This is a genomic window from Acinetobacter sp. YH01007 (genome assembly GCF_013420425.1).
Classification (GTDB): domain Bacteria; phylum Pseudomonadota; class Gammaproteobacteria; order Pseudomonadales; family Moraxellaceae; genus Acinetobacter; species Acinetobacter towneri.
In genome coordinates, this window is record NZ_VOYC01000013.1 from 57,672 (window position 1) to 115,342 (window position 57,671).

Annotated in this window: 49 protein-coding genes and 1 pseudogene (1 of these 50 only partly in view); 10 read left to right on the top strand and 40 right to left on the bottom strand. The window is 40.5% G+C overall.

Annotated features, from left to right (window positions below; translation table 11 throughout):
• Window positions 1-73 precede the first annotated feature (73 nt).
• The 29 genes from galE to tviB form a co-directional block, all read right to left on the bottom strand.
• Window positions 74-1,096, bottom strand: coding sequence for a UDP-glucose 4-epimerase GalE (gene galE, locus FTT74_RS07920; RefSeq protein ID WP_179988843.1), 1,023 nt, complete (start codon window positions 1,094-1,096; stop codon window positions 74-76).
• A gap of 1 nt (window position 1,097) precedes the next feature.
• Window positions 1,098-2,759 (bottom strand): glucose-6-phosphate isomerase, encoded by a 1,662-nt coding sequence (pgi, locus tag FTT74_RS07925; RefSeq protein ID WP_179988844.1) that lies wholly within the window; start codon window positions 2,757-2,759, stop codon window positions 1,098-1,100.
• Entirely contained in the window at window positions 2,759-4,012 is a 1,254-nt protein-coding gene (locus tag FTT74_RS07930) for a UDP-glucose/GDP-mannose dehydrogenase family protein (RefSeq protein ID WP_179988845.1), read from the bottom strand. The genes pgi and FTT74_RS07930 overlap by 1 nt, the downstream gene beginning before the upstream one ends.
• 17 nt (window positions 4,013-4,029) lie before the next feature.
• On the bottom strand, window positions 4,030-4,905 hold the full coding sequence (gene galU / locus FTT74_RS07935; protein ID WP_179988846.1) for a UTP--glucose-1-phosphate uridylyltransferase GalU: 876 nt from the start codon (window positions 4,903-4,905) through the stop codon (window positions 4,030-4,032).
• A gap of 128 nt (window positions 4,906-5,033) precedes the next feature.
• The gene (locus FTT74_RS07940; RefSeq protein ID WP_257221838.1) at window positions 5,034-6,362 is read right to left on the bottom strand and encodes an undecaprenyl-phosphate glucose phosphotransferase; all 1,329 of its coding nucleotides are present in this window, start codon (window positions 6,360-6,362) and stop codon (window positions 5,034-5,036) included.
• A gap of 150 nt (window positions 6,363-6,512) precedes the next feature.
• The gene (locus FTT74_RS07945; protein ID WP_179988848.1) at window positions 6,513-7,316 is read right to left on the bottom strand and encodes a glycosyltransferase; all 804 of its coding nucleotides are present in this window, start codon (window positions 7,314-7,316) and stop codon (window positions 6,513-6,515) included.
• Window positions 7,317-7,320: 4 nt separating this feature from the next.
• Entirely contained in the window at window positions 7,321-8,223 is a 903-nt protein-coding gene (locus FTT74_RS07950; RefSeq protein ID WP_179988849.1) for a glycosyltransferase family 2 protein, read from the bottom strand.
• A gap of 2 nt (window positions 8,224-8,225) precedes the next feature.
• Window positions 8,226-9,305 carry an EpsG family protein gene (locus tag FTT74_RS07955; protein ID WP_179988850.1) on the bottom strand — a complete coding sequence of 360 codons (1,080 nt, stop codon included), beginning with the start codon at window positions 9,303-9,305 and terminating at the stop codon, window positions 8,226-8,228.
• A gap of 16 nt (window positions 9,306-9,321) precedes the next feature.
• Window positions 9,322-10,032, bottom strand: coding sequence for a glycosyltransferase domain-containing protein (locus FTT74_RS07960; protein ID WP_179988851.1), 711 nt, complete (start codon window positions 10,030-10,032; stop codon window positions 9,322-9,324).
• Window positions 10,033-10,042: 10 nt separating this feature from the next.
• Complete coding sequence (gene rfbC / locus FTT74_RS07965; RefSeq protein WP_179988852.1) at window positions 10,043-10,606, bottom strand: dTDP-4-dehydrorhamnose 3,5-epimerase; 564 nt, start codon at window positions 10,604-10,606, stop codon at window positions 10,043-10,045.
• A gap of 66 nt (window positions 10,607-10,672) precedes the next feature.
• Window positions 10,673-11,572, bottom strand: a complete 900-nt coding sequence (rfbA, locus tag FTT74_RS07970) for a glucose-1-phosphate thymidylyltransferase RfbA (RefSeq protein ID WP_179988853.1) — start codon at window positions 11,570-11,572, stop codon at window positions 10,673-10,675.
• 1 nt (window position 11,573) lies between these two features.
• Window positions 11,574-12,479, bottom strand: coding sequence for a dTDP-4-dehydrorhamnose reductase (gene rfbD, locus FTT74_RS07975; protein ID WP_179988854.1), 906 nt, complete (start codon window positions 12,477-12,479; stop codon window positions 11,574-11,576).
• Between the two features lie 8 nt (window positions 12,480-12,487).
• On the bottom strand, window positions 12,488-13,564 hold the full coding sequence (gene rfbB / locus FTT74_RS07980; protein WP_179988886.1) for a dTDP-glucose 4,6-dehydratase: 1,077 nt from the start codon (window positions 13,562-13,564) through the stop codon (window positions 12,488-12,490).
• 30 nt (window positions 13,565-13,594) lie between these two features.
• On the bottom strand, window positions 13,595-14,761 hold the full coding sequence (locus FTT74_RS07985; protein ID WP_179988855.1) for a nucleotide sugar dehydrogenase: 1,167 nt from the start codon (window positions 14,759-14,761) through the stop codon (window positions 13,595-13,597).
• A 3-nt stretch (window positions 14,762-14,764) separates the two neighbouring features.
• On the bottom strand, window positions 14,765-15,637 hold the full coding sequence (locus FTT74_RS07990) for an ATP-grasp fold amidoligase family protein (protein ID WP_179988856.1): 873 nt from the start codon (window positions 15,635-15,637) through the stop codon (window positions 14,765-14,767).
• Window positions 15,634-16,890, bottom strand: coding sequence for an oligosaccharide flippase family protein (locus tag FTT74_RS07995; protein ID WP_179988857.1), 1,257 nt, complete (start codon window positions 16,888-16,890; stop codon window positions 15,634-15,636). The genes FTT74_RS07990 and FTT74_RS07995 overlap by 4 nt, the downstream gene beginning before the upstream one ends.
• Before the next feature lie 154 nt (window positions 16,891-17,044).
• Complete coding sequence (locus FTT74_RS08000) at window positions 17,045-18,889, bottom strand: nucleoside-diphosphate sugar epimerase/dehydratase (protein WP_179988858.1); 1,845 nt, start codon at window positions 18,887-18,889, stop codon at window positions 17,045-17,047.
• Between the two features lie 50 nt (window positions 18,890-18,939).
• Window positions 18,940-20,115: a DegT/DnrJ/EryC1/StrS aminotransferase family protein gene (locus tag FTT74_RS08005; protein WP_179988859.1), complete on the bottom strand. Its 1,176-nt coding sequence runs from the start codon at window positions 20,113-20,115 to the stop codon at window positions 18,940-18,942.
• Window positions 20,116-20,134: 19 nt separating this feature from the next.
• Window positions 20,135-20,794 carry a NeuD/PglB/VioB family sugar acetyltransferase gene (locus FTT74_RS08010; protein ID WP_179988860.1) on the bottom strand — a complete coding sequence of 220 codons (660 nt, stop codon included), beginning with the start codon at window positions 20,792-20,794 and terminating at the stop codon, window positions 20,135-20,137.
• The gene (locus FTT74_RS08015) at window positions 20,794-21,396 is read right to left on the bottom strand and encodes a sugar transferase (protein WP_179988861.1); all 603 of its coding nucleotides are present in this window, start codon (window positions 21,394-21,396) and stop codon (window positions 20,794-20,796) included. The genes FTT74_RS08010 and FTT74_RS08015 overlap by 1 nt, the downstream gene beginning before the upstream one ends.
• A 153-nt stretch (window positions 21,397-21,549) precedes the next feature.
• Window positions 21,550-22,089, bottom strand: a complete 540-nt coding sequence (locus tag FTT74_RS08020; RefSeq protein ID WP_179988862.1) for a serine O-acetyltransferase — start codon at window positions 22,087-22,089, stop codon at window positions 21,550-21,552.
• Between the two features lie 32 nt (window positions 22,090-22,121).
• Window positions 22,122-23,261 (bottom strand): glycosyltransferase family 4 protein, encoded by a 1,140-nt coding sequence (locus FTT74_RS08025; RefSeq protein ID WP_179988863.1) that lies wholly within the window; start codon window positions 23,259-23,261, stop codon window positions 22,122-22,124.
• Window positions 23,258-24,352: a glycosyltransferase gene (locus FTT74_RS08030; protein WP_179988864.1), complete on the bottom strand. Its 1,095-nt coding sequence runs from the start codon at window positions 24,350-24,352 to the stop codon at window positions 23,258-23,260. The genes FTT74_RS08025 and FTT74_RS08030 overlap by 4 nt, the downstream gene beginning before the upstream one ends.
• Window positions 24,349-25,467 (bottom strand): glycosyltransferase, encoded by a 1,119-nt coding sequence (locus FTT74_RS08035; RefSeq protein ID WP_179988865.1) that lies wholly within the window; start codon window positions 25,465-25,467, stop codon window positions 24,349-24,351. Before FTT74_RS08035 ends, FTT74_RS08030 begins: the two co-directional genes overlap by 4 nt.
• 33 nt (window positions 25,468-25,500) lie before the next feature.
• Entirely contained in the window at window positions 25,501-26,049 is a 549-nt protein-coding gene (locus FTT74_RS08040) for a DapH/DapD/GlmU-related protein (RefSeq protein ID WP_179988866.1), read from the bottom strand.
• A gap of 106 nt (window positions 26,050-26,155) precedes the next feature.
• A complete protein-coding gene (locus FTT74_RS08045) occupies window positions 26,156-26,749 on the bottom strand; it encodes a DapH/DapD/GlmU-related protein (protein ID WP_179988887.1) in 594 nt (197 codons plus the stop codon).
• Complete coding sequence (locus FTT74_RS08050) at window positions 26,749-27,921, bottom strand: lipopolysaccharide biosynthesis protein (protein ID WP_179988867.1); 1,173 nt, start codon at window positions 27,919-27,921, stop codon at window positions 26,749-26,751. Before FTT74_RS08050 ends, FTT74_RS08045 begins: the two co-directional genes overlap by 1 nt.
• Window positions 27,918-28,943, bottom strand: a complete 1,026-nt coding sequence (locus FTT74_RS08055; protein ID WP_179988868.1) for an NAD-dependent epimerase/dehydratase family protein — start codon at window positions 28,941-28,943, stop codon at window positions 27,918-27,920. Before FTT74_RS08055 ends, FTT74_RS08050 begins: the two co-directional genes overlap by 4 nt.
• 20 nt (window positions 28,944-28,963) lie before the next feature.
• Entirely contained in the window at window positions 28,964-30,241 is a 1,278-nt protein-coding gene (gene tviB / locus FTT74_RS08060) for a Vi polysaccharide biosynthesis UDP-N-acetylglucosamine C-6 dehydrogenase TviB (RefSeq protein ID WP_179988869.1), read from the bottom strand.
• Between the two features lie 316 nt (window positions 30,242-30,557).
• Between tviB and FTT74_RS08065 the strand changes: the two genes are divergently transcribed.
• The 5 genes and pseudogenes from FTT74_RS08065 (at window position 30,558) to FTT74_RS08085 (ending at window position 36,723) form a co-directional block, all read left to right on the top strand.
• Window positions 30,558-31,661 (top strand): polysaccharide biosynthesis/export family protein, encoded by a 1,104-nt coding sequence (locus tag FTT74_RS08065; RefSeq protein WP_179988870.1) that lies wholly within the window; start codon window positions 30,558-30,560, stop codon window positions 31,659-31,661.
• Entirely contained in the window at window positions 31,661-32,089 is a 429-nt protein-coding gene (locus FTT74_RS08070; protein WP_179988871.1) for a low molecular weight protein-tyrosine-phosphatase, read from the top strand. Before FTT74_RS08065 ends, FTT74_RS08070 begins: the two co-directional genes overlap by 1 nt.
• 51 nt (window positions 32,090-32,140) lie before the next feature.
• Complete coding sequence (locus FTT74_RS08075; protein WP_179988872.1) at window positions 32,141-34,327, top strand: polysaccharide biosynthesis tyrosine autokinase; 2,187 nt, start codon at window positions 32,141-32,143, stop codon at window positions 34,325-34,327.
• 391 nt (window positions 34,328-34,718) lie between these two features.
• The gene (locus tag FTT74_RS08080; RefSeq protein ID WP_179988873.1) at window positions 34,719-35,093 is read left to right on the top strand and encodes an endonuclease domain-containing protein; all 375 of its coding nucleotides are present in this window, start codon (window positions 34,719-34,721) and stop codon (window positions 35,091-35,093) included.
• 175 nt (window positions 35,094-35,268) lie between these two features.
• Window positions 35,269-36,723 (top strand): annotated as a pseudogene (locus FTT74_RS08085) (capsule assembly Wzi family protein).
• Window positions 36,724-36,815: 92 nt separating this feature from the next.
• Here the strand turns inward: FTT74_RS08085 and FTT74_RS08090 are convergent.
• Together FTT74_RS08090 and dapB are read right to left on the bottom strand one after the other, a co-directional pair.
• On the bottom strand, window positions 36,816-37,460 hold the full coding sequence (locus tag FTT74_RS08090) for an START domain-containing protein (protein ID WP_179988874.1): 645 nt from the start codon (window positions 37,458-37,460) through the stop codon (window positions 36,816-36,818).
• Between the two features lie 132 nt (window positions 37,461-37,592).
• Window positions 37,593-38,414: a 4-hydroxy-tetrahydrodipicolinate reductase gene (gene dapB, locus FTT74_RS08095; protein WP_004970334.1), complete on the bottom strand. Its 822-nt coding sequence runs from the start codon at window positions 38,412-38,414 to the stop codon at window positions 37,593-37,595.
• Window positions 38,415-38,697: 283 nt separating this feature from the next.
• Between dapB and FTT74_RS08100 the strand changes: the two genes are divergently transcribed.
• Entirely contained in the window at window positions 38,698-38,982 is a 285-nt protein-coding gene (locus tag FTT74_RS08100) for a hypothetical protein (protein ID WP_167845638.1), read from the top strand.
• 95 nt (window positions 38,983-39,077) lie between these two features.
• Here FTT74_RS08100 and dnaJ read toward each other — a convergent pair whose 3' ends face one another.
• The 4 genes from dnaJ to FTT74_RS08120 form a co-directional block, all read right to left on the bottom strand.
• Entirely contained in the window at window positions 39,078-40,193 is a 1,116-nt protein-coding gene (gene dnaJ / locus FTT74_RS08105; RefSeq protein ID WP_004970338.1) for a molecular chaperone DnaJ, read from the bottom strand.
• 129 nt (window positions 40,194-40,322) lie between these two features.
• On the bottom strand, window positions 40,323-40,700 hold the full coding sequence (locus FTT74_RS08110; RefSeq protein ID WP_167845637.1) for a hypothetical protein: 378 nt from the start codon (window positions 40,698-40,700) through the stop codon (window positions 40,323-40,325).
• 135 nt (window positions 40,701-40,835) lie between these two features.
• Window positions 40,836-43,964 carry an efflux RND transporter permease subunit gene (locus FTT74_RS08115; RefSeq protein ID WP_179988875.1) on the bottom strand — a complete coding sequence of 1,043 codons (3,129 nt, stop codon included), beginning with the start codon at window positions 43,962-43,964 and terminating at the stop codon, window positions 40,836-40,838.
• A 3-nt stretch (window positions 43,965-43,967) separates the two neighbouring features.
• Window positions 43,968-45,107: an efflux RND transporter periplasmic adaptor subunit gene (locus FTT74_RS08120; RefSeq protein WP_168525909.1), complete on the bottom strand. Its 1,140-nt coding sequence runs from the start codon at window positions 45,105-45,107 to the stop codon at window positions 43,968-43,970.
• A gap of 413 nt (window positions 45,108-45,520) precedes the next feature.
• Here FTT74_RS08120 and FTT74_RS08125 point away from each other — a divergent pair, with 413 nt between their 5' ends.
• The 4 genes from FTT74_RS08125 to FTT74_RS08140 all read left to right on the top strand — a co-directional run bounded on the left by FTT74_RS08125 (window position 45,521) and on the right by FTT74_RS08140 (window position 52,359).
• Window positions 45,521-46,135: a TetR/AcrR family transcriptional regulator gene (locus FTT74_RS08125; RefSeq protein ID WP_179988876.1), complete on the top strand. Its 615-nt coding sequence runs from the start codon at window positions 45,521-45,523 to the stop codon at window positions 46,133-46,135.
• A gap of 593 nt (window positions 46,136-46,728) precedes the next feature.
• Window positions 46,729-49,413 carry a phosphoenolpyruvate carboxylase gene (gene ppc, locus FTT74_RS08130; RefSeq protein ID WP_167845634.1) on the top strand — a complete coding sequence of 895 codons (2,685 nt, stop codon included), beginning with the start codon at window positions 46,729-46,731 and terminating at the stop codon, window positions 49,411-49,413.
• Window positions 49,414-49,854: 441 nt separating this feature from the next.
• Window positions 49,855-50,802 carry a GGDEF domain-containing protein gene (locus FTT74_RS08135; protein ID WP_167845633.1) on the top strand — a complete coding sequence of 316 codons (948 nt, stop codon included), beginning with the start codon at window positions 49,855-49,857 and terminating at the stop codon, window positions 50,800-50,802.
• A 258-nt stretch (window positions 50,803-51,060) separates the two neighbouring features.
• Window positions 51,061-52,359: a solute carrier family 23 protein gene (locus tag FTT74_RS08140; protein ID WP_004970352.1), complete on the top strand. Its 1,299-nt coding sequence runs from the start codon at window positions 51,061-51,063 to the stop codon at window positions 52,357-52,359.
• Window positions 52,360-52,638: 279 nt separating this feature from the next.
• Here FTT74_RS08140 and FTT74_RS08145 read toward each other — a convergent pair whose 3' ends face one another.
• The 5 genes from FTT74_RS08145 to ilvD (FTT74_RS08165) all read right to left on the bottom strand — a co-directional run.
• Window positions 52,639-52,818, bottom strand: coding sequence for a hypothetical protein (locus FTT74_RS08145; protein ID WP_004970356.1), 180 nt, complete (start codon window positions 52,816-52,818; stop codon window positions 52,639-52,641).
• A gap of 317 nt (window positions 52,819-53,135) precedes the next feature.
• Window positions 53,136-53,423: a chorismate mutase gene (locus FTT74_RS08150; RefSeq protein ID WP_179988877.1), complete on the bottom strand. Its 288-nt coding sequence runs from the start codon at window positions 53,421-53,423 to the stop codon at window positions 53,136-53,138.
• Complete coding sequence (locus FTT74_RS08155; RefSeq protein WP_179988878.1) at window positions 53,413-54,732, bottom strand: hypothetical protein; 1,320 nt, start codon at window positions 54,730-54,732, stop codon at window positions 53,413-53,415. The genes FTT74_RS08150 and FTT74_RS08155 overlap by 11 nt, the downstream gene beginning before the upstream one ends.
• Window positions 54,733-54,850: 118 nt before the next feature.
• On the bottom strand, window positions 54,851-56,536 hold the full coding sequence (gene ilvD / locus FTT74_RS08160) for a dihydroxy-acid dehydratase (RefSeq protein ID WP_179988879.1): 1,686 nt from the start codon (window positions 56,534-56,536) through the stop codon (window positions 54,851-54,853).
• Between the two features lie 219 nt (window positions 56,537-56,755).
• On the bottom strand, window positions 56,756-57,671 hold the 3' portion of the coding sequence (ilvD, locus tag FTT74_RS08165) for a dihydroxy-acid dehydratase (RefSeq protein ID WP_019837334.1). It continues 914 nt past the right edge of the window; 916 of the gene's 1,830 nt are visible here — the last part of the coding sequence; the start codon falls outside the window, past its right edge — the gene reads right to left on this strand; it ends in the stop codon at window positions 56,756-56,758.

Here is a 57,671-nt window from a genome sequence, read left to right on the forward strand (position 1 = left end):
TATTCAGTGTTTTGCATGACTAAAGCTCTATCGCATTAGCCATATATTCTTAGATGAATCTCAAAGCTGAGATTTAACTCTTATGAAACCCATTTGGATTCTGCTTTTGCCAATTCCAACTGTCCGCCAACATATCAGCCAAGCCATATTGTGGCTGCCAACCCAATTCTGCGACTGCACGGGCATTATCGGCAAATGACGTTGCTACATCTCCCTCGCGGCGCGGTACATATTCAAATGGAATCTCAACACCATTCACCTTCTCAAAGGTATCTCGAATTTGTTTAACCGAAATCCCATTGCCTGTGCCGATATTCCAAGCGCGGCATCCTTGTGCATTTAAACGATTATTTAAGGCACATAAATGTGCATTGGCCAAATCGACCACATGGATATAATCACGTACACCCGTACCATCTAGCGTGTCATAATCATTGCCAAAGATTGCTAATTTTTCACGGCGACCAACTGCCACTTGAGTGACATAAGGCATTAAGTTATTCGGAATCCCTTGTGGGTCTTCACCTATCTGACCACTCTGATGTGCGCCCACCGGGTTAAAATAACGCAGCAATGCAATCGACCAACGCTCATCTGTAGCCGAGAGTTTTTCCAACAACTGCTCAACAATCAGTTTGGTATAGCCATAGTTATTGCTTGGCATACCTGTAGGCATGTCTTCATTTAATGGCGATACATTGGCTTCATCATAAACCGTCGCAGATGAACTAAACACCAGCTTAAACACTTGTGCACGTTCCATGGCTTTGACCAAACTAATCGAACCCGAAATATTATTTTCAAAATATTTTAGCGGCTCTTTCTGACTTTCACCCACGGCTTTTAAACCTGCAAAATGGATGACCGCATCAATCTGATGCTGTGCAAAGATCTGATCTAAGATCTGCGCATCGCGAATATCACCTTGGATAAAAGTTAAACTTTTATTTGCTAAAGCTTGAACTCTCGATAATGACACTTCAGAGCTGTTTGATAAATTATCCAATACAACAACTTCATGTTGAGCATTCAATAATTCCAGACAAGTATGTGAACCAATATAACCAGCCCCACCGGTGACTAATATTTTTGCCATTTTATTTTCCAAGTAAAATATCTAATAGACCACGGGTAGAGCTATCAAAATCAACATAATCTTTTTCTGTACCAGTCAAAATTGGAAGTACTTGATTCGCAATTTGTTTACCTTTTTCAACACCCCATTGGTCAAAAGCATTGATATTCCACAGTACAGATTGCACAAATACTTTATGTTCATACAACGCAACCAACATACCTAAGGTATAAGGATTAAGCTCTTTGAGCAAAATGGTTGTACTAGGCTGATTACCTTCATATTTTTGATAATTCTCTAGACCCGCCACCTCTTCAGCATCAAGTGCCTGATTACCAAAGGCCAATAGTCGAGACTGAGCCAAACAATTTGATAACGCTAAATGGTGTTGATTAATCAATGCATTGGCATTTTTTACATAGGTAAATTGGTTAGCGGCATAACGATTCACTGGCGCAATAAACTCACAGCTTACTTTATGTGCACCTTGGTGTAACAACTGATAAAAAGCATGTTGTGCATTTGGACCCACTTCACCCCAAACAATAGGGCAAGTATCCAACTCAACTTTCTGACCATTACGCTGAATCGACTTCCCATTCGACTCCATCTCTAACTGTTGTAAATAGGCCGAAAAATACTTTAAACGACCATCATAAGGCAAAATAGCCTGAGTCTGAATTTCTAGGAAGTTATGATTCCATATTCCCAAAACAGCCATAAGAACAGGAATATTTTGGCGCAAAGGAGCATTTTGAAAATGCTCATCAATTGCATGAGCACCTGCAAGTAAACGTTTAAAGCCTTGTACACCAATATTTAATGCTATCGGCAACCCAATACATGACCATAAAGAGTAACGCCCACCAACCCAGTCCCAGAGCAAAAACTGATTTTGGTGTGCTATACCCCATTCTGTCATTTTTTCAGGCTTAGTCGATACCCCAATAAAATGATGCTGATCCACCGCTTCTGATTGGCCCAATTGCTTTTCAAGCCATTGACGTGCAGTTTGTGCATTATAGAGTGTATCAATTGTTCCAAAAGACTTAGATGAAATAATAAATAATGTCGTTTCTGGACGTAACTGATGCAACAGATCTGAAAGTTGAGTGCCATCCATCGTTGACACGAAATGCACCTTCAGAGGCTTAATCGTATTAACTTTAAAATCAGACAAAGCATGACTCACCATCAATGGCCCTAGATCAGACCCACCCACACCAATATTGACCACATCTTGTATAACTTCACCCGTTGCACCACGGTACTGACCCGCGTGAATTTTCTCAACCAATGCATACATTCGCTCTAATTGCTCATGTACTTTGCCTGCTAATTTAGGATGCTGCTCATCATGTTTCGGTAAACGAAGCGCCCAATGCATAGCTGCACGCTGTTCTGTATAGTTAATTTCTTCTTCTGAAAATAAACGTTTCGTCCATGTAGAGAGATCACGAACTTGTGCAAAGTCAATCAATGCGCTTATTACGGACTCATCAACACGATGCTTACTAAAATCAAAAGTGATTTCATCATATTGAACAGAAAAATGCTTAAATCTTTGGTCATCTTCGGCAAAAAAAGTATTTAAGTGCTTCTGGCCAATGGTTTTACTTAAGTGTTGTAAATGTTCAAGTGTTGTTGCTAGCGTTTTTTTAGGAAAAATAGTTAAATTTATCATTATCTTCCTACTCCCATATATGCAAAACCCTGACTTTTAACATAATCAGGTTGATAAATATTACGTCCATCCAAAATCAAAGGATGGGCTAATTTAAGTTTTAATTGCGTATAATCAAGTGACCAATATTGCTTCCATGCAGTTAGAACACATAAACCATGTGCCTGATTCACCGCGTCATACTGATTTTCACATAAAATTAAATTATCACGTTCACCATAAATTGTGTATATTTCTTCTAAGGCTTGTGGATCATGCAAACGAACAGTCACACCTTGCGCCCACAGTGCGGCAAGCATCGGATGAATAGGTGAGAAGCTGGTACTTGAGGTATGTTGCTTAAAAGCAGCCCCCCAAATCGCAATCGTTTTTCCAGCTAAATTTCCATGAAAATAATTCCACAACTTGCGAAAAAGAAACTCTTTTTGTTGCTCATTGATATCCCAAACCTGTCCCAATAGCTGACTTTTTGTTCCAGTATTACTGATGGTATTTGATAGAGTCAAAATATCATGTGAAAAGTTTTCACCACCAAAACCTGCACCTGAATATAAATACGATTCACCTATCCGACTGTCTGCTGCCATTCCATCTCGAACATGGGCAATATCAATACCCAACTTTTCAGCAACATCTGCCAAATCATTCATATAACTGATACGAGTCGCCAACATGCCTGAAATACTGAGTTTGGTAAATTCAGCATCTAAAACAGGCATAAATAAATATTGTTGCTGGCGTGGGAATAAAGGTCGCAACATTTCCTCTAAGTCACCCTGTGCTTGTTGGTCAGCACAGCCAATAATCACTTTAGAGGCACTCGTCACACTTTTAAAAGCTTGACCTTCCTGAATAATATCAGGGAAATAAACCCAATGATCTTTTGTTAATACGGCTTTTAATTTTTCTGTACCATTAAGACCAAAAGTAGAGGCATTAATCATCAATTTAGGATGAATAATCGTGCGCATTTTTAATTTCTGTACAACATCAAGTGCCTCAGCTTCTTGAGTCGGATTGAAACTGAAAAAATACGCATCAATATCCAAGGGAAGAGCCGCAAAATTACAATAACTTAGAAAACCACTTTGATATTGTTTTTCTAAAGCACGAACAACATCTTGATCTCTAAGATTGAATAGCGCTGTATGGTCTTGTAAATCATTACAAATAAAGACCTGATGTCCACTCTCTGCAAGTAATGATGAGATAACACCCGCATACAGTGTTGTACCAAACATTGCGATTTTCATGGCTCATCCCTCTTTTTTTATAACTCTAACTCTTTAATCAGTGCTTTAAACTCATCACCTAACTTGGGATGGTCAACACCATAATGTAAAACTGCTTTCAAATAGCCAATTTTGCTACCACAGTCGAACGTTCGACCTTTCATGCGATATGCTTCAACAGGCTTTGATTGCTGTAGCATTGCAATCGCATCTGTCAGTTGAATTTCATTCCCAGCACCTTTCGGTGTTTGTTCTAATAAAGTCATAATCTGTGCAGGCAATACATAACGCCCAACAACTGACAAATTAGAAGGAGCAGTACCTATTGCAGGTTTCTCTACAATTCCTTGCATGACATAACTTTCACCTTCAGCAGGAATTTCAGCAACATCGACAATACCATATTGATCAACCAAACTATCAGGGACAGCTTCAACCATAATTTGGGCTGCTTTTGACTTAGTATAACGCTCAATCATTAAGCTTAAATCGTTGCGCGTATCACTATCTTTAACCAAGACATCAGGCAGGAGCACAGCAAAATCATCATCACCAACAATAGATTTAGCACAAAGAACAGCATGGCCAAGCCCTAAAGGTTGTGGTTGGCGTACACTAACAACACTTACACTTGCAGGTAAAATGTCGGTAATTTCTTTAAGTAAATCAAACTTCTTTTTATGTGCTAGAGTGGTTTCCAGCTCAAAATTACGGTCAAAGTAGTTTTCTATAGATGCTTTCGATGAATGTGTGACTAAAATGATTTGCTCAATCCCAGCAGCTACTGCTTCTTTGATGACATACTCAATTGCCGGGCGGTCTACCACCGTAACCATTTCTTTAGGAATCGCTTTACTTGCAGGCAAGAATCGGGTACCTAGTCCAGCCACAGGAAGAATTGCTTTTTTAATCATCGAAGATACACTTTTTCATCAAAAAATTATTTATTGTCACTACACTATTTTTTATTTCAAAATGTTTAAAAATAGTGCAAACAACCCAAAGTTTGTATAGATGTATCAAATATTGAAAACACAAATATTTAATATGCAGCTTTGTTAATGAAACCCTTAAAGACCGTTAAAAATATAATTTTAAGATCCAGCAGCAGGCTCCATGTGCGAATATATTCCAAATCGCATTCTACCCGCTTTTCCATCTTATCGAGCGTATCTGTTTCACCGCGCCAGCCTCGGATCTGAGCAAGCCCTGTAATGCCAGGCTTTACTTTATGGCGAAGCATATAGCCGGTAATCAATTTTCGGTATTCCTCATTATGCGCTGCGGCATGCGGGCGGGGGCCAACAACCGACATATTGCCTAAAATCACATTAATAAATTGAGGCAATTCATCCAAGGATGTTTTGCGGAGAAAAGCTCCAACTTTGGTTACACGCGGATCATTCTTCACCGCCTGCTTCACTTCAGGACCATTTTCCATTACAGACATGCTTCTAAATTTATAGACTAAAATAGGTTTGCCATTTAGGCCGTAACGAACTTGCTTGAAAAATACAGGGCCTTTGGAGTTCAGTTTAATCGCGACCGCAATGCACAGCAGCAGCGGTGAAATCATCAGCAATATGACTGAGGCAACACAAATATCCTCCACACGTTTCAGGAAAATATTAATGCCTTTAATTCGCGTATCAATAATCGGAATAATCGGCGTACCATTAATGTCCTCTACACGGGAATATAAAAAATCATAACTGAATAATTCAGGCACAATCACCGTAGAGCAGGTAGTATCAGATAAAATTTTCAGCAGATTGTCGACTTTTTCAATATTCTGCTGTGTCGTCACAATATAAACTTGATTAATATCTTGATTCTGAATGATCTCAACAGCATTGTCTGCCGTGCCATTATAATCAGCCGTATTATAATTTGAATTAAAACTGAATACACCTAATGGATTAAATCCAATCCACTCAGACTTCTTAAGATCATTGAATAATTTTAAAGCTTTTGACGAATCACCAATAACAATGACATTTCTGGATTTTTTAAATATTTTAAATGAAATCGCGTAAATTAAGCGTACAAAAACCCGCATGACGCCCATTAGAAATAAAACAGAGCAGAAATACTGAATCAATAGGGCAATATTTATATCTGAATAAAACCATACAAATGGCAGCAATAAGCACGAGCTCATCAAGACATTTTTTAAACAGGCAATCAGCTCATTAAACAGGCTTACACCGCGCCATGATCTGTAAAAATCAGTCAAACCGCCAATGAGCTGAAAAAGGCTGACCATACAAAGAAACACAAGCATTGCCTGATGCGTGATTTCAATAGAATTTAAATTAAAAACAATATATAAAGCGCCATAAATTGCACAGATATCACAAGATCTTTGCAAGATTGAAACGTAAGACGCGTTTAGCCTTGATGCCATTATGGACCTATATAGTTAAATTTTATATATAAATTTTAAATTAAATCAAAATTGATAAACTTAAAAATTAATTTTATCAATTTTGAATATAATAAACATTTAAATTTACTTCTTTTATAAATTATTAATCTGTTTTAAGCATTTGTCATTAAGTTTTTTTCTGCCAGTATCATAAAACCACCCCCATTTGTTGAAATACTTCCATGCGCTTGTTAAGTGTGCTTTTAACAAAGCTTTATTTTTATACGAACCTTGCTCATGTAAATGTACTACCTTAGCTATTGGGTAATATACGTTTCCAAATTTTTCAGCACAGCGACGTGATAAGTCCACATCTTCCATATACATAAAGTAACGCTCATCAAACCCTTTCAACTCTAAAAGAGCCTTTGAACGAAAAAGCATAAAGCAACCATGAAGATAAGGAACAAAACTTGGTTGTGTTAAATCTAAATTTTTCAATAAATAACTTTCATCTAGTTTTTCAGCAATTTTAGGAGAAAAACGCCGGGCAAAAAGATTTAAAGGTGTAGGCAATAAACGGGCACCAAATTGATTTTCACCATTTTCATAAATAATTTTAGGCAAGAATAAGCCCTCTTCTCTAGAAGAAGCGAAATTAACTAATATATTAAATTCAGCGGGATCAAATACAATATCTGGATTACAAATTAAGAAAAGATCACTCTCATTTGCAAATTTTTTAATAGCAAGATTATGTCCAAAACCAAAACCATAATTTCCACCAGACTTTAAATATGTAATTTTAGGATGCACAAAAGTTGAAGCCCAAGTACTTTCATCATTATCTACAAAAATTACCTTTTTAATATGTTCAGAAAAAATCAAGCTATTAAGGGTAGACTCAATTTCCTCATAACTATGTTTATATATAACAATAGAAACTATAACTTTCATATGTTTACATACTACCCTTATACATTTTCTTTAATAAAGCATCACGGAGTGCTATAAAAAATATTTTCAAATTTTTAAATCTGGGATTAACATACAATAATAAAAATACAATGTATTTTAAATTTTTTATCACTTGATGAAATCTCCAAAAAAATTCCAAATCTGAATAAAATGCTAGATAGAATGCATTTCTCATAATAAAATATTTTCTAAAATCTGAATGAATATTAGCATATCTATTAATAAAAGGTATTTTTACAGATTTATCCCCTATAGAATGCTTCATCTCTACCAAGTTAGCAATGTAACAACTATAACCTTTCCTTTTGGCTCTCATCCCCCACTCAAGATCAACATAATCTATAAATAACTGTTCATCCATAAATCCAATATTATCCATAGCACTCACATGAAAAATACTGCCTGAGGAAATTATGTGATCTGCTGGAGTGTATTCTTTTTCTTTATCAATATTTATTTTCTTTACTTTTGCACCTCTGTACTGAATAGCAGGAGAAACTATATTCGATTTAACATCTACAAATGCTGGACCTACAGCAGCAACTTTCTTCTTCTCTAAATTAAGTTTAGTGTAAACAGCTAGTAAAGCAGAAATAAAATTACTATCAATACTTGAATCTTGATCAAACACCGCTATAAATTCTGACTTTAACTCTAGAGCTTTAGTTATCCCTATGTTTTGAGCTTTTGCAATACCCAGATTATCTCCAAGTGATATGTAAATAAAATTTTTTCCATATAAATTTTCAAAGCTAGAATATTTTTCTTCTAGTGATGGTGTATTATCTACAATAATAACAAAATCACATTGACTAGCTAAAGATCTTACTAAATTATCTAAATTATCTAAACACGGATAGTATGTTACTATTACTGCTGAAATCATATTCAATTAACCAAAATAATCTTCGAAGAAGAATAAGAAAAAACTGCGCCTAAAGCTAATAAAATTAAAAACCATATTTGTCTAAAGTTAACATTAATTACTCTTAGCTGTAATAAAAACACCATACAAACTAAATTAAAAAATATAAAAACTTCAGAAAATCTATAAGCTAAAACACTATTAAATGAAAAGACACTATAAAAAAAAGAGCCTAAAGTTGATAAAAATAATATTTTTTTTTGAAAATCATTGAGTCTAAGATAAAAATAAGATAAAAATAAGATAACAAATGATTGGGTAATGTAAAAAACCGACAAAAATGAAACCTCGAAAATTTCACTATAACTATTATCCAAATAATCTTTAGCTCTTTCACTTCCGATAAAGTATAGACCAACAACATTGCTAAAAATAGGCTTTAAAAACAAACCAGAAACTAAACCCATAATATATATAAATATAGTAAAATTTCTACTTAAAAATAAGTTATTAGACAATCTCAATAATAGATATGATAAAAATAAAACAAAAACTGACTGATGAACAAAGCATGATAAAAGCATAAAAATTAAATTAACTTTATCTAATTTCTGCATATCACGTGCTATAAAAAATGAGCATAAAGATATTGCAAAACCTGCTCTTATTTGAGTTAACTCATACAAAATAAAAGTTTGACCAAATAATAACCACAATAAGATTAAATATAAACTCCCTAATCCCATTAACTTAGAAAAAAATAGTTTGCAATATGAAATACATATAAAGAAAAACATATATATTGCAAAATAACTATTACCAAATACATTTTGTATAAATAATACTATATACTGAAATACTGGATCCTTTAAATCCCAAAAACCTGAAACCCCTTCTCTTTCAATTTTCATAAACCAATTATAATAATTTAAAAAATCTCTACTAAGCATATCAATATTTGGCAATATAACTACACCAAGAACAAATATATTAAATATATAAAAAAATGAATAAAATTTATCTAAATTAAATCTACTATAATTCAATAAAAAACCAAAAGATACTAATAAAAAGTAGTATACAGTTAAATAAATTTGATTCATACAGCATCCATATTGTTCATCTTTTTATAAATTTAGAATAAATTTTTCTAAGTGAGTTTTTAAATGAATCTTCTTTATGCTCTACACACATAAAATATTCACAACCAGTTCTTGAATTACCTTTAATTAAGGAGTAATTAATATTATTCTTAAACATTGTATAATCAAAACTCAGTTGATCTCGTATAGAATTTTGTCTCACACATAGCCACCAATCTTCCATTGCTGTAATTATTTCTGATTTTTTATGGTATCTGTAAACTACATTAGTTTCAGCCAAACCATTCTTGATAGGATAATTATCTGAGATACATAGTGCTATTTGCTTGTAAATATTAGATTTATTGTCTTTTTTTGTAGCAATACATTCCAATGCTTCCTCATAAACGCAATTTCTGGAAAAATGCTTGAATGTTGCAATCGAAACTTTCTCATTGATTAAATCTTCAAAAAAACTATTAAGATTTTTCAATATACGAATATTCCCATCGACCCATAAACTATAATCATAACCATCTAAGTACTTATGTGGATTTAATTTTATCTCTCTTGCTTTATATCTTAAATTTTCAAACTCGTTATCTACTTTTACAAATTTCCAAATATCACTTTTATGGCGAAGCTCATCTGTAAAACAAATATAATCTACATCTGGGGTAATAATTTCAGGATCAATAATATTATCAATTTTACCCATAATTGCGGTGTATATAGCAATTTTATTCAATGTATACCCCTTAAAATAAATCCGAAAGTGCAATTAGTGATGCCTGTCTATCTTTCTCAGTCAAAATCACATCTAATCCTTTTTCAATTGGCCATATAATTCCAATCTCTGGATCATTCCAAACAATCGAACGCTCGCACTCTTTAGAATAATAGTCAGTGGTCTTATATAAAAACTGTGTATTATCCTCAAGAGCTAGAAACCCATGTGCAAAACCAGCAGGAATCCAAAACTGCTTATGGTTATCTCCACTGAGTTCGACAGCTACCCATTGACCAAAAGTTTCAGAATCTTTGCGAATATCTACTGCCACATCCCAAGCACGACCTTGCACCACACGAACTAATTTACCTTGAGCATGCGGATTTAACTGATAATGCAGACCACGGAGCACACCTTTTTTAGAAAAAGAATGATTATCCTGAACAAATTGAGGGATGTCCAAGCCGCGATCAGCTAAAGCTTTTTCAAACACCTGCTGATTAAAGCTTTCCATAAACCAGCCGCGATCATCTGCAAATACACGCGGCTCAAAAATCAATAAATCTTTTATCTTGGTTTCAATAACATTCATAATCATCACCTATTTCAATATGCAGAATTATAAATGAAAAGTGCCCAATATGGGCACTTTAAAATCTTAGCCCTTTGCTATGTGTTCAGCATAGAGTTTCAGTAAATATTGACCATAACCTGTCTTTTTAAAGAATTCGCCACGTGCTTTGAGCTGATCAGCATCAATCCAGCCATTATTAAATGAAATCTCTTCAAGACTTGCTACTTTCAAACCTTGACGGTTTTCAATTGTTTGCACAAATTGACTTGCTTCAAGCAACGAATCATGTGTTCCCGTATCTAACCAGGCAAAACCACGACCTAAAACTTCAACATTTAAGTCATTTTTTTGCAGATAAATGTTATTTACATCCGTAATTTCTAATTCACCACGGTGCGATGGTTTAATATTTTTAGCAATCTCAACAACTGAATTATCGTAGAAATACAGACCAGTGACCGCATAATTTGATTTTGGCTGTTCTGGTTTTTCCTCAATACTTAAGGCTTTACCTTCTGCATCAAAATCAACAACACCAAAGCGCTCTGGATCATTCACGTAATAACCAAATACTGTTGCACCTTGCACTTGATTTGATGCACGCTTCAGTTGATCACTAAAATGCTGACCATAGAAAATGTTATCGCCTAAAATTAGACAAACATTATCATTACCAATAAATTCTTCACCTAAAATAAAGGCTTGTGCTAAACCATCTGGAGAAGGTTGAACTTTATAAGACAGTTGAATACCAAGCTCTTCACCTGTACCCAATAATTTTTCAAAATTAGGCAAATCTTCAGGTGTTGAAATAATAAGGATTTCTTTAATACCAGCTAGCATTAATACAGAAAGCGGATAGTAAATCATTGGCTTGTCATAAATTGGCAATAGCTGTTTAGACGTACCCATTGTGATCGGATATAAACGTGTTCCCGAACCGCCAGCTAAGATAATACCTTTACGTGTTATTGATGTTGTCATGTTATAGAATCTCATTAATTACTTGTGTTACACCCTGTTTCCAATTCGGCAAGTGCAACTTAAAGGACTGTTGTAGCTTCTCTGTATTTAAACGTGAATTCAGCGGACGACTTGCAGGAGTCGGATAAGCTGCGGTTAAGATTGGATTCACTTTTTGAATAGCTAAAGTCGTGCCATGTTGACGTGCATGATCAAAAATGTAATTGGCATAGTCATACCAAGTCGTTTCACCAGCGGGTGCTAAATGATAATGGCCATGCAATTTGCTTTGCTCATCTGCGTTTTGCAAAGTGTAAAACCGCAATACTTGTGCTGTCACATCTGCAATCAAAGCTGCACCTGTTGGAACACCCACTTGATCCTGAATAATGCTTAACTCTTCTTTAGTTTGAGCCAACTTCAACATTGTCTTAATAAAGTTATTTCCATGTGCGCCATAAACCCAGCATGTTCTAAAATTAATAAAACGAGCCTGACTTTTCTCTAAAGCATATTCACCATCAAGTTTAGTTTGACCATAATGATTTACCGGTTGCTTTGGTGAGTCCTCGGTCCAAGGCGTAATCCCTGTACCTTCAAATACATAATCTGTTGAGTAATGCACCAATAAAATATTTTGCTGCTGACAAAGCTGTGCCAAGTGAGCAACAGCTTTATGATTTATTAAGTCAGCAAGCTCTTTTTCCGATTCAGCTTTGTCTACCGCAGTATAAGCCGTCGCATTCACGATGATATCTGGCTGAATTTGAGCTAATGCATCTTCAATTGCAGAAAAATTAGCAATATCACCACAGAAACCATCTTCATTTACTGATCGATCTAGAGCAATTAAATGACCTAATGGCTGTAAAGCACGCTGCAGCTCCCAGCCAACCTGACCATTTTTACCCAAAAGCAAAATTTTCATCTAATTAATTAAGCCTTTTCAGTTTGATATTGCTGTTGAATCCAGTTTTGATATTCACCACTCTGAATGTGCTCAACCCACTCCTGATTATTCAGATACCATTCAACCGTTTTACGCAGTCCTGTTTCAAAGCTTTCTTGAGGAACCCATCCCAAATCTTTTTGGATTTTGCTTGCGTCAATTGCATAACGTAAATCATGCCCTGGGCGATCTGTTACATAGGTAATCAAATCCTGATAATGTTCCAATCCTTCAGGCTTATTCGGTGCTAATTCTTCAAGCAATGCACAAATATTTTTTACAACATCAATATTTTTTTGTTCATTGTGACCACCAATATTATAAGTCTCACCTACTTTGGCTTCGGTCACAACCTTATACAAAGCTCTTGCATGATCTTCAACAAAAAGCCAATCACGAATTTGATGACCATTTCCATACACAGGCAATGCCTTGCCCGCCAATGCATTTTGAATAATTAATGGGATCAATTTTTCAGGGAAATGATAAGGTCCATAGTTATTCGAACAATTTGTCAAAACTACGGGTAAACCATAGGTACGATGCCATGCACGCACTAAATGGTCTGAGCTTGCTTTACTTGCTGAATAAGGTGAACTTGGTGCATAAGGTGTCGTTTCAAGGAATAAATCTTCTGTACCCTCTAAATCACCATAAACCTCATCGGTTGAAATATGATGAAAACGGAATGCTTGCTGTTTTTCTTCTGATAGCTTATTCCAAAAATGACGTGTTGCTTCTAATAGCTGGTATGTACCAATAATATTAGTTTCAATAAAAGTAGCTGGCCCAGAAATTGAGCGATCCACATGAGACTCAGCAGCCAAATGCATAACAGCATCTGGTTGAAAGCTTAAAAACAAGTCATCTAGAGCACTACGATCACAAATATCTGTTTGTGAAAAAGCATAACGCTCCATATTTTCGACACTTGCTAAAGACTCTAAATTTCCAGCATATGTTAGTTTATCAACGTTCAAAACTGTATCTTGAGTATTGTGAACAATATGGCGTACTACAGCAGAACCAATAAAACCTGCACCACCCGTAATTAGTATTTTCATCATTTATCTCAATGCAATTGTAATAAAAAATTAGTTTTCACCAAACAAATCACGTGTATATAACTTAGACTGTACTTCTATTAAATCATCATTCATACGATTCGCTAAAATTACATCTGAAATATTTAGAAATTCATTTAAATTATTTTGGACTGAGTAGCTTTCATAATGTTCAACATTCAATGTCGGTTCATACACAACAACCTCAACATTATATTCTTTTAATTCACGCATAATGTCTTGAATGGCAGAATCACGGAAGTTGTCAGAACCTGCTTTCATTGTTAAACGATACACACCCACCACATTAGGGCGTTTTTTCAAAATTTCTTTAACAATAAACTGCTTACGTGTTTGGTTTGAATGAATAATCGCTTGAATTAAATTTTGTGGTACACCTTTATAGTTTGCTAATAGCTGTTTAGTATCTTTTGGTAAACAATATCCACCATAACCAAATGAAGGATTGTTATAATGGTTTCCAATTCGTGGGTCTAAACTCACACCCTGGACAATATCTAAACTGTTTAGATTATTTTTTTCACAGTAAGTATCAAGCTCATTAAAATAAGCCACTCGCATTGCTAAATAAGTATTCGAAAATAACTTTACCGCTTCTGCTTCAGTCGAATCCATGCAACGTGTTGGCGCATTTTTCTCGATTGTTGCATCTAAATAAAGTTGAGCAATCTTTTCACCACGTTCAGATTTTTCACCCACAATAATTCGAGATGGATGCAAATTATCATAAAGTGCCTTTCCTTCACGTAAGAACTCTGGTGCAAATACAATTTGATTGGTTTTAAATTTTTCTTTTAATTGTGCAGTATATCCCACTGGAATTGTGGATTTAATAATAATTGTTGCCGTGCTATTGATCGGTAAAATTTGAGCAATCACACTTTCAATCGATGAGGTATCGAAATAATTCGTTTCAGCATCATAATTGGTTGGCGTAGCAACAATAATGTAATCGGCATCTTTATATGCTTGCTCAGCATTTAAGGTTGCAGTTAAATTCAACTTTTGTTCACTTAACGCTTGTTCAATATAGTCATCTGCTATGGGTGACTTTTTTTGATTAATTAAATCAATACGTGCAGAATTAATATCCAAACTAATGACGTGATGCTGCTTCGCAAAAAGAACAGCATTTGACAATCCTACGTAGCCTGTTCCAACGACTGTTATGTTCATATTTCAATCCACCCAAAAATCTGACATTATTTTTTCAAGCTCAGATCCGAATTCATTAGAACGTCCAGCTCCTGGTGTAAAAGTTAATTCACCAAAATACAATTTTGCACCTACTAAATACCAATCAATTCGTAAATAATTAAAACTCTCACCATCAAAAAATTTCTTGTTTAACTCTATAGCTTCATATAAATGTTGTTTTTCATGCTCTGATAAATTGTGTTTACCTGCACCATGAGACCACACACAATTATCTAATGAATTAAGATAATACCCTCGTGACTCAACTCCAAATCTTCCATCTACAATTTGTAGAACATATTTAAAAGAGCCATCTTTTTGGCGAAAAAAATGAAACTTGTAATCTCTTGGAATCTCGTTGCCTTTTGTTATTTTTTTTTCAACTAGTATGCAAGGTGAAATATCTGAGTAGTGAGCCTCACCACCAAATTTGCTGTAATCAACTAGTAACCATTTTTTCGCTTCCTTAATCGTATTTTTCTTTTCTAAATCACATGGCTCTTCATCAAAAATTTTAATCATACCAGCTGCATGATTCGGTTTTATAACTGTACCTTTCCAAGATTCTAAATTGGATAACTGTTCAGGATTATTACTGCAAAAAATCAAAGGAATTAGGAAATTATCTCCTATTTTTTTTTCTATAAAATTACGAACAAGATATTTATCTGCTAATTGCGTAAATAACGGATTTTTTTCAAAAACTATTCTTTTTGAAACTTTTTCATTAAATGTATCAGGAAATTTCAAATTAGGAAATTTCTTATAAGTCAAATAATATCCAATTCTTACTTTACTACTATTTGGCAATAGATAGTATATTTGCAAGATAATAGATTTAATGATTTTTTTCATACTTTTAATCCTAAGCATTTTAAATGCATTTTCAAAATAATTGATTTTTTAAAGAAATAATTCGCGATTGTTAATGAAATAAATTCAACAATTACAAAACAAATTGAAGCACCAACTACTCCATATTGATTAATCAAAAAATACGAAAGTCCTGAACTAAAAATTGCCATGATGAACATTTTAATTGCTAAATAACGATAAGCATTAAATTTGATCATATAGCGATAGCTAATTGTACCAAGTGCTGATAATGATGTACCAATTACGATATAGGGGAGAAGATTTGCAGATGCTATATATTCAACCCCATATAGCCATGCTACAACCCACTCACCTAACCACAACATACCTAAGAGTGCACAACCTGAAATTACAAGAACAATGATATGTAATTGCTTTAAAATCTTTTGTTGAGCCTCAAATTGCTTTTCTTCATAAATTTTGGAAAAAAAACTTGTAATTAAAGCTAAGTTTACAAAGCCCCAAGCCCCACCTAAAGTTAGTGCCACGTTATAAATAGCTAATTCTGAAAAGGAAACAAACTTCGCCAAAAATATATTTGAAATTTGTGTATAAAACACAATCGATAGCGTTGAAAAAACTAAGCTACTACCCGTCAAAAATAGGTATTTATTATATTTTTTCGTATGTGTAATATAAATTTTCTTGTTTTTCTGATGGTAATAAATTTTTCTTAGTAAATATGGAATCAATGCAATGATAATAATTGGATAGACCATGGTGTAAGGTTCTGCTTCAAAATAAACAAGCAAAAATCTTAAAATTAAAGCTACAGCTAAACCAATGGTGTTTGAAATGGCATTTACATAGGAAATTAACTGACTATTATTATAAGTTGTGTAAAAATCACTCACTATAAAATAGCTTGCTATAAAATTGCCTAATCCAAATATAAAGGTGAGCGGATCTGTATACAGCCATAAATATACCAGAGCGATCGCAGAAACTAACACACACAAAAATTGTCGCATTTTTTGAGTGGATATAGCTAGCTTTAATCCAGATTGAGCATTTTGGCTAAATCTTTTAAATAGAATATTTTGAGCACCAAACCATGCCAAGGTCTGTACAAATAAAAAAATAGAAGTGGTAAAAGCTAATTTACCAAAATTTTCAGGCCCTATATATTTCGCCATCAATGCATTCACAAAAATTAAACCAAAAATGGAAATCACTTTTTCAAGCATCATCCATAAGGAATTAGAAAAAATCTTTTTAGAAAAAACTTGCATTTCAGACTTCTAATCCTATTAATAGCTTAACTCATCTACTTAGATATAATTAGTAAGAGTTCACTTACAGATTTCCACACATTATAGTAAAAACCATCTTTGTTGTCTTTGTTTTTTGACAAAACCCATGTTTTAGTGTTGTTTTTTAACATTATTAATGTACAAATCCATCTACATAAGTTCGTAATATCCTCATAAGTTGAGCTTTATTTTCATCGGTCATGATCTCATTAAATTCATTATAAACATTCGATATTTCACCATGTTTATAAAATTTCTCAAAAGACTTCAAAATCCTCTCATGCTCTGTTTTTTCAACACCATCTTGATCAATCAACAATTCCTCATATAGCTTTTCACCTGGACGCAAACCTGTAAATTGAATCTCAATATCTCCAATTCCATTTTCATCCATAGCGCGGAAACCACTCAAGCGAATCATTTGTCTAGCTAAATCAACAATCTTCACAGATTCGCCCATATCCAATAAAAATACATCTCCACCTGTACCCATCGCACCCGCTTGAATCACCAGCTGTGCAGCCTCTGGAATGGTCATAAAGTAACGCGTTACTTCAGGGTCTGTCACAGTCACAGGCCCACCTTGTGCAATTTGCTTTTTAAACAAAGGCACTACAGACCCCGATGAACCCAGCACATTACCAAAGCGTACAATACTAATTTGCGTTTTTGGATTCGTCGACGCTAGGCCCTGACAATACAATTCTGCCATACGTTTAGACGCCCCCATAACATTGGTTGGACGTACCGCTTTATCGGTTGAAATTAAAACAAAAGTTTCAACATTTTGATTCACCGCTGCATCTACACTACGCTGTGTGCCAATGGACGTATTATAAATACCTTCAAATGGGTTTGCTTCAACAAGTGGTACATGTTTATAAGCTGCGGCATGATAAACTGTTTGCACTTTGTACTCTTGAATAATACGTTCTAATTTTTGCTGATTGGTGACAGAACCTAGCACTGGAATAATTTGTATATCAGAAGCCTGCAATTCACGATCAATTGAATACAAAGCAAATTCAGACATTTCAAACAGCACCAGCAATTTCGGCTGATGCTTCACAATCTGACGACATAACTCAGAGCCGATCGACCCCCCTGCTCCTGTCACCATCACCACTTTATGTTTAATATTTTTTTCTAACAGCTCAGGCTTTGGCGGTACAGGATCACGACCAAGTAAGTCAATAATATCCACTTCGCGAATATCTGAAACTTGGACTTGCCCATCCACCAGTTGCGTTACCCCTGGCAGTTCCATAATTTTGACATCTGCCGAATCAAAAGATTCAATAATCTCTTTTTTCCGTGAACGTCCAACAGAAGGCATCGCAAGTAAGACCTCTTCAATACCAAATTTACCCAACTTGGTTTGCGCTTTTGTCGGTGAGTAAATTTTTAAACCACTTAATGACTGCCCTTGTAAAGAGCGTTTATCATCAATAAAACAAACAGGTAAATAATCATCTGAACGGTTTAGCGCTGCAGCAATTTGCTGACCTGCTAAACCTGCGCCATAAATTGCCACGCGTTTACGGCTTTGTTTTTTGGCAAAGGTTTTGAGGGTTGCATAACGAATGAATGCACGACTCCACCACATGTATGAAAACAGCATAAAGCCATACATCAGTGGAATACTCATTGGAATAAAGGCAACATCTAATTTTTTAATGGTATATAACGCCACAATTTGGATAAATGTGCCAATTGAAATACGTAGTAAATAATCTTCGTTAAATGAACGCACAATCGCGCGGTAAATGCCAAGCAACGCAAAAACGAGTACGCCAAAAATCGCAACGTAAATGTACCAAGCCTCAAGCCCCTGCATCACCGTAACATTTGGACGTGCCAAACGGATGGCATATGCTAACCACATCATGAGTGGAAGCATACACAGATCCATGGTCACCAAAACTACTTGTTTTTGGCGACGCGGTAAAGATGCAATTGATCGAATAAAATCTTTCATTGAGGCTCTGTTAGATCTGCTGAAATAGCACGGCGTGATTATACGCTGTTTTAAGCTTGAATCTTAACAATGGTGCTTTGAATCACATCCACGGTTTTTTGAATGCTTTGCTCAGACAAAGTTGGATGTACTAGGAACATCAAACTGCTTTCACCTAAAGCTTTTGCATTGGCTAAACGCTCAACTGGACGCCACGGTGTATCATCAAAGGCTTTTTCCAAATACACTTCTGAACATGAACCACTCAGGCATGGCACACCTAGCTCATTGATTTCTGCCATGATGCGGTCACGTGACCAGCCTTCTGGCAATGCATCAACATTGACTTGCACATAGCATTTATAAGCGGCATGCACATAGTCAGCCGATGGTTTCGCTACGGTAAAGTAAGGGTTGTTTTCAAATACGCCTTGGATACGCGCCATATTAGTATTACGTTTTGACGTCCATTCAGACATTTGTTTGAGTTGCAGACGACCAATCACGGCTTGCATTTCCATCATGCGCCAGTTGGTACCAAATGAGTCATGCAACCAACGGAAGCCCGGTGGATGTTGCTTGTTATAGACGCTATCAAAGTTTTTACCGTGATCTTTATACGACCACATTGTTTTCCAAAGACCTTCATCATTGGTGGTGACCATCCCGCCTTCACCGCCTGTGGTCATAATCTTGTCTTGGCAGAATGACCACGCCCCAATATGACCAATTGAACCTGCCGATTTACCTTTGTACATCGCGCCATGTGCTTGGGCACAGTCTTCAATTACAAAAATGCCTTTTTCCTCAGCTAATTGCATGATCGGGTCCATATCGCACATCCAACCTGCCAAATGCACACAAATAATGGCTTTAGTATTGGGTGTAATCACTGCTTCAATGGTACGACGTGAAATGTTTTGCGAATCTAGTTCAACATCAGCAAAGATTGGATTAGCACCCGCAGTCACAATCGAACTTGCTGAAGCGAGGAACGTGCGTGAAGTGACAATCACATCATCCCCTGCACCGATGCCGAGGGCTTTTAGGGCTAAATCCAGTGCCACCGTGCCGTTTGCTACGGCAATGGCATGTTTGGTTCCTGCAAACTGTGCAAATTCCTTTTCAAATTCACGGCATTCCTGACCTGTCCAATAATTCACTTTATTGGACAAAAGGACTTTTGACACCGCATCGGCTTCTGCTTGGGTAAAGCTTGGCCAAGGCTCAAATGCACTGTTTAACATGGAATTTTCCTAAAACGTATTACTGTGAAGTCGTGACAATCCGCGCAGGATTACCCACCACTGTTGCGCCCGCAGGGACACTTTTGGTGACCACGGCGCCCATGCCGACAATCGCACCTTTACCAATCACTAAAGGCTGATCGGGGGTGCCCTGCTTAATCATGGCACCTGCGCCGATATAGGCATGGTCATGAATATGAATATTGCCGTTGCATTTTACGCCTGGCGCAAAAGTAACAAAATCCCCAATCATACAATCATGCTCAACATAACTGTATAAATTGGCTTGAAAACACTTACCGATTCTGACATTTGAGCCAATAGTGACAAAGGGACTTAAAGCAGAGCCTTTAGCAAGCTCAATTTGATCCATTAAAACCACATTGTCCGCAGTGATCGACCAAAGCTGAATGCCATCCATCTTTAAACGCTGAGCGATCTTTTCTCGTACATGACTATTGGCAATGGCAATTTGTACGTATTTTTCTGAAACCGTTTCATTTAAAAATGCTTGGTAATTCATGGCACGATGACCATTGACCGAAGCAATGTCTGTTAAAGCATCATCGATAAAGATAATTTCAGACGCATCCCCTTGACGTGCCAATTGCTGACGCGCGACAGGCATCAGGCTACGCCCACAACCTGAAGCTCCATAAATCGCATAGAGTGTTGTCATTATTTTTGTTCCGGTGTGCCGGTAAATTTGGTCGTGGTGGCTTCACCTTCGGCACTGATATCATCCTTGGCAATCACTTTTTTCACGGTTTTTAACATGATTTTAAAATCGAGCCATAAAGACTGATTTTCCACATACCACGTATCGAGTTCAAACTTTTTTTCCCATGAAATGGCATTGCGACCATTCACTTGCGCATGTCCTGTGATGCCCGGACGCACGTTATGACGTTTGGCCTGCTCACGATTATAGAGCGGTAAATATTCCATCAACAGTGGTCGTGGTCCGACAATACTCATATCGCCTTTAATTACATTCCACAGTTCAGGCATTTCATCCAAACTGGTAGCACGGAGCATTTTTCCAAATGGCGTCAGACGCTCACTGTCAGGTAATGGATTGCCCTGCGCATCGAGTGCATCTTTCATAGTGCGGAACTTCACCATTTCAAAAGGCTTGCCATACAGACCCGGACGTAGCTGACGGAATAAAACAGGAGAACCTAAATTCTTTTTCACCTTATAAGCCACCAAAGCATAAACAGGAGACAGCAGCACCAGCGCAGATGATGCGATCACAATATCCAATAAGCGCTTTAACATGGTTCACTCTTAAGATTAGATGAAGATGGGGAAATGGTATCCATTTCTAGCAATGATTATACTCTGTTCGAGACCATCAGATTTGTAAAATATTTCAACCGTCAAAGGGACTCAAGTAATGCCCATTCCAAAAGATCCCGAAAATATAGTCGTTTAGAGATCGGTCCAACGACGATTGACTGCATGACCCGGGTTATTCATGCTGATCACCTTCGCGTAGTTTCCTACCGCAGTTGCATTTTCAGGAATGTCTTTCGTCACAACGCTGCCCGCACCGATAGTGGCATTATTGCCAATTTTTACATGCTCAATAATGCAGACATTTGGCCCAATATAAACATTGTCACCAATTTCTGCTGCTTGACGGCCGCCATTGGCACCAATCGTTGTAAATTGCGATAAATTTACATTATTGCCAAGCACAGTCGTAGGGTTAACAACCAGCGGCCCGCCATGACCAATAAACAAGCCATAGCCAATTTGAGTTGTGGTATGAATATCTATGCCGTACTGCTTTTTTTTATAATAATAAATGGGATAAGCCAACTTTGCCCAAAATGATTTTGCACTGGCCAAACGCAGCCAAAATGAAAAATTAAAACCACGATTGAAAAAATAAGTTTTCAAAAATGATTTAAAACCAAGCTTGCCCGTATAACGGTATAAATCACTTTTTATATATTTTAAAGTCATCTGGATCGCCTCTTAAATTGGGTGAATCGCCTTTAATGGATACCCATTTCAGCCAGCATATGCTTATTCACTTGATGCACATCATATTTATTCAGCGCAATTTCTCGCGAACGCTGTCCCATATACTCAATCAGTTTTGGATCTTCAATAAAGTATTGCATGCATTGCACCAAATCATATACAGACTTCACTCCGACCAAATAACCATTCACACCGTGCGATACCGTTTCACGACAACCTGGTGCATCGGTGGTAATAATCGCCCGCCCCATAGCCATCGCCTCTAATACCGTACGTGGCGTGCCTTCACGGTAGGAGGGCAACACGTAGACCGAGCTTTCCGCAATTGCAGGACGGACATCACTGAGTTTGCCCCAATATTTGAGGCGATCATCGGCAATCCATTCATCGAGTTCGGCTTGAGAAATAGCTGATGGATTATCATCAATCCAACCGACCAAATGAAATTCCGATTCAGGATATTGTGCTTTGATGATGCGCGCCGATTCAGCATATTCGCGCACACCTTTATCACCCAAAAGCCGTGCAATCAGCAAGAAAGATGCTTTGACCTGTCCTTGTGCATTTTTCGGTAAGGGCATCACATCAAAGTCTTGTACATTCACGCCTGAACCATTCACCACCACAGTCGGTTTATTGGCTTCAAGCAAATGCATATCTTGGAATAACTTTAAGTCATCCGGATTTTGGAAAAAGACTTTGTCACTATGTTTTAAGGCTTGGGCATATAAACCATGTACCATTTTTTGGAACAGACTACGCTTGCCAGATCCCACATTTTGAAAGGCATAACCCAAACCGGTAATCAACGCAAAACGATGTGGGACTTTGGCAAGCCATGATGCGAGTGTGCCGTAAATCACCGGTTTAATGGTATAGGACAACACATAATCCGGTTGAATGCGACGAATTTGCTGATACAGATTTTTCAGTAGTTTTAAATCTGCAAGTGGATTGGTGCCAGTACGTTGCATGGGAATTTCATGCAAATGATAGCCAAGTGCTTGCAGTTTTTGCTGTTCTTCAGGAAAGCTTGCAAACTCAGGTGCCATGATATGAATCTCATAGCCTTTGGCAGAAATCGCTTCCAATAATTTGCCACGAAAGTTCAGCACCGACGGCAAAAAACTACTGATCATTAAAAATTTCATGCCTGTTGGCTCCACACCTGCATATATTGACGGCTAACGGTCGCAATACTGAAATTCTGTTCAACACGTTCACGCGTTGCTTGTTTTAAGGCTTGTTTTTCTGCATCTGTTTTTTGTGCATATTTTAAAATTGCATCTGCCAAGGCTTGGGCATTACGTGGCGGAACAATGGTTCCTAAATCCTGCACAATGTATTTGGCATCACCGACATCGGTACTGATACACGGCAAACCCGATGCCATCGCTTCGACCAACACATTCGGGAAACCTTCAGTAATTGAGGTCATCAGGAATGCATCAATCGATTGATAAAAGGCAGGCATATCCGAGATTTGATCTAAGAGATAAACTTTTTGAGCATCTAACTGATACTGCTCAAATAAGGCTTTAACATCTGGATTGTCTAAACTTGCCCCACCACCCGCAATTTTAAAGATGATGTTTTCATCTTTGAGCAAGCCCATAGTTTCAAACAAATACGGATAACCTTTGGCATGTCGATAATTACCAGCAAACCCAATCACCGTTGGCTGATTGAGCTGTAAATTCGGCTGAAATTTATCAAGAAATACGCCATTTGCAATCACATACTGTTGAGCATTTTTAAAACCAAAACCAGTATGTTGCTGTTTCGATGAATGCGCACAGTAAATAATGGCACTTGGCTGTTTCGATAAAATTTGACTTAAACCGAGTGCAATTTTGGTGCTGATCGATTCATCTTTCGGTGATGCAAGCGAGTGATGAATGCCCCACACGACATTCGGTTTGTGGGCTAAACCGATGACACTTAAACTCGTCAACGCATTGGCATGGTACATCCAACATTGCACGGTTTTAGGTTGTAGTTGTTTGAGTAGTCCACGCAGTTTTTTGATGATTCCAAGTGTATTTATGCCATTCCAGCTGAGCGCATAATATGACTGGCAACGATCAAGCGTGCTTTGATACACCTCCGATGTTTTCATCAAAGCAATAATGACATGCTGATAATGATCTTCCGTATATTGAATCAAGCGTGCCAACATCATTTCAGCACCACCCACCCCTGCAAAGTTGGTAATCACATGCACCATTAAAGGTTTACTCATGATGCAGACTCCATCATGTGCATATACTGTTTCAGCACGGTTTGTTTATGGAACTGCTGAATATGCGTGCCAAAATCGGCATCTGAGTAATGTACATAGTCGGCAAAAATCGCCTGATGCATCGCTTGGGTTAAACCTGTTTGATCATTGCATTTAACCAATAAACCAAACTTGGCATGGTCTAAAATTTCCATCGGGCCACTTGGGCAATCGGTACTGACCACTTTCACTTTGGATGCTAAGGCTTGAATCAGTACACCTGGCAAACCTTCCCAATTCGAACTGAGTACAAACAGTGAGGCATATTTAAAATAGGCATAAGGATTGGCATCAAAACCGGGTAAATCGACCGCATCTTTTAAACCCAATTCATTCACCAAGGCTTCAAACTCGGTACGTAATTCACCCTCGCCTAAAATAATCAAACGTGTATCTACATACTGATCATGTAAGGCTTTAAATGAACGAATCAAAAAGCCAAAGTTCTTGGCCTCAGTTAAACGACCAACCGCCAAAATGACCTTGTTGGTCTCATTGAAAAATTTGTGCGAGACTGGGGCGTTGAGTTTTTCAAAATAGGCATCATCGAGTACAGGATTATAAATAGTGCTCAGATTATTCTGTTTATAACTGTAATATTCTCGAAAATCCGTTTCGACGCCTTTAGACACACATACCACTTGCTGTGCCATCGGGTACGTCCAATTCACCAAAGTTTTTAGCACAAACTTGGCAATCCCCTGCAACTTCATATTTTTAGACGGCGTAGACACTTCACGGAAGATCAAACGTGTTTTGACGCCTGCTAACTTTTTGGCAATGCCTGCCACAATATTGGTATGGGTTTGCGTTGCCACTAAGCAGTCATATTGCTCAGCTTTCATTTTTTTTTTCAAGGGCGTAATGCTATTCATCACCCGACCGCAATTAAAATTGACCAATTCAATTTTTGAACTCACTTCGGGTAACAGCTTGGCTTTTTCACCATTTAGGTCACATACACCCAAATGAATCTTAAGTCCTTGTTCGGCCAAACTATTCGCTAGTTGAATGACTGTACGTTCTGCACCACCACCGCCCAAGCTTGGCAAAAAGAACATGACTTTATTCAACATAATCAGACCTAAATAACATGAAATGGGAACGTATTAATCTGAGAGTTTTGAGGCTTGAATCACCATGGCACGTTCAACGCGTGCGCGGTAATCAATAATGCCAACGAGTTCACTGTCACTCGCGCAAGTGCTTTGAATTTTGGCTTGATAATCAGCAAAGCTCGACACTACTTTAGCCGGCACACCAATCGCCACAGAATGATCTGGAATATCTTTGGTCACCACCGAACCTGCACCAATCACCACATTGGAACCAATACTCACGCCCGGCATAATAATACTATTTACGCCAATAAAGACATGTGAACCAACCTGAATCGGTGCAAAGTGTTGATAACGTTTGCCTTTATCATCTTTGACCAAACAAGTACTACCATCATGGGTAATAAACTTCACGCCTGATGTGACCGTGACATGATCACCAATCGAGACTAAAAACGGTTCTGAGCCCCAATTTTTAATATAAATTCGACAGTTTTCACCGACTTTGACCCCCTTTTTACGTGCATATGCCACACTGCCTTTGGCCATAAAATAAACCAAATCAAACAGCTGTCGAAAAGCAGAAACAATAAATGCCATATACATGACCTATGTCAGGTTCTAAAAAGGAGGAAAAATCGCTGAATATTTTACGCTGAAAATGCGCTTGAAGATATTCGGACCAAAGTCAGTATGATGACCTGATTTATAGATTTTTGATTTTCTTGACGGGACTACCGACATACACACCCGCATCATCCAGTGGTTTAGACACTAAACTACACGCGCCAATCACGCTGTTGCTTGGAATGGTGACACCATCTAAAACCGTCACGCGTGCACCGAGCCAAATATTTTCACCGAGGCTGACACCGAGTTTGGTAATCGCATCTTTAACCAAAAGATCAGGCTCACCGAACTTATGATTACTGGCAATCATAATACTTTGCGTGCCAATCCGAGTGTTATCGCCAATCGTGACACCGCCACAGCCATTAATATAGGACTTGGAATTAATGCTAACATCTTTGCCAATCACCACCTTGCCACCGAAGCATTTGATATAGCAATTTTCACCAATAAAACTGTTGTCAGCAATCTCAAGCACTGCACCTTTTTCAACGATTAGGCTGGCATGATCGCCAATATAAACATTGTTGCCGATCTTGACTTGGCCATTAATCTCTAGGGTACACGCTTTGCCGAAGTAACGAAATTTTGTGCCAAATGCCATGTTGTACATCACTTTACGGCACTGTGAAGCAAACCAATTCATGTATTTTAAGGTTTTAAAAAACATCACTTTTTGCTACTCCACACAGAGAATAAAATGGCAAAGTTATAAAAAATCAGGGCAACCGGCACGGCAAGCAGCATATAGATTTTATTCTCAAATAAAACATACAGCCCTGCAAATAATGCGAACTTAATGATCAGTTCCACGATTTGCAGTTTAAATAGTACTTGGCTGTTGCGCTTGGCAATTAAAAAAGCCGAGCTCGGTGGATTACAGAAAATCGCCCAATAACCCAAAGCTAAAATTTGGAAATAGCTTGAAATACCGACCCATTCACTGCCAAAAATCCATAAATACAGCGATTCAGGCAGAATAAAGAAAACGGCAAATAAAGGCAGTGAAACCAGACTGAGTAGTAAACTCGCCTTTAAAGCACTTTGATTGGAATCCGTGGTTTTAAATTTGCGAATAAAGAACTGACGCAAGGTTTGCGAAATCAGATTGATCGGCACACGTAAAGTTCGCTCCACAATGGCATAGAAGCCCATCGCCTGCACACCGACAAAATGCGAGACCACATAATAAGGCAAGTTATGCGAAAAGCTGTTCAGCAAGGCATGTGGCGTATTGGAATAAATAAAATCCTGATAGTGCTTAAATGCCTGCCAACTGACCTGATAAAGCTGATTTTTTACAATATAAATCAATATAAACAGCAGCATCAGCAGCGAACTGGCACTGTAACTGTTGACCAGGCTGATGCTCATCAACAAGGGCAAACCCAGCTGTACCAGCACCACAATCAGGCTACGCAAAATATTCAGTCCGGCACAGAAATATTCTGCATGCGCGGCAAATTTATAATTATAGATAGTTTGAATCAGGGTATTGGCCAACACACCGCTACAAATGGCAACCACCACAGCCGCATTAAAAATAAAACTTAAGATGATGGCACTGACCGCCACAATACCTGTGGAGAACATCATTCCTTCAAAGATCAGGCTTTTTTTGTCCTGCTCTTCCGCGACCAATAAGGCTTGATCGAGACGCAAATTGGCAATGGTCGATAAAACGCTGACCACAGCCAAGGCAATACCATATTCACCAAAATCCTGCACCGAATAAAGGCGCGTTAAAAAAGGAAGTGCGATAAATGTGATTATCGCACCTACTAATAAACTCGACGTGATTAAGCCAATCGACTGATATTTGGCAAAAATACGTGCAATCATGTCAGATTTTTAACGTACCAGCGCATGACCAGCTGAATACCGGCATTAATTCGAAACTCAGGTGCATAACCCAGGGCTTTCTCAATTTTGGCAATGCTGGCTTGGGAGTGACGTACATCTCCGGCACGGAAGTCACGGTACACCGCATCTTTCGTATAGTTCACGCCATTTTCAACCAGTGCAGCCTGAATCGCACGATACAAATCATTCAAGGTGGTACGGTCACCGACTGCGACGTTATAGACCTGATTTTTTGCGGCATCATCGGCTGTGGTCGCTGCCAGAATGTTGGCTTGCACCGTGTTATCGATAAAGCAGAAATCACGGCTGGTTTCGCCATCACCATTAATGAATACATCGTCACCGGCAATCATGGCTGCGGTCCATTTCGGAATCACCGCCGCATAGGCTCCGTTCGGATCCTGACGCTGGCCAAAGACATTAAAGTAGCGCAAACCAACCGCTTTAAAGCCATAAGTTTTAGCAAAAACATCGGCATAGAGCTCATTGACATATTTGGTCACGGCATAAGGCGACAAAGGCTTGCCAATGTTTTCTTCCACTTTCGGCAATGCTGGATGGTCACCATAGGTTGAGCTGCTGGCTGCATAGGTAAAGCTGGAGACTTTGGCATCACGCGCCGCAGTCAGCATGTTCAGGAAACCGCTGATATTGGTGGCATTGGTAGTGATCGGGTCAGCAATCGAACGTGGTACTGAGCCTAGAGCTGCTTCATGCAAGACATAATCCACACCGGCACAGGCTTTTTGGCAATCTTCCAGATTGCGGATATCGCCTTCATAAAAGGTGAATTTCGCCCATTGCGCCGCACTGACCAATGACTGCACTTCATCTAAGTTATGTTGATGACCGGTAGCGAAGTTATCCAGACCAACAACCGTTTGATCGAGTTTCAACAGTGTTTCTAACAGATTGGAGCCAATAAAACCGGCAACCCCCGTCACTAGCCAGATTTTAGGGCTTTGCTTTAATTGCTCGCATACTGTCTGATATTGGCTCATCTTTATAATATCCTTATCAATTATAAACGAAGATCAGATTCAGACTGTGCAAGTACATATTTCAAATCATATAAAACATATTCTGCTTTGCCCAAGGCACGAATTTTCTCTACGCCCATCTCTTTAAACTGATGATGTGCCACCGCCAAAATGATGGCGTCATAGCTGTGGTCTGTTAATGTCGAAACAGGCTGAATCCCATATTCATGCTCGGCTTCGGCACAATCTACCCATGGGTCATAAACATCCACATTCACGTGATATTCTTTCAGTTCATTGACGATATCAATAATGCGGGTGTTACGGATATCGGGACAGTTTTCCTTAAAACTTAAGCCTAAAATCAGCACCTTGGCATCTTCCACCTGAATGCGTTTTTTCAGCATGCCTTTCACCAGCTGAGTCACCACATAGGCGCCCATACCATCATTCAGACGGCGGCCAGCCAAAATAATTTCAGGGTGATAACCAATCGCTTGCGCTTTATGGGTGAGATAGTACGGATCCACCCCGATACAGTGCCCGCCAACCAGACCCGGACGGAACGGCAGGAAATTCCATTTCGTACCTGCAGCCTCAAGCACCGCTTCGGTATCAATCCCCAGTTTATTGAAGATCAAGGCCAGCTCATTAATCAGCGCAATATTGACATCTCGCTGGGTATTTTCAATCACCTTTGCCGCTTCAGCAACTTTAATGCTGGTGGCTTTATGGGTGCCGGCTTCAATAATCAGGTTATAGACCTGATCAACAAAATCAGCGACTTCAGGCGTAGAACCTGAAGTGATTTTGAGAATATTGGTCACGCGGTGCAATTTGTCACCCGGATTAATGCGCTCTGGACTATAACCGGCAAAGAAATCCTGGTTGAATTTCAAGCCTGAAACTTTTTCCAGTTCAGGAATGCAGACTTCTTCTGTGGCTCCCGGATAAACCGTTGACTCATAAACAACAATGTCGCCGTCTTTTAGCACTTTACCAATACTCTGCGAGGCTTTGACCAATGGTGTCAGGTCCGGCTGCTTATATTCATCAATCGGGGTTGGTACCGTCACAATAAAGAAATTGCAGTCTTTTAAATCTTCTAAATTTGCAGTATAGGTTAAATGAGTAGATTGTTTTAATTCTTCAGGCGAGACCTCTAAGGTATGGTCTTGACCGCTCTTTAATTCTTGTATACGTTTTTGCTGAATATCAAAACCCACAACAGGCAGCTTCTTGCCAAATTCAACCGCTAAGGGTAAACCGACATAGCCTAAACCAATAATGGCAATTTTTAGGTCTGAGAGCTGTAGCATTTGAGCGCCTTTTAATTTATATCTGTATTTTATGAAGAATGAATCTTTCGGCAGCGATTCTAGCAGAAAATCATGAAATTTCTATTGTGATTTGTGCTCAAATTACTTAAGAGGAGCAACAGTGTATAGTTTTTTGCGAATATTCAACTTTTTAAATTTAGAGTAAATTCACAATTTGCGATTTTTATCACTTTTCGCAAAGAATTTGACAGAATCTGCAAAATGATTACAAATTGCTATGTACCTATTTTACAAGTTCGGTAAAATGACTGCAATTTATTTAAAAGATTTTAAAAAATTAATAATGGAATCTCGCGTGCGACACTTTCAACTGGCTGTTTTATTGGCATGTGGCATTGCCGCCACTGGCTGTGCTGTGACCTCTGGCTTACAAACCTATGACATACCAAATGAAGGGGTCTATACCACCGACTTGGGCACAGCGGTCAATGTGATTAAACTCACCCAAGACTCAATGCTTGCGGTGCAGCCTGCAGTTCACAATATTCAACAAGACTATGCGCATTTATTTCATACACCACAGCGTCAATACACCTTAAGTTCAGGTGATATTCTCTCTATTTATTTATGGGCATATCCTGAAATTACACCACCAACCAATACCATTAGTAGTGAAAAAGCGGTCGAGTCCAATGGTTATCAAATTGACTCACAGGGTTATATTCAGTTTCCGATTATCGGGCGTTATAAAGCTGCAGGTAAATCTTTAGCGCAAGTGAATCGTGAGTTGCGCGGTCAATTGGCACGTTATTTAAAAACCCCAGACGTGATTGTACGAGTCTTGTCTTACCAAGGGCAGCGATACTCTGTACAAGGCAATGTCATGAAAGGTGGGCAGTTCTATTTAAATGATCAACCTGTCAGTGTCTATACCGCACTGGGTATGGCAGGCGGGGTTAATGCCCAACAAGGTGACAATGCTTCTATGACTTTAGTGCGTCAGGGGCGTAGCTATCAACTCAATACCGTAGAGCTGGAAAAAGCAGGCTTGTCACTGCACAACTTACTCATCCAGCCAAATGACACCTTGTATGTCAACAACCGTGAAAACCAAAAAATTTATGTCATGGGTGAATCGGGTAAAAATCAATCGCTCCCTATGCGTGATCAAGGCATGAGCTTAAGCGACGTATTGGGTGAAAGCCTGGGCTTAAACCCACTGTCTGCCAGCCGCAGTAAAATTTATGTGGTCCGCAGTCAACCTAATGCAGCACATACCGAAGTCTATCACATGGATTTAACCAGCATTGCCGATTTTGGCCTGGCCAATCAGTTTAAAATGCGCAGCAATGATATTGTCTATGTCGATGCTTCAGGCCTGGCCCGCTGGCAACGTGTGGTTAACCAAATTATTCCATTCTCAAATGCTTTATATAACCTAGATCGTTTGGGGAACTAATGAAAATTAATCACATTTTAGTGGTGTGTATTGGCAATATTTGCCGTAGCCCCATGGCAGAATACTTTTTAAAACAGCAATATCCACACTTACAGATTGAATCTGCAGGTATTTCAGGCTTAGTGGGTCATGCAGCCGATGACAAAGCCAGTTTATGTATGCAACGTCACGGCATCGACATGAGTCCACACGTAGCAAAAAAACTTAATGCAGAGCTGATTAAAAAAGCCGATTTAATTTTAGTCATGAGCCAAAATCAACAAAAGCATGTGGAACAAACCTGGCCCTTTGCCAAAGGCAAAACCTTTAGATTGGGGCACTGGCAAAGTAAAAATGTGGCCGACCCCTATCAGCACGATCAGGCCGTATTTGATGAAACCTGTGCGTTAATTCAAGCCTGCATTGCCGACTGGAAAAAATATATCTAGTTTCTTGATACTCTAGCTTTTTTAAAATTCTACTTTTTTGATATTTAAACTATGAGCCAAACCGCCAACACCGAAGACACCATTGATTTAAAGGAATTATTTTTTTCCTTAATCGCACAATGGAAAATGATTACACTTTGCGTTCTACTCAGTATTGTCTGCGCTTTACTGTATTTAAGAACCACACCAGACACCTATGCAGTAGATGCTTTGGTACAGGTCGAAGACAGCAAAGGGGCCTCTGCAGCGTTATTGGGTGATCTGTCCAATATGATTGATCAGAAATCACCTGCACAAGCTGAAATTGAAATTTTAAAATCACGTTTGGTGTTGGGCAGCGTGATTGATCATCTGAATTTAAATATTCGCGTTTCGGGTACAGAAGACAGTTTCTGGAATCGTTTAATTGCCAAGCATGAATATGACAGTGAATATTCATCTCAGTCAGTGCTATTTAAAGACAATCAAAAAAGTTTTGATATCCGCCAGTTCGATATCCCACAATACTTTCAAGATAAAAACTTAATTTTAAAATTTGCACAAGGCAAATACAGCCTGACCGATGAAGAAACCGAACAAGTCGTGTTTTCTGCACCTTTAAACCAAGTCAGTCAATTACAGTCTGAATTTGGGCTGTGGAAAGTCGCTATTTTTAGTCAAGACAGCTTTGATAACACTTATAATATTGAAAAACAAAGCTTACCTGCTGCCATGAAAAGCTTAACCGATGACTATTCTGTAGCAGAAAGAGGTAAGTTAACGGGCGTGTTGGGGCTGAATTACCAAGGGCAAGACAAACAACACATTACCCAAGTACTAAATGCCATTTTAGCGGCGTATAGCCAACAAAATATTGAGCGTCGTTCTGCAGAAACGGCACAGACCTTAAAGTTTTTGGAAGACCAACTCCCAGAACTGAAACAACAATTAGATGTGGCAGAACGTGAATTTAACCGTTTCCGCCAACAGTTTAATACAGTCGATGTGACCAAAGAATCTGAGTTGTACTTAACTCAAAGTATTACTTTGGAAACTCAAAAAGCGCAGTTAGAGCAACAAGTGGCTGAAGCTGCGGCCAAGTACACCAACGAACACCCTGTTATGCAGCAAATGAATGCGCAATTGGGGGCAATTAACAAACGAATTGCAGAGTTAGACGGCACACTCAAACGCTTGCCAGAATTACAACGCCAATATTTACAACTGTTCCGTGAAGTAGAAGTCAAACAACAGCTGTATACAGGCTTGCTCAACTCTTACCAACAACTGCGGATTGCTAAAGCAGGTGAAATTGGTAATGTGCGTATTGTCGATACTGCGGTAGAGCCAATTGAGCCAATTAAACCAAAGAAATTACTAATTCTAATTTTGTCAGTTTTCTTAGGTGGTTTTCTGGGCACATTATTGGCCTTACTGCGTAATATGTTGCGCTCAGGTATTAAAGACTCGAATCAAATTGAAAATGAACTGGATTTACCTGTTTATGCCACTGTGCCACGTTCACCTGTGCAAGAAAGCCGTATTAAAATTCTGAAAAAGAAAAAGAATATTCCTATTCTTGCAGTTAAAAACAGTGATGATATTGCCATTGAAAGCCTGCGCAGCATGCGTACTGCTATTCACTTTGCTTTAAGCAGTGCCAAAAACAATATCATTATGATTTCTGGCCCTGCACCAGAGTTGGGTAAATCATTTATTTCAACTAACCTAGCTACTATTTTGGCACAAAGTGATAAGCGCGTATTATTGATTGATGCCGATTTACGTCGTGGTTATATGCACAAATACTTTAATTACGACCCTAAGCCTGGCTTAACCGAATACCTGAATGGTCAACAAGAGTTAGGCAGTGTTGTGCGCAATACTGAAGTTGAAAATTTAAGCTTCATCAGCCGTGGTAAAAGTCCTGCCAATCCGTCAGAGTTGTTAAGCACGCAAAAATTTGCAGACATGCTCACGCACTTGTCGAGTCAGTTTGACCATATTCTGATTGATACCCCGCCAGTTCTTGCGGTCACCGATGGGATTATTATTTCACAATATGCGGGTGTGAATTTGGTGGTGGCACGTTATGCCAAGACTCAAATGAAAGAGCTTGAACTGACTGTCAACCGCTTTGAACAAGCTGGCGTGAAAGTCAACGGCTTTATTTTGAATGATATTCAACGTGAAGCGGGTGGCTATGGTTATGGTTATAACTATGCTTATGCCTATAAAGCCAATAAGGATGATGATTAATTCGAAGTGATCGGTGGGCTAAAATCAGCCCGTCGTCCCGATATTCCCCAGCCTTTGCAAAGGTGAGTTATATGCTCGTGCTAGCCTCCCCCTTTAAAAAAGGTGAGCTATATATAGCAAAAGCCACCAACGTTAAAATCCCTCCTAACCTCCCTTTCTTACGCAAGAGTTTAAAGCTGTGCTTAAACTCTTGCTCAGGGAGGAACTCCATTACAAAGTTCCACTTGTGCTTCTCCCCCTTTGAAAAAGGTGAGCTATATGCTCGTGCTAGCTTCCCCCTTTGAAAAAGGGGGATGGAGGGGGATTAAAAAAATCTAAAAAGATGAGCTATGTATGTCACAAGAAAGCTAATTAAAAATAAACCACTTTTAAAAACAAAGAATAAAAAACCATGCAACCCTATAACAAAAATTTAAAATATAACGCACGACAGTTAAGAAACAATATGACTGAAGCAGAACAAAAACTCTGGTTACGACTGCGTCAAAAACAAATCTTGGGCTTACAGTTTTATCGGCAAAAGCCTATTCTGAATTTTATTGTAGATTTTTACTGTCCTGCGGCAAGTTTAATTATTGAATGCGATGGCAGCCAACATTTGAACGAAAAAGGCTTAAAGTATGATTTATTACGTGATCAGGCTTTAACACAGTTAAATCTAACGGTATTAAGATTTAACAATTTACAAATTTTGCATGAACTCGATGCAGTCATCCAAATCATTGAAAATGTTATTTTAAGTCAACACGCTGATAATCCCTCCTAGCCTCCCTTTAAAAAGGGAGGAACATTCATTACAAAGCCCTTACTTGTGCTAGCCTCCACCGTTTACAGAAGAATTTTCTGTTGAAATTTACAACAATACTCAACAATTCACATTGCAAAAATCCACTCAAAAACCTATCTTGGTTACAGTTTATAAACGCTGAGAATGTATAAGAATGTTTGCACCCAAAGCGCTGCTGGTGACACTGGCATTAAGCTCATCCTTAACCTTTGCCCAAGGCATTGTCTTAAATGACCAAAACTTACGTACCGATTTAAACTGGCTAAATCAGCAAGGCGTCATTCAAATTAGTACGTCAACTTGGCCTATGAGTGGTGATGAAATTCAACGTGCACTTTCTCAAGCCAAAGTCAGCAACAACAATCAACAGAAAGTCATCGATGCAGTGGTGGCACATTTAAATGCCAATAACCAACTGCTCAAAGCCTCGTTTTTTGCAGAAACAGATCAAAAAAATATTCCATAAGCCTTTGGCGACCAACAAAAGGCGCAATATCAAGCAGGTTTGGAACTCAATGCAGGCAATCAATACTGGGATGCTAAAATTCGGGTCAATGCAGAAAAAGACCCCCAAATTGATAACGATCAAGATGTCAATGTTGAAGGTTCCTATATTGCAACCAAGCTTTGGAATCAATGGCTCATTGCTGGGCAAATCCCAACCTACTGGGGGCCTGGGCATGACGGTAGTTTAATTCGTGGCGATGCTAGCCGCCCAGTTTACGGCGTAACTATGCAACGAGCTGAACAACAAGCTTTCAGCAACAAATAGTTGTCATGGATTGGCCCATGGCAATATCAGGCCTTTGCAGGTCAGTTGCATGATTATGATGCTGTACCCGATGCCAAATTGATTGGTTTACGTGTCACTGCACAACCGCTGCCTTATTTGGAATTGGGTGCTTCACGTGCCTTTCAATGGGGGGGTGAAGATCGTCCAGAAAGTTTTGACTCATTCTGGGATGCGGTGATTGGTAAAGATAATGTGTATGGAGATACTCCTAACCCATCTAACCAAGTGGCAGGCTTTGATGCACGCTTAAACCTACAGCCATTGCTACAAATGCCAATGGGTGTTTATGCACAATATGCTGGTGAAGATGAAGCAGGCGGCTTACCTTCAAAAAAAATGTATTTGGCTGGGGTAGATTATTCATCAAGCTATCAGAATATGCCGTTCCAACTCTATACCGAATGGGCTGACACCCGTACCAACGGTAAAGCACAAGGTATCACTTATAATCACAGTACCTATACCGATGGTTTCTATCAACATGGCTATCCTTTAGCGCATGCTATTGGCGGTGATGGACAAATGATTTCAGTCGGTGGTGATATTCGTTTTGATCGTATCAACCGCGTGAATGCACGTATGTTGTTTGCCAAATTTGATCAGGCGGCTAATCGACCAGTGAGAGGCGAAACCAATAAAGCTTTCCCAGAAAAAGATCAGTTAAAAGCTTTGGATTTGACTTGGACACACTATTTACGTCCAGATATTCCACTTAAACTGAATGGCTGGATTAGCGATTCAGATGCCCATGGCAATGATGGTGGTGCATCGATTGGCATTGAATTTTCTTTAGAAAAAGGGCTGTTTTCTTATTAAGTCTACCCGCTAGACCGAAATACTTCGTGGATGAAATCGACACCGATTTCATCCATTTTTCTAAGATTAAAAATTCAGCGCAACTCAATTATTTAACGCAAAATTTCAGGCAATGCCTTATAACTACCACTTTTGCTTAATTCAATTTTCATTTTTTGCAACATTTGATACGGTTGCTGCTGCACAAACATATTCACAAAACTTAAAGGAATCGAGCCTTCAGGGTTGGCATAGCCATAGGTACTGACTTTGACTTTGTGATTACCCAGTTTCTGAAAGGTCCAGTCGCCTTCGTAATCCTGAATACGCACATAATCTGGGTTCAAGGGATAGCCCCCCTCAATGGCTTTATTTTGAATACTAACCATACCTTGTGCATCTTTACTCATTTTGCCTTTGACCACTAAATCACGATCTTTTAGCGGAAAAGGAAAATCCAACACCATATACAGCAAGAACTCACCTTTTTGGTCATCTCGTGATAAGACTTTGACACTGCCCACATAAGGCACCCATTTCACGGCATGATCGACATCTAAAATTAAGGCAGCAGCTTTTTCTAAAGGTACATTGAAGGTGGTTTCGGCCTTATACAAAAACACAGGGCTAGACTGCTGTTGGAAGGTCCAGACTTTAATATTGTTTTTATGTATGCTCAGTTTGGCATGTTCAATATTTTGTGCAGAGGCCGCACAAATACAGGTGCTTAACCCAAGCATCAGCAGCGATTTTTTCATTTTATTTTGCATCTTATTTTAGTTTTAGATCGGGTCTGATGCGTCATCATCCATGACATCAGACCCTAGTTTTAGCGGTAGATTGAAAATTGTTCAAGTAGTTTTTATCTATTTCGGATTCCTGCGCAGTTTTTAAACCTGAATATCGTTAAATCCAAGAACATCTTTCATATCGTATTTACGCGCTTCGCGTCCCACCACCCACGCTGCAGCACGCACGGCACCTGCAGCAAAGTTCATGCGGTTGGTGGCTTTGTGGGTAATTTCCACACGCTCGCCATCGGCAATAAACATCGCAGTATGTTCACCCACAATGTCGCCACCACGAATGGTCTGGAAACCTATACTTTTACGCTCACGTGGCCCTGTGTGTCCTTCGCGGCAGTAAACAGCGTCTTGTTTTAAATCACGACCTAAGGTTGCTGCAATGGCCTCGCCCATCATCAATGCCGTGCCTGATGGTGCATCGACTTTATGACGATGATGCGCTTCAATCACTTCAATATCTACACTATCACCAAAGACTTTGGCTGCCAATTCCAGCAGTTTAATAGATACGTTTACCCCAACTGAATAGTTGGCGGCATACACCACTGGGGTCTGTTGAGCCGATTCTTCTAAGAGTGCTTTTTGTTCATCATTCATGCCTGTGGTGCCAATCACAATCGCCACGCCTGCTTCACGACAAAGTTTTAAGTGCTGTGCTGTGGCGGCGGGTGCGGTAAAGTCGATTACGACATCACAGTCAGCTAATACTTGTTCTAGGCTGCCCACGACTTTCACACCGAGTGTACCTACACCTGCCAACTCTCCTGCATCTGCACCCAATAAACTGCTTTCTGGACGCTCTACTGCGGCAGCCAATTGGTAGCCTGCTTCTTGAACAGCTTGAATTAAGATGCGTCCCATGCGGCCGCCTGCGCCTAATACACCAATGCGTGGAGTTGCTGACATAGCATATTCCTAAAATAGATTCTAAATTGTGCTTACTATATCAAAACTCGCTGCCTAGACTAAGTTTGTCTGCCAAGTTTCTGGGTTTATTTTTATCGGAAAGCAACTGTGACTGGGCTGCTGATGATCGCTTTAAATATCTCAGGCAAACTTTTATCAAAGCGATGCTAAAAATTTATCTGAAAATGCTCATTTTTTATTTTTATTTCACAAATTTGCAAACTTGTATGCGCAGACTAGCCTGCACGAATGATAACAACTGCAAAAATTAAAGGGGATTTACATGCATTCGAAGAACATGGTATTGGCATTATTGTTGGGCATGAGCACAGCATCTGTATTTGCAGAGCCTGCACTTCAAGAAGGGGATACGCTAGAAAGCCTGTCCAAAGTCCGTATTAGCGTGACACTACAAGAACCGCTTGCTGTTGAAGTTGATACACCTGAACTTGAAGAAACAGCAGCAGAACATGGGGTTGTTGCAAGCGCACAACCACAAACTATCGTTGAAACAGCAACCACTGAAATGGTGGATGTTTTAGAGATTGATGTACCTGAAGTCGAATAAGAGTACAGCAGATACAACAAAGGCGATCTTCAAGATCGCCTTTATTATTTGAGTTTAGATCAGGTTGTGCTTCGACATACCTAATCTAAGTTTCCTTAATCAAACAAACGATCAAAGAAAGACTTCTTCTTTGGTGATGACTGACTGCCCTCACCTTCCATCGTCGTCTGTAATTCTTTTAACAATTCACGCTGACGTGCCGTTAAATTCACAGGTGTTTCCACCACAATACGGCAGAGCAAATCGCCCTGCATACTGGTACGCACAGGTTTTACCCCTTTACCACGCAAACGGAATAATTTACCCGTCTGTGTTCCCTCAGGCACTTTCAGGCTCACGCGGCCATCTAGAGTCGGAATTTCAATTTCCTTACCTAAAGCAGCATCGGCAATGCTGACAGGTACATCCATATACAGATCAGCACCATCACGCTGGAAGATTTCATGCTCGCGCACCACCACTTCTACATATAGGTCGCCCGATTGACCATCACGAATGGCTTCACCTTTACCTGTTAAGCGTACGCGGTCGCCATTGTCCACGCCAGCAGGAATGGTCACCTCAAGGGTTTGCTGACGATCTGACACCCCCGAACCATGACATTTTTTGCATGGGTTCTTGATAATTTTGCCCTGACCACGACAAGTGCTACAGGTTTGCTGTACCGAGAAGAAACCTTGCTGCATGCGTACTTGACCCGCACCATGACAGGTTGGACAGGTTTCAACATCATTTGGATTTTCCGAGCCTTTACCATCACAAGCTTCACATGGCGCAGGTGCTGTAAAGGTGATGGTTTTCTTAACGCCTTTGACTGCTTCTTCAAGCGTCAATTCCATCACATAGCGTAAGTCTGAACCACGGCGTTGACGTTGCTGGCCACGCCCCCCCCCACCAAAGGCTCCACCGAAAATATCCCCAAACTGGCTGAAAATATCTTCCGCACTGAAACCACCGAAGCCGCCAGCACCACCGCCCATACCACCTTCAAAGGCTTGATGGCCCATACGGTCGTACATGCTGCGTTTTTCGCTGTCTGACAGAACTTCATACGCTTCTGAAGCTTCTTTAAACTTCTCTTCAGCTTCAGGATTGTCCGGGTTACGGTCTGGATGATATTTCATCGCCAACTTACGGTAGGCTTTTTTAATTTCATCATCACTAGCGGTTTTAGAGACGCCCAAAACCTCATAATAATCACGTTTAGCCATGTCTGGCGATGCTCCTCACGGAATTCTATTTAAAACTTAACTGAAGTCTGAAATTGGGGTCAAACTGAGTTTTACAAGGGAAAGCTGCTAAAAATTTTAGCTGAAGTACTTTAGATGAAGTTCAAACCATTAGAACACGGCTTTATTTTTCAAAAATTTGGATAGCCCTTTAATCCAAGCATTGATTAAAAACAAGAAGGCAATCACGGCAAAGACCACACCTGCTACGGTGCAGGCTTTGACCCATAAAAAGGCATCCCAAGGAAAGAAGGCCAATGGAATAAACCACAATGCAGCAAACAATGCCAACACACTGTAAATCACCACATTACGCATGATCCATAAAGCCTGTGCCTGTAACCAGACTTCAGTGCTATCGACCACAATCACTTTTCGTGCATACCAATACGCCAATGCACCACTCACCACAGTAAATAAAGCAAAAAACATAAACACGTAAGAGATCGCAACCGAACGGCGAAACTTTAACAAGTTATCTTGCTTCATAATGTGATTTAACCCCATCTGTGCCATGCTTTATTTTTTAATCTGGCGCATGCTGTGACGTATGCAAAGGCTGAAAAATATAAGGTGCTACTATATTGAAATTTTCCAAGTTTCGCACCCGTTATTATGTCACTTTTACAGATTATGTGGATTTTTTTTCACTTTAAACCACTGTGCATATAATGCAGGTAAAAAGAACAGGGTTAATAGGGTCGCGACAATTAATCCGCCCATAATCGCCACAGCCATCGGGCCAAAGAAAATACTGCGAGAAAGTGGAATCATGGCCAATACTGCCGCCAAAGCGGTCAGTACAATTGGACGACAACGGCGCACCGTAGCGTTAATAATCGCGTCCCACTGCGATTCCCCAGCCCGAATATCCTGCTCAATCTGATCAATTAAAATCAAAGAATTGCGCATGATCATGCCCGATAAGGCAATGGTGCCGAGCATCGCCACAAAACCAAAGGGTTTGTTAAACAGCAACAGAAACAATACCACGCCAATAATGCCGAGCGGTGCAGTCAAAAATACGATGAATGCACGAGACATGCTACGCAGCTGAATCATTAACAAGGTCATCACCACTGCAAGGAAAAATGGCATGCCTGCATTGACTGACTTTTGCCCACGTGCCGATTCTTCAACCGTGCCACCCACTTCAATTAAATAGCCACTTGGCAACTTTTCACGCAGGGCCGCCATCGGTTCAGACAGTTCTGCCACCACCGTTGCAGGTTGCAAATTGCTACGAATATCACCACGTACGGTAATGGTCGGCAAGCGGTTACGATGCCAAATTAAGCCTTCTTCAAAACGGTATTCAATTTGTGCAATTTGCGCCAACGGCACCGATGTTCCACGTGAAGTCGGTATAGCCAAACTGCTTAAAGATGCGACATCTAGGCGCTCGGTTTGATCACCACGTAAACGGATTTCAATCAGTTCACGTTTTTCACGATACTGGTTAATAGCCGCGCCACTGATAGAGCTATTAAGGAAGTTAGCTAAATCCAGACTCGACACCCCCATTTGACGGGCACGGTCTTGATCAATCTGCAATTGAATGACTTTGCTCGGCTCACCCCAATCTAAATGCACATTGGTACTGTTTGGATTGGCACTGATGGTGGCTGCGACTTGCTGTGCCCATTGTCGCACTTGTGCCAAGTCTTCTCCTGACACGCGGAATTGCAATGGATAACCCACTGGTGGGCCATTTTCCAATAATGACACGCGAGTACGCACCTCTGGCAATAACAAGCGAATTTGTTCAGATAAATTACGGCGAATTTCATTGCGGTCTTCTAAAGACGATGCCAATACCACAAATTGGGCAAAACTGGCCTGCGGCAATTGCTGATCTAAAGGCAAATAGAAACGCGGTGAACCTGTGCCAACATAAGCAACATAATTGTCGATACCTTGTTGTTGCGCCAAAAACTTTTCAACTTTTTTAACGGCTGCTTCTGTGGCTGTTAAGGATGCACCTTCTTCAAGCTTTAAATCGACCAAAATTTCTGCCCGATTGGAAGGCGGAAAGAATTGCTGCGGTACCAATTTAAACATGGCAATGGATAGGACAAAAATGGCCACGGTCACTGCAATGACGGTTTTACGATAGCGCACACAGGTATTGACCCAACCTCGAAACACTTGATAAAAGCGAGTTTGATAAGGGTCGTGTAATTCACCTGTTGGCTGTACCTGCGGCTCAGCTTGTTTGCGTACATGCGCCCAAAGACGTTGATACCACGGCGCTCGCTGTGCATGACGCTGAAAATCTGGCAATAATTTATCGCCCAGATAGGGTACAAACAGCACGGCAGCAAACCAGGACACCACCAAAGCTATGGTCACCACTTGGAAAATTGAACGGGTATATTCCCCTGTACTTGAGGCTGCTGTGGCAATGGGTAAAAAACCTGCCGCGGTAATCAATGTCCCTGTCAGCATAGGGAAAGCAGTGGTACGCCACGCATGACCTGCCGCTTGCAAGCGGCTATAGCCTTGCTCCATCTTAATTGCCATCATTTCAATGGCGATAATGGCATCATCCACCAACAATCCGAGGGCTAGAATAAGCGCACCGAGTGAAATCTTATGCAGCCCGACATCAAACAAATGCATACCTGCAAAAGTCATCGCCAAGACCAGTGGAATGGAAAATGCCACCACCAAACCTGTGCGAAAACCCAGTGAAAAGAAGCTGACCAAGAGCACGATAATCACCGCCTCAGCCAATACTTTCATAAATTCATTGACGCTGTGTTTTACCGCAACAGGTTGATCAGAAACCTTTTGCAGTTGCATGCCCAAAGGCAAAGTTTTTTGCAAACGGGCAAATTCTGTTTCCAGATTTTCACCCAAAGCCAGAATATCACCGCCTTTACGCATCGACACCGCAATGCCAATGCCATTTTCGCCCATAAAGCGCATACGCGGTTGAGCAGGTTCGCTAAACCCACGATAGACCTCGGCAACATCGCCCAGTTGAATGGTGGTGCCATTCACCAACAGCGGCATTTGTTTCAACTCATCGACACTGTGCAACGCACCGCTGACACGCACCTGAATACGGTCTGAATGGGTTTCAAAAAAACCTGCGCTTGCCATGCTGTTTTGTTGTTGTAAGGCTTGCTGAATCGCGGTAACAGGAATACCAAGTTGTGCGGCTTTGGTGTTAGATAACTCAATCCAAATTTTTTGATCTTGCAAACCGACCAAATTAACTTTGGCCACATCTTTGACTCGCTGTAATTGTAGCTGCAAACGGTCGGCATATTCTTTGAGGGTGGCGTAGTCATAGTCTGCGCCTGTCAGCACATAAATATTGCCAAAAGTGTCGCCAAATTCATCATTAAAAAATGGGCCTTGTACCCCTTGCGGCAATTCATGACGAATATCATTGACCTTTTTACGCACCTTGTACCAAACATCTGGAATTTGGCTAGAACGCATGGAATCTTTGGCAATAAAAGTCACCATGGACTCGCCCGGACGCGAATAAGCCATGATGCGTTCATAGTCGCCCGTGCTCATCAATTCTTTTTCGATGCGGTCGGTGACTTGTAACGAGACCTCTTTGGCGCTCGCTCCCGGCCAATAGGTTTGAATCACCATCACTTTAAAAGTAAACGGTGGATCTTCACTTTGTGCCAGTTTGGAATAGGAAAAAATCCCGACAATGCCCAACAGCAGCATCAAGTAGACCACTAGACCTTTATTTTTCAGCGCCCATTCGGATAAGTTAAAATTCATATTTTAACGCTCCGTCTGTGTGGCCGCAGAAGCTGCCTGAGCTGTTGGATTGACTGCCTGTACAGCTTGATTGTCACGGTTAATCGGGCGAATTTTTTGTCGATCACGCAGTAAATGCACCCCACCCATCACCACATAATCTTGCGGCTGTAAGCCACTCAGTACAGGCACGCTGTCACGTCCATAAGCGCCCAATGTAACAGGAATTTGGCGCACGGTTGAGTCTGGCTGTAAGACCAAAACAAAAGCTTGTTGCCCTGTTGCCGACACGCTAGATAAAGGCACATATAAACCCTGATTGGCTTGGCGAGTCAGAAATACCCGCGCACTTTGCCCCAATTGAATCTGTGCATTGCCTTCACGTAAAGCCACTTTGACTTTAAAAGTACGCGACTGATCTGCCGCAGGGGAAATTTCTCGAACCGTACCTGCAAAACGGGTATCGGGTTGTGACCATAAACTTACCGTTGCCTCTTGCCCGACTCGAATTTCACCCACCGCTTGTTCAGGCACGCCAATCACGACTTCACGCTCCCCATCAATCGCCAATTGATAAGCGACCTGCCCTGCCGCTAAAACCTGCCCAACTTCAATATTGCGTTCAGTAATCACACCATTTTTTGTGGCACGTAACTGGTTATAGTCGGTTTGATTACTGCTGACTGCATAATTGGACTGTGCCTGTTTCAACTGTGCCATAGCATGTTGATATTGGTTTTTGACTGCATCATATTGCGAGCGACTGACGGCATTCATGGGTAATAATTGCTGAAAACGCTGTAACTCATCGCTAGCAATTTTTGCAGCAGATTGCGCACTTTCCAGTTGCGCACGCGCGGCATTGAGCTGCAATGCGGCATCTTGCACATCCAGTTTTGCTAAGACTTGCCCAACTTTGACCTGATCTCCCACATCGGCAAAACGCTGTGTAACTTGCCCTGCAACCCGAAATGCCAAAGCCGTTTGCTGACGTGCTTGCACCTCGCCTGCATAGCTTTTTTGCTCAAGATGTAAACTGCTGGGCTGGGTCACCATCACCAAAGGGACTTCCTGTTCAACCTCGGTTTTTTGCTTACTGCATCCAATTAGGGTGATACAGCACAGCAGCATCAGGCTGGCAATGAGATTCTGAGTCGTGTTCATCAGGTTTGCTCTTATTTAAACGTTTTTTTTAGGGCAGAATACGGTAGGGTTTGCTGACACTTCGTCTATGTTTGCGACAGCGCATATTTTTAGCTGATATAAGGCATGAGGCAGGAAACTTAGTCATTCTAAGTAACTGACTCATAACGTAATAGCAGTAAAAAATATGCTTGTTCCAAAGGACTGTGGCTAAAACTTTCTCAGATTGCGTTATGAAACTTGGTAATAGTCTCGCTATTCCCTGCGTTTCATGCCTGATCTGCTCAGTTTTAGCCTACAGCGCAAGCCATTTATGAAGTGCGTGCAAACCCCTATATTAAATTGATTATTTTTTAATTAGTATACCACTGGGTACATTAATTAAAACTGAAGCGTCATTTTCCAGTTGTACTGATGCAAATTAGGATGAGCGTGTGCAGATTCATGTCGGACGACCAAAAGATTTAGAAAAACGCCAACGCATTTTAATGTCGGCAAAACACTTGTTTTTAAAGTTGGGCTTTCATGGTTCTAGTATGAATCAGATTGCACGTGAAGCAGGCGTGACCAAATTAACGGTGTATAACCACTTTCAAGACAAAGCCACGTTATTTTCCTGTGCCATTGAAGAAACCTGTGAAAGTCTGCTCAAAGCACAACCTTTGGACTTGACTGCACATCGCAATTTTAAGCAGGCCTTATACCAAGCCTGTGAACTGTCCTTGAACTTGGTCAATATGCCTGAAGCGATTAAATTAGAGCACTTGCTGATGGAACTGGCCTCGGAGCAAAATCCGTTGGCATTGCAGTTTTACAATGCCTCACATGCCAAACTTCGCGCGATGTGGGAAAGCTTCTTTCGTCAAGCAGTAGAATTGCAGTTTATTCAGGCCGATGAACCAAAAACGCAAACTGAATTGATCGTTTCCTTACTGCATGGTTTACGTCACCATGAAGTTTTACTCGGTGTACGTGCCGTGCCCGATGCTGCACAATCTCAAAAGATTATTGAAGATGCGATTGGTATTTTTATGCTGCGTTATGGCTGAACAAGCTAATTTCGCAACCTCCTCTTGCTTGATTTACAAATTCAAATCACGCAGTTTTAAGAAAATAAATAAACTCAACACTAATCACCATTCGATACGCAGGAATGTCATCTACAACCTGCATGGTATTCGTTTTATTACTGTTTCTGCGAAACAATGAATAAGAGATAAACTGTAAGCAGGTTTTGTGGATGACAATGGTTTTGCCTACTTTTCCCGAAAGAAAAGTAGGTCGAACCGAAGGTTAACCCAGCTATTTTTGTAACTTAGCAAAATGCCGCTCCCCTCATCACTACATAATTGGCAGCAACTATGCGTAAAAATACTCTCAATACGCATGAGAATGCACTTGGGACTCTAGCACATTGATTATCCCAGAACCCATTACAAAAAAGGTTTATCTAAATTGGGGTTTCTTTTACCAAATAGCATTCCTCTCCACCCTGTATTTCTCTCCTAAATACTGCTGTTTGGCACTATAACTTCAGATGCGCAAAATCCATGCAACTTTTGTAGATAGCCCGCTTGGATTGTATCTAAATCGGGGTATAGTCTTAACAGAGTAGAAAAACACAGAACATGGAGAACAACGAATGATTCAACAAATTGATGCTCCTCTACGCGATGACGTACGCTTACTTGGCAACTTATTGGGTGAAACCCTCAAGTTACACGCAGGACAAGATTTGTTTAATCAGGTCGAACAAATTCGTGCTTTGTCTAAAGGCGCGCGCGATGGACAAGCCGAAGCTGAAAAACAACTCGAACAACTGTTTTTAAGTCTGGAAGATGACGAAATCTTACCGCTCACCCGTGCCTTTACCCACTTTTTGAATTTTGCCAACATCGCTGAGCAATATCATGTGGTGCGGAGCCGTCGCCAAAGCGAATTTGATGAAAATGGCGTTTCTCCAAACCCGCTAGATCACTTATTTATCAAGTTTAAAGACAACCAAATTTCTGCAGAAACACTCTTTCAACAAGTCTGCGAGCTAAAAATTGAGTTGGTTTTAACTGCGCATCCGACTGAAGTCAGCCGTCGTACCCTCATTCAAAAATATGACGATATTAATGACTGCTTGTTTAAAATGGATCAGCAAAAACTGACACCACGTGAACGTCAGGCAGTTTTGGCAGATTTAAAACAGCTGATCAGCTCGGCTTGGCAAACCGATGAAATTCGCCAACATCGCCCAACCCCTGTCGATGAAGCCAAATGGGGCTTTACCACCATCGAACAAACCCTGTGGAATGCGGTGCCTAAATTCATGCGTGAATTAGACAGCATTGTGCAGGAACATTGTGGACAAAGCCTACCGCTGAGCGTTGCACCTGTACGTTTCGCCTCTTGGATGGGCGGTGACCGCGATGGTAACCCGAATGTCACTCATAAAGTTACTCAAGAAGTGCTGTGGCTGTCACGCTGGAAAGCAGCAGAACTGTATTTACGTGATATTGAAAACCTGCGTTGGGAACTCTCCATTCAGCAATGCAGCCCAGAATTGGCAGATGCTTTGGGACATTTCCATGCCGAGCCGTACCGTGAATATTTACGCGACACCCGAGAACGCCTAAAAGCCACCCGCGACTGGTTAGCAGCGAAACTGCAAGGCAAAGAGGCTGATGACAGTTTGGTCATCAAAAGCAAAGACGAACTGTTACAGCCTTTATTGCTGTGTTATCGCTCGCTGACGGCTTGCCAATTATCAGACATTGCGAACGGCAAATTGTTGGATTTAATTCATCGTGTGAATTGTTTCGGCATTGAATTACTAAAACTGGATATTCGCCAAGAATCGGGACGTCATCGTCAAGCCATTTCTGCCATTACCGAATATTTAGGTTTGGGCAATTTTGAAACTTGGACTGAACAAGCGCGTCAGAACTTCTTGCTTCAAGAGCTACAAAGTAAACGTCCGTTATTGCCAAAATTCATGCAAGAACCTGCACAAAGCCTGATTCAACATCCCGATGTGCAAGAAGTGTTTGCCACCATGCGCACTTTGGCTGCACAGCCGCAGGAAAGTTTGGGCGCTTATATTATTTCCATGGCGGAATATCCAAGTGATGTATTGGCAGTGTTATTGCTGCAAAAAGAAGCGGGCATTCAGCATCCTTTGCGTGTGGTGCCGCTGTTTGAAACCCTGAAAGACTTGGATGGGGCTGCCCAAACCATGAATACCCTATTTAATATGCATTGGTACAAACAGCATATTCAGGGCAAACATGAGGTGATGATTGGCTACTCAGACTCCGCCAAAGATGCAGGGTTCATGTCTGCCAACTGGGCGCAGTACCGCGCGCAGGAAGAACTGACTGCGGTAGCGCAGCAACATGCTGTGCAGCTGACTTTATTCCATGGTCGCGGTGGTTCCATCAGCCGTGGCGGTGCACCAACACAACAAGCATTGTTCTCACAACCACCGGGTTCTATTTCAGGTGCAATCCGCGTGACCGAACAAGGCGAAATGATTCGTTTTAAATTTGGACTTGAAGGGGTTGCATTGCAAAATCTGGAAGTCTATACCGCTGCCACCTTAGAAGCGACGATAATGCCACCACCTGTGCCGAAGGCAGAATGGCGCGAGCTCATGCATAACATGACCGAACTTTCGGTGCAGGTCTATCGCCAAACCGTGCGTGAAAATCCACATTTTGTGAAATATTTACGCACCGTTACGCCAGAGCTGGAATTGCAGATGTTGCCACTCGGTTCACGTCCTGCGAAGCGTAAAGTGAGCGGTGGAATTGAATCCTTACGTGCCATTCCATGGGTATTTGCATGGACACAAATCCGTTTAATGCTGCCTGCTTGGTTAGGGACAGGCGCAGCAATTAACCAAACGCTCGATCAGGGACAAAAAGCCACTTTGGATGAAATGCTCAGCGATTGGCCGTATTTCCAGACTTTAATTGATATGCTAGAAATGGTGCTATCTAAAGCCGACAGTAATATTGCCCTGTACTACGAATCTAACCTGACCGATGACGAAGACTTAAAACAACTCGGTGAGCAACTCCGTCAACGTCTGCGTGATGCTGTGACGACTTTACTGACCCTTAAAGGTGAATCGCAATTGCTCAGCAGCAATGATGTGCTAGATCAATCGATGCGGGTGCGTAAACCTTATTTATTGCCACTGCATTTGCTACAGGCAGAATTGATGAAACGTCGTCGTTTGTATTTGGCAGAACAGCATGCCGAACATACCCCTGTCGATCATGCCCTCATGGTGAGTATTGCAGGGATTGCAGCAGGCTTACGCAATACAGGTTAAGACCTAACGAATAGCACAACAAGCAGAGTCATGCTCTGCTTGTGGCTCATTCACTCACTTAAACATGATTTGGGACGGATGACTACATATTAGGCTAAGTAGAAAAAATCATAAAAAAACATGATAACTGGCATTTTTTATGATTTCTGTCTCAACTTATTTGAATTATGCTTAGATTAGACAATAAATAAGAGTTTGGACTTGCCTATGCCAGAAAGCTCTACAATGACGACTTTATTAAAGCTAAAAATTTTTTATTTTTTCAAGGGTATAAAAATCTCCTCAGTTTAAATAACATCCAAAAATCACGTGTCGTCAGTGGCTTGGTTTTTTTCTTTCATTTACTCTTTTTAGTGGTACTTTGGCTCAGTCAAAGCCAACCCCTGTTTACCCCATACATGCTGCCATGGGTATTGGGTTGTTTAATATTGTATTTGCTGATTGCCTTGGTCTTTATATGTCATCAGCTATCGTATTCCTGAAAATCAGACCACACTCTATTATTTTCCAATTCTGTGTTTAGGCTTTTATAGCAGCTCACTCATGAGTATTGGCTATTTTCTGGGTCAAATGACGGTACTCACAGGCGTATTTACCATTGGCTCCATTTTTACAGGCTTATTGTTGTTTAAACGCAGCATTATCTTTTGGGGCACCATTCCCTGCTTGGTGGTATTTTACGGTGGTTCTTTGCTGACCTTGCGCAATATTATCCCCTATGCGCCCGTTTTTCAGCCCTATACGTTTACCAGTGCGGAATTCCAAAATTTCATGCTCATCAATAACTTGATTGGCAGCACCATCATTGGTGTTCTGTTGGCCATTTTATTTAATACTTTTTTGGGACGCTGGATGATTCGTGAAGAACATCAGCAACAACTAATTCTGCTTGATCCACTCACCCAAACTCTCAACCGACGCGGTTTAAGCATAAAATTCAACCAACTGGTGAATCAAAAACAATTGGCGGGGCAAAACAAAGAACACATCTGCCTTGCCCTGCTCGATTTAGACTGGTTTAAGCAAGTAAATGATCGCTATGGACACGATGGAGGGGATCAGGTACTCAAGCAAATTCCAAAAATTTTGCAAAAAAATCTACGCAGTGAAGATATTATCGGACGTTTTGGTGGCGAAGAATTTATGATTATTTTCTCCAATACCTCACCGCAAATTGCCCAAAATGTACTGGAACGCTGCAGAATTGCCATTGAACAACATCGTATTGCCTATGCAGAACATGAGATTCAAATTACCGCAAGTTTTGGTTTAAGTGCCTTATATGTTTATCATGCAGATCAACATGAATTAATTCAGCGTACTGATGCTGCGCTGTATAAAGCCAAGCAAAGTGGACGTAATAATGTGCAGCAAGATATTGAATCATGAATATTAATTTTGTATAAAATACAAACAAAAATCGCAGGTCATACAATTTTTTTTAAACTGCGACTATCACTAAGTGACTGCAATACATTCTTTAAATTTATAAATAAAATTACTTATTTATATTAAATGTAAATTTTATCAAATAGTAAAATTTAATCCTAAAAATAAGCAGCTGATCTGTTTTCTGGCAAAATTTTTAAAAAATTTAGGCAATACAAGAGTATGATGTGCTCAATTTAGCTTTTGAGTGCTTACTTTATGTCCAATTGGTTTCCCAAATGGCGCCCTTATGAAGGCAGCATTGATGCACGTCCTGTAGGTACCAATGAGTATCTACCGCCTGCACAAACCGTTGTATTGGGGATACAACACGCATTTGCCATGTTTGGTGCCACTGTACTTGCACCTTTTTTAATGGGCTTTGATCCGAACCTTGCCATTTTAATGTCAGGAATTTGTACCATCCTGTTCTTTTTCATGACAGGTGGGCGTGTTCCAAGTTATTTAGGCTCAAGCTTTGCCTTTATTGGGGTGGTGATTGCTGCCACAGGCTATGCAGGCGCAGCAGGCGGTTTAAATGCCAATATTGGGGTTGCGGCAGGCGGGATTATTGCCTGCGGTATTTTATATGCCCTGATTGGCTTTTTGGTGATGGCTACTGGCACCCGCTGGATTGAAAAATTAATGCCACCTGTGGTGACAGGTGCGGTGGTGATGATCATTGGTTTAAACCTTGCTCCTGTCACGGTCAAAGCGGTTGCAGGCAATCCATTTAATATGTGGATGGCCTTGGTGACTGTGCTATGTATGGGCATGATTGCCGTATTTACCAAAGGTTTACTGCAACGCCTCTTGCTCCTGATTGGCTTGCTCATATCGTATCTGATCTATTTTGTAGTCACCAATGTCATGGGTTGGGGGACGCCAATTAACTTCGCACCGATTCAGCAAGCCGCTTGGTTTGGCGTACCAGACTTTCATGCGCCTGTATTTGATGTGAATGCCATGCTGATTATTGCCCCAATTGCCTTCATTTTGGTGGCAGAGAACTTGGGACACATTAAAGCAGTAGGTGCCATGACTGGTGAAAACCTCGATCCACACATTGGTAAAGCCTTTGTAGCCGATGGTGTTGCCACAACCCTTGCAGGTGGTGTCGGTGCACCGGGTATGACTACCTATGGTGAAAACATTGGGGTGATGGCTGTTACCCGCGTGTATTCCACGATTATTTTTGTGGTGGCGGGGGTCTTTGCTATTTTCCTTGGCTTATCACCAAAATTTGGGGCAATCATCCATACCATTCCTACCGCCATTTTAACGGGCGCTTCGATTGTGGTATTTGGTTTGATTACCATTGCTGGCGCGAAAATCTGGATTGAAAACAAAGTCGATTTTTCTAAAAACAAAAATCTGATGGTGGCTGCCGTGACCATTATTTTAGGAACGGGTGACTTTGCGTTGCAATTGGGCAGCTTTAACTTGGGCGGGATTGGGACAGCAACTTTTGCAGCCTTGTTCCTGAACTGGTTCTTTAGTTTGCGTGATCCCTCTTAATCAGAACTTGCGGTCATTTGCTTGAACCTAAGTAAATGCCGAAACAATGCAAAAAGACCGAACAACAGTGATTGTTCGGTCTTTTTTTACCTCAAACGGTCTGTCTAGAATGAACCGTTTTTAAGAGATAATGCTTTTACTTGGCTTATTTCTGTTTTTTAAGCTCTTGCTTAAGTTGCTTCAATTTGCCTTTATGTTTTGAAATCTTTTTCAAACGTGCTTTGATTTGTTGCTTCAAAGATTTAACTTGCTTAGCCATGGTATTACTCCTTAGTAAGGCTATTCGTTGCCATTGTGTTGTTTCACAAAACTACGAATAAATTTTCTTAATTCACGAGCAGCACTAGTATCAAGTTCTTCACATAAACGAATAAATTCATCACGTTCAGTACTATTAATACGAATTAAAAGTTGTCCATCTTTCTTGCCTGTCTTTATTTTTTTGATTTGCTCGTTCATTGCTGATCTCTCCAAAATAAAGACTGCTTTGCAAAAGATGTATATACAATATATATACTTTTTAAAATAAAGCAAACTTACAATATTAAAAAATGTAATAAAATCATATTCTTTTTTTTACCAATTCTTTTTAAAAACCCAGCAAAGCCAAGACAGGCAAGGCTTTGCGCTTAAAACCACCTGCAGAAAAAATAAGCAAATTATTTTTAAAAATTATGCTTTGAATACCAAGATGGCATATAAATACGCGGTTTTACCGCAAAAACGCAAAGTTTGGGCTGCGTTTGAAGCATCGCCCAAACTTAGGGATAGATCAATTAAGGACGGAATTCTTTTAATTCACGCTGAATAAAATGCTGAATCATATCGTGATACAAACGCTCGACCATGTCAGGATCGACTGCATGTTGCAGAGCCAAAGTACGGACTTTTTCAATCACTTCTTTCACGCGCTGCGGTGACTGTACATCTTCCACAGTCTGTTTATGGCGCATGGCCTGATCGACATAAAACTGACGCGATGCAATCAGTTCAATTAAAGCCACATCAATTTGGTCTATTTTGTCACGTGCTTGTTGTAATGAGTTTACTTTTTCATTGTTCATGGGCTTGGGCTACACTTTCAGTTTCGGTTTCGTTTTCACTCTTATACTTTTCTTCTAACACATTACTGAAAATACTTTCAATCATCCACACCCGATATAAGCTGTTAAACACGTAGCTTTGCCCATCTATGCGCAATTCCAACACAGGAAAATCGGGCTGAGATTTCATTTCACACAGCATATCGTTTTCTTTGAGCAACTCGGTCACATCGGCTGTGGTCAGTTGATCTAACTCCAGTTCACGCTGCATACGCTCAAAATGCGCTTTAAAGGATAAATCCTGTCCCCTCGTCCATACCGCCTGCAAAATGCGATACATGGCATCCACACGCTGTTCTTCAGGCGCACTGTAATACAGTTGTGCCATTTGATAAGTCGCCTGCTCAGTCGGGCGGCAAAACGGCGTAAACGCAACATCAGTACGTTTAGATAAACGTGTTGCCAAACTCCAGTCAAACCAGTCGCGTCCATGATAAGACAAGGGATACACATTCAAATGGATATTGTAATAGGCAGCTAATTCTTCTTTGATATACGCCAATAACAACCAAGAAATCGGGTCTTCCAGTGCAATATACAAATCCAGTTCAGGGTCGAGTGCCTGAATTTCATTGAGTTCTTCGGCATCACTAATTAAATGTTCTCGCCATTCAATGTGATTGATCAAGAAAATAGGATTATCGGTCAGTAATTTTTGTTGTTTTAAACGGCGAGTCAGACGCAATAAATCATCTACGGCATGATATTTACGTCCACCAAATTCAAAATAACTGGCCAATACAGGTGCATCATCAAAAACCCGTTCAGGAAAATCCTGAATTTGATGATGACGGCTGGCCATGGCATATAAGGTGCGTAATTTACCCGACTGCTTTTGCCACAGCATGTGGAACACATCTTCCAGTAAATACAAGAAATCCTGACCACGTAACGGCGTATGCCTCAAAATGGCTTCTGCCTGCATTAAGGCCTCTGCAGTCGGTGGTTCAGGGGTATCGTGAAAACTAAAACGATGCTGTTTGGCAAGAATTTGTGCATCTTGAATACAATAATTTTGCCATTCTACAGCCGACATTTGGTTCGGTGCATCGCCACTTTGCCTCGAAATCACCACGGTTAAAGGTTTTAATTCATCGGCCAGAATATCTTCTAATTGCGGCAACTCCTGTACCGCCAAATAGCTATATACATCATCTAGACGCAAATGCACACTCAGTCCGTGTTCCGTGGGCAACACCGCTTGCCGAGATGGTTTTTGATAAAACCAACTCGATCTGATCGGATCGAACCAACGGCGTAACAGTGACATGAGATCAGCCTCTAAAAAGAAAATCCTTGTGGTTTGGGGACAAGCCACATGCAAATCATGTGCGCTCGTCCTTCAATAGTACACAAGGATTTATATCAATTCATATAAAAATGATCAATTAGACCTCTAAATTCAGATCAGTCACTGCACCTTTTTCTGCGCCCGATGCCAATTTAGCAAATTTCGCCAATGCACCATGGGTATAGTTTGGCTTTGGTTTGACCCATGCCGCTTTACGTGCTGCCATTTCCTCTTCCGACACATGCCAAGTCATTTCACGGGTTTCGGCATTAATCGAAATTTTATCGCCATTTTTCACCAGACCAATTGGCCCGCCTTCATACGCTTCTGGGGTCACATGCCCAATCACAAAACCGTGACTGCCACCCGAAAAACGTCCATCAGTAATTAACGCCACGGAGTTACCCAAGCCTTTGCCAATAATTGCAGAAGTCGGTTTCAGCATTTCTGGCATACCTGGGCCACCTTTAGGGCCTTCACCACGAATCACAACTACTTCACCTTCTTGCACTTCACCATCTAAAATGCCGCGCATCGCACCAATTTCACCTTCAAAGACACGCGCAGGGCCCTCAAAATACAAACCTTCTTTGCCTGTAATTTTGGCCACCGCCCCTGTTGGCGATAAATTGCCTTTTAACACCACCAAATGCGAATCTATTTTAATTGGGGCATCAAACGGTAAAATAATCTGCTGATCGGCTGGGTAGTCAGCAACATCGGCCAAGTTTTCTGCCAAAGTTTTACCAGTAACGGTTAAGCACGAACCATCTAACATTCCTGCATCGAGCATACGTTTCATTAGCGGTTGAATTCCGCCAATCGCAATCAGCTCAGACATTAAATATTTACCCGATGGGCGTACATCTGCCACCACTGGGGTTTCCTGACCAATTCGTACAAAGTCATCTAGCGTGAGTTCAACCCCTGCAGAATGTGCCATTGCAATTAAATGCAGCACACCATTGGTCGACCCACCCAAAGCAATCAGTACTTTAATGGCATTTTCAAAGGCAGACTTGGTCATAATGTCACGTGGTTTAATATCCAGACGTAACAGATTCATGACTGCCTCACCTGCACGTTGGCAGTCATCCATTTTATCTTGAGAAACAGCTTCTTGTGCCGAAGACCCCGGTAAACTCATACCCAGTGCTTCAATCGCCGATGCCATAGAGTTAGCGGTGTACATGCCACCACAAGAGCCTGCACCTGGCAAAGCAACTTCTTCAATCTGCTTGACCTGAATTTCGTTAATTTCGCCTTTGGCGTGCTGACCCACGGCTTCAAATACCGAAATAATATCGGTGTGTCCTGCACCAGGTTTAATCGTGCCGCCATACACAAACAAGCCTGGACGGTTTAAACGCGCCAATCCCATAATGCAACCTGGCATGTTTTTATCACAGCCACCAATGGCAATCACCCCATCATAGGCCTGACAGCCCACCACAGCTTCAATTGAGTCGGCAATAATTTCACGTGAAACCAGTGAGTATTTCATACCCTCAGTGCCGTTTGAAATCCCGTCTGAAATGGTGATGGTATTGAAAATAATGCCTTTACCACCCGCCTGATTCACGCCTTTTTCTGCTTCGCGCGCCAAGCCATCAATATGCATATTACATGGGGTGACATTGGCCCAAGTCGATGCAATGCCAATAAATGGACGAGTAAAATCTTCATCCTTAAAACCCACCGCACGCATCATGGAACGTGCTGGTGCATTTTCAATGCCTTCATAGACTTCGGCTGAATGTTCGCGGATATTCTGTTTACTCATGGCTGATTCCTTAGCGAGATCGGTGAAATGTCGTGTTCATTATGACGATTTATTTTATTTTTCATTGTATCGAAAGCAGGCAGGATGTAAACGAAAATGCCTGTCTAATTTCATTGCTCAAATTTGCTGCACTACTAACATTGCTCATTGCAGGCTCATAAAAAAAGCACCCCAATTTTGGAGTGCTTTTTTGTAGCAGCTTAAATTGCCAAGTACTGCTTAGATTTCACGTACCGCACCTTTTGCCGCACTGGTGGTATGCATGGCATAAGCTTTCAACGCTTTAGAAATTTTACGTGGACGTTCTTCTGCAGGATGCCAGCCTTTAGCTTCTTGCGCTTCACGACGTGCCGCCATAGTTGCGTCATCTACCGCCAAGTGAATGCTGCGGTTTGGAATATCAATTTCGATACGGTCACCATCTTCAACCAGACCAATCGCACCACCTTCAGCCGCTTCTGGAGAAACGTGACCAATTGAAAGACCTGAAGAACCGCCCGAGAAACGACCATCGGTCAGTAAGGCACATTCTTTGCCTAAACCTTTCGATTTCAAATAGCTGGTTGGATAGAGCATTTCTTGCATACCTGGGCCACCACGTGGGCCTTCGTAGCGAATCACCACCACATCACCCGCTGTAATTTTACCGCCCAAAATCGCGTCTACAGCAGCATCCTGACTTTCAAAAACACGTGCTGTGCCGTTGAATTTCAAAATAGAATCATCCACCCCTGCAGTTTTTACAATACAGCCATCTAAAGCAATATTGCCGTAAAGTACCGCCAAACCACCATCTTTAGAGAAAGCGTGTTCTGCATTACGAATCACACCATTGTCACGGTCACCATCTAAACGTGAATAGTAACGGTCTTGTGAGAATGCTGTTTGGGTGGGTACGCCGCCCGGTGCAGAACGGAAGAACTGGTAAACGTCTTCATTTTCGGTACGGATGATGTCCCATTTATCCAAAGCATCTTTTAAAGTCGCTTCGTGAACTGTGCCTACTGAAGTGTCCAATAAACCTGCGCGATCCAGCTCGCCTAAAATAGACATAATGCCACCCGCACGGTGTACATCTTCCATGTGAACATCTTGTTTTGCAGGCGCTACTTTACATAGTACAGGCACTTTACGT

Bases quoted from the DNA above. Each gene is read 5' to 3' on its own strand.
- galE (WP_179988843.1), bottom strand. From the start codon at position 1,096: ATGGCAAAAATATTAGTCACCGGTGGGGCTGGTTATATTGGTTCACAT.
- pgi (WP_179988844.1), bottom strand. From the start codon at position 2,759: ATGATAAATTTAACTATTTTTCCTAAAAAAACGCTAGCAACAACACTT.
- FTT74_RS07930 (WP_179988845.1), bottom strand. From the start codon at position 4,012: ATGAAAATCGCAATGTTTGGTACAACACTGTATGCGGGTGTTATCTCA.
- galU (WP_179988846.1), bottom strand. From the start codon at position 4,905: ATGATTAAAAAAGCAATTCTTCCTGTGGCTGGACTAGGTACCCGATTC.
- FTT74_RS07945 (WP_179988848.1), bottom strand. From the start codon at position 7,316: ATGAAAGTTATAGTTTCTATTGTTATATATAAACATAGTTATGAGGAA.
- FTT74_RS07950 (WP_179988849.1), bottom strand. From the start codon at position 8,223: ATGATTTCAGCAGTAATAGTAACATACTATCCGTGTTTAGATAATTTA.
- FTT74_RS07955 (WP_179988850.1), bottom strand. From the start codon at position 9,305: ATGAATCAAATTTATTTAACTGTATACTACTTTTTATTAGTATCTTTT.
- rfbC (WP_179988852.1), bottom strand. From the start codon at position 10,606: ATGAATGTTATTGAAACCAAGATAAAAGATTTATTGATTTTTGAGCCG.
- rfbA (WP_179988853.1), bottom strand. From the start codon at position 11,572: ATGACAACATCAATAACACGTAAAGGTATTATCTTAGCTGGCGGTTCG.
- rfbD (WP_179988854.1), bottom strand. From the start codon at position 12,479: ATGAAAATTTTGCTTTTGGGTAAAAATGGTCAGGTTGGCTGGGAGCTG.
- rfbB (WP_179988886.1), bottom strand. From the start codon at position 13,564: ATGAAAATACTAATTACGGGTGGTGCAGGTTTTATTGGTTCTGCTGTA.
- FTT74_RS07985 (WP_179988855.1), bottom strand. From the start codon at position 14,761: ATGAACATAACAGTCGTTGGAACAGGCTACGTAGGATTGTCAAATGCT.
- FTT74_RS07990 (WP_179988856.1), bottom strand. From the start codon at position 15,637: ATGAAAAAAATCATTAAATCTATTATCTTGCAAATATACTATCTATTG.
- FTT74_RS07995 (WP_179988857.1), bottom strand. From the start codon at position 16,890: ATGCAAGTTTTTTCTAAAAAGATTTTTTCTAATTCCTTATGGATGATG.
- FTT74_RS08000 (WP_179988858.1), bottom strand. From the start codon at position 18,889: ATGAAAGATTTTATTCGATCAATTGCATCTTTACCGCGTCGCCAAAAA.
- FTT74_RS08005 (WP_179988859.1), bottom strand. From the start codon at position 20,115: ATGTTAAACAGTGCATTTGAGCCTTGGCCAAGCTTTACCCAAGCAGAA.
- FTT74_RS08010 (WP_179988860.1), bottom strand. From the start codon at position 20,794: ATGACAACACTCTATGCGATTTATGGAGCTTCAGGTTGTGGGCGTAGC.
- FTT74_RS08015 (WP_179988861.1), bottom strand. From the start codon at position 21,396: ATGTTAAAGCGCTTATTGGATATTGTGATCGCATCATCTGCGCTGGTG.
- FTT74_RS08020 (WP_179988862.1), bottom strand. From the start codon at position 22,089: ATGACTTTAAAATATATAAAAAGTGATTTATACCGTTATACGGGCAAG.
- FTT74_RS08025 (WP_179988863.1), bottom strand. From the start codon at position 23,261: ATGAAATTTTTAATGATCAGTAGTTTTTTGCCGTCGGTGCTGAACTTT.
- FTT74_RS08030 (WP_179988864.1), bottom strand. From the start codon at position 24,352: ATGAGTAAACCTTTAATGGTGCATGTGATTACCAACTTTGCAGGGGTG.
- FTT74_RS08035 (WP_179988865.1), bottom strand. From the start codon at position 25,467: ATGTTGAATAAAGTCATGTTCTTTTTGCCAAGCTTGGGCGGTGGTGGT.
- FTT74_RS08040 (WP_179988866.1), bottom strand. From the start codon at position 26,049: ATGGCATTTATTGTTTCTGCTTTTCGACAGCTGTTTGATTTGGTTTAT.
- FTT74_RS08045 (WP_179988887.1), bottom strand. From the start codon at position 26,749: ATGTTTTTTAAAACCTTAAAATACATGAATTGGTTTGCTTCACAGTGC.
- FTT74_RS08050 (WP_179988867.1), bottom strand. From the start codon at position 27,921: ATGATTGCACGTATTTTTGCCAAATATCAGTCGATTGGCTTAATCACG.
- FTT74_RS08055 (WP_179988868.1), bottom strand. From the start codon at position 28,943: ATGAGCCAATATCAGACAGTATGCGAGCAATTAAAGCAAAGCCCTAAA.
- tviB (WP_179988869.1), bottom strand. From the start codon at position 30,241: ATGCTACAGCTCTCAGACCTAAAAATTGCCATTATTGGTTTAGGCTAT.
- FTT74_RS08070 (WP_179988871.1), top strand. From the start codon at position 31,661: ATGAAAATTAATCACATTTTAGTGGTGTGTATTGGCAATATTTGCCGT.
- FTT74_RS08075 (WP_179988872.1), top strand. From the start codon at position 32,141: ATGAGCCAAACCGCCAACACCGAAGACACCATTGATTTAAAGGAATTA.
- FTT74_RS08080 (WP_179988873.1), top strand. From the start codon at position 34,719: ATGCAACCCTATAACAAAAATTTAAAATATAACGCACGACAGTTAAGA.
- FTT74_RS08090 (WP_179988874.1), bottom strand. From the start codon at position 37,460: ATGAAAAAATCGCTGCTGATGCTTGGGTTAAGCACCTGTATTTGTGCG.
- dapB (WP_004970334.1), bottom strand. From the start codon at position 38,414: ATGTCAGCAACTCCACGCATTGGTGTATTAGGCGCAGGCGGCCGCATG.
- FTT74_RS08100 (WP_167845638.1), top strand. From the start codon at position 38,698: ATGCATTCGAAGAACATGGTATTGGCATTATTGTTGGGCATGAGCACA.
- dnaJ (WP_004970338.1), bottom strand. From the start codon at position 40,193: ATGGCTAAACGTGATTATTATGAGGTTTTGGGCGTCTCTAAAACCGCT.
- FTT74_RS08110 (WP_167845637.1), bottom strand. From the start codon at position 40,700: ATGAAGCAAGATAACTTGTTAAAGTTTCGCCGTTCGGTTGCGATCTCT.
- FTT74_RS08115 (WP_179988875.1), bottom strand. From the start codon at position 43,964: ATGAATTTTAACTTATCCGAATGGGCGCTGAAAAATAAAGGTCTAGTG.
- FTT74_RS08120 (WP_168525909.1), bottom strand. From the start codon at position 45,107: ATGAACACGACTCAGAATCTCATTGCCAGCCTGATGCTGCTGTGCTGT.
- ppc (WP_167845634.1), top strand. From the start codon at position 46,729: ATGATTCAACAAATTGATGCTCCTCTACGCGATGACGTACGCTTACTT.
- FTT74_RS08140 (WP_004970352.1), top strand. From the start codon at position 51,061: ATGTCCAATTGGTTTCCCAAATGGCGCCCTTATGAAGGCAGCATTGAT.
- FTT74_RS08145 (WP_004970356.1), bottom strand. From the start codon at position 52,818: ATGAACGAGCAAATCAAAAAAATAAAGACAGGCAAGAAAGATGGACAA.
- FTT74_RS08150 (WP_179988877.1), bottom strand. From the start codon at position 53,423: ATGAACAATGAAAAAGTAAACTCATTACAACAAGCACGTGACAAAATA.
- FTT74_RS08155 (WP_179988878.1), bottom strand. From the start codon at position 54,732: ATGTCACTGTTACGCCGTTGGTTCGATCCGATCAGATCGAGTTGGTTT.
- ilvD (WP_179988879.1), bottom strand. From the start codon at position 56,536: ATGAGTAAACAGAATATCCGCGAACATTCAGCCGAAGTCTATGAAGGC.